The 56,122-nt window shown below is 44.8% G+C and carries 47 protein-coding genes and 1 riboswitch (1 of these 48 running past the window's edge); of the genes, 21 read left to right on the top strand and 26 right to left on the bottom strand.

Annotated elements, in window-relative coordinates:
• Positions 1 to 168: 168 nt before the first annotated feature.
• The 9 genes from GXP65_RS09835 to GXP65_RS09795 all read right to left on the bottom strand — a co-directional run bounded on the left by GXP65_RS09835 (position 169) and on the right by GXP65_RS09795 (position 13,142).
• A complete protein-coding gene (locus GXP65_RS09835; protein WP_162092683.1) occupies positions 169 to 1,728 on the bottom strand; it encodes a SpoVR family protein in 1,560 nt (519 codons plus the stop codon).
• Positions 1,729 to 1,739: 11 nt separating this feature from the next.
• Positions 1,740 to 3,011, bottom strand: a complete 1,272-nt coding sequence (locus GXP65_RS09830) for a YeaH/YhbH family protein (protein ID WP_038891573.1) — start codon at positions 3,009 to 3,011, stop codon at positions 1,740 to 1,742.
• 45 nt (positions 3,012 to 3,056) lie between these two features.
• Complete coding sequence (locus GXP65_RS09825; protein WP_005431706.1) at positions 3,057 to 4,991, bottom strand: PrkA family serine protein kinase; 1,935 nt, start codon at positions 4,989 to 4,991, stop codon at positions 3,057 to 3,059.
• A gap of 489 nt (positions 4,992 to 5,480) precedes the next feature.
• On the bottom strand, positions 5,481 to 5,981 hold the full coding sequence (locus GXP65_RS09820) for a YfbU family protein (protein WP_005534010.1): 501 nt from the start codon (positions 5,979 to 5,981) through the stop codon (positions 5,481 to 5,483).
• A gap of 158 nt (positions 5,982 to 6,139) precedes the next feature.
• Positions 6,140 to 6,805, bottom strand: a complete 666-nt coding sequence (locus tag GXP65_RS09815; protein WP_162092682.1) for an energy-coupling factor ABC transporter permease — start codon at positions 6,803 to 6,805, stop codon at positions 6,140 to 6,142.
• Positions 6,806 to 6,996: 191 nt separating this feature from the next.
• Entirely contained in the window at positions 6,997 to 7,737 is a 741-nt protein-coding gene (pflA, locus tag GXP65_RS09810) for a pyruvate formate lyase 1-activating protein (protein ID WP_005431703.1), read from the bottom strand.
• Positions 7,738 to 7,881: 144 nt separating this feature from the next.
• A complete protein-coding gene (locus GXP65_RS09805) occupies positions 7,882 to 8,859 on the bottom strand; it encodes a lipid A deacylase LpxR family protein (RefSeq protein WP_162092681.1) in 978 nt (325 codons plus the stop codon).
• A gap of 152 nt (positions 8,860 to 9,011) precedes the next feature.
• Complete coding sequence (gene pflB, locus GXP65_RS09800) at positions 9,012 to 11,288, bottom strand: formate C-acetyltransferase (RefSeq protein ID WP_162092680.1); 2,277 nt, start codon at positions 11,286 to 11,288, stop codon at positions 9,012 to 9,014.
• Between the two features lie 306 nt (positions 11,289 to 11,594).
• Positions 11,595 to 13,142 (bottom strand): DUF3360 family protein, encoded by a 1,548-nt coding sequence (locus GXP65_RS09795; protein ID WP_038892562.1) that lies wholly within the window; start codon positions 13,140 to 13,142, stop codon positions 11,595 to 11,597.
• A gap of 458 nt (positions 13,143 to 13,600) precedes the next feature.
• Here GXP65_RS09795 and GXP65_RS09790 point away from each other — a divergent pair, with 458 nt between their 5' ends.
• The 5 genes from GXP65_RS09790 to GXP65_RS09770 all read left to right on the top strand — a co-directional run bounded on the left by GXP65_RS09790 (position 13,601) and on the right by GXP65_RS09770 (position 18,412).
• Complete coding sequence (locus GXP65_RS09790) at positions 13,601 to 15,055, top strand: flagellar sheath protein A (protein ID WP_162092679.1); 1,455 nt, start codon at positions 13,601 to 13,603, stop codon at positions 15,053 to 15,055.
• A 232-nt stretch (positions 15,056 to 15,287) separates the two neighbouring features.
• Positions 15,288 to 16,058 (top strand): ABC transporter ATP-binding protein, encoded by a 771-nt coding sequence (locus GXP65_RS09785; RefSeq protein ID WP_005446708.1) that lies wholly within the window; start codon positions 15,288 to 15,290, stop codon positions 16,056 to 16,058.
• A gap of 80 nt (positions 16,059 to 16,138) precedes the next feature.
• The gene (locus GXP65_RS09780; RefSeq protein WP_162092678.1) at positions 16,139 to 16,909 is read left to right on the top strand and encodes an ABC transporter substrate-binding protein; all 771 of its coding nucleotides are present in this window, start codon (positions 16,139 to 16,141) and stop codon (positions 16,907 to 16,909) included.
• Between the two features lie 81 nt (positions 16,910 to 16,990).
• Positions 16,991 to 17,731, top strand: coding sequence for an ABC transporter permease (locus GXP65_RS09775; RefSeq protein WP_045377857.1), 741 nt, complete (start codon positions 16,991 to 16,993; stop codon positions 17,729 to 17,731).
• A 3-nt stretch (positions 17,732 to 17,734) separates the two neighbouring features.
• On the top strand, positions 17,735 to 18,412 hold the full coding sequence (locus GXP65_RS09770; protein WP_050913620.1) for an ABC transporter permease: 678 nt from the start codon (positions 17,735 to 17,737) through the stop codon (positions 18,410 to 18,412).
• 79 nt (positions 18,413 to 18,491) lie between these two features.
• On the opposite strand, the gene xthA is transcribed toward GXP65_RS09770, so the two are convergent.
• The 5 genes from xthA to dinG all read right to left on the bottom strand — a co-directional run bounded on the left by xthA (position 18,492) and on the right by dinG (position 22,999).
• Positions 18,492 to 19,298 carry an exodeoxyribonuclease III gene (gene xthA / locus GXP65_RS09765; protein ID WP_122019097.1) on the bottom strand — a complete coding sequence of 269 codons (807 nt, stop codon included), beginning with the start codon at positions 19,296 to 19,298 and terminating at the stop codon, positions 18,492 to 18,494.
• Between the two features lie 119 nt (positions 19,299 to 19,417).
• Positions 19,418 to 19,582 (bottom strand): pleiotropic regulatory protein RsmS, encoded by a 165-nt coding sequence (gene rsmS, locus GXP65_RS09760; RefSeq protein WP_005431885.1) that lies wholly within the window; start codon positions 19,580 to 19,582, stop codon positions 19,418 to 19,420.
• Positions 19,582 to 20,127, bottom strand: a complete 546-nt coding sequence (locus GXP65_RS09755) for a primosomal replication protein (protein ID WP_162092677.1) — start codon at positions 20,125 to 20,127, stop codon at positions 19,582 to 19,584. Before GXP65_RS09755 ends, rsmS begins: the two co-directional genes overlap by 1 nt.
• Positions 20,124 to 20,909 (bottom strand): TSUP family transporter, encoded by a 786-nt coding sequence (locus GXP65_RS09750; RefSeq protein WP_038889197.1) that lies wholly within the window; start codon positions 20,907 to 20,909, stop codon positions 20,124 to 20,126. Before GXP65_RS09750 ends, GXP65_RS09755 begins: the two co-directional genes overlap by 4 nt.
• A gap of 14 nt (positions 20,910 to 20,923) precedes the next feature.
• A complete protein-coding gene (gene dinG / locus GXP65_RS09745) occupies positions 20,924 to 22,999 on the bottom strand; it encodes an ATP-dependent DNA helicase DinG (protein WP_045397681.1) in 2,076 nt (691 codons plus the stop codon).
• A gap of 516 nt (positions 23,000 to 23,515) precedes the next feature.
• Between dinG and GXP65_RS09740 the strand changes: the two genes are divergently transcribed.
• Entirely contained in the window at positions 23,516 to 24,502 is a 987-nt protein-coding gene (locus tag GXP65_RS09740) for a porin (protein WP_038889193.1), read from the top strand.
• 264 nt (positions 24,503 to 24,766) lie between these two features.
• Positions 24,767 to 25,432 carry a DUF2057 domain-containing protein gene (locus GXP65_RS09735; protein WP_045397683.1) on the top strand — a complete coding sequence of 222 codons (666 nt, stop codon included), beginning with the start codon at positions 24,767 to 24,769 and terminating at the stop codon, positions 25,430 to 25,432.
• 65 nt (positions 25,433 to 25,497) lie between these two features.
• Here GXP65_RS09735 and GXP65_RS09730 read toward each other — a convergent pair whose 3' ends face one another.
• The gene (locus tag GXP65_RS09730) at positions 25,498 to 26,208 is read right to left on the bottom strand and encodes a pseudouridine synthase (protein WP_051118812.1); all 711 of its coding nucleotides are present in this window, start codon (positions 26,206 to 26,208) and stop codon (positions 25,498 to 25,500) included.
• A 371-nt stretch (positions 26,209 to 26,579) separates the two neighbouring features.
• Here GXP65_RS09730 and GXP65_RS09725 point away from each other — a divergent pair, with 371 nt between their 5' ends.
• A complete protein-coding gene (locus GXP65_RS09725) occupies positions 26,580 to 28,805 on the top strand; it encodes an NADP-dependent isocitrate dehydrogenase (protein ID WP_162092676.1) in 2,226 nt (741 codons plus the stop codon).
• A gap of 146 nt (positions 28,806 to 28,951) precedes the next feature.
• Here GXP65_RS09725 and cspD read toward each other — a convergent pair whose 3' ends face one another.
• Positions 28,952 to 29,170: a cold shock domain-containing protein CspD gene (gene cspD / locus GXP65_RS09720; protein ID WP_005427548.1), complete on the bottom strand. Its 219-nt coding sequence runs from the start codon at positions 29,168 to 29,170 to the stop codon at positions 28,952 to 28,954.
• Between the two features lie 710 nt (positions 29,171 to 29,880).
• Between cspD and clpS the strand changes: the two genes are divergently transcribed.
• Together clpS and clpA are read left to right on the top strand one after the other, a co-directional pair.
• On the top strand, positions 29,881 to 30,201 hold the full coding sequence (gene clpS / locus GXP65_RS09715; protein ID WP_005427554.1) for an ATP-dependent Clp protease adapter ClpS: 321 nt from the start codon (positions 29,881 to 29,883) through the stop codon (positions 30,199 to 30,201).
• A 48-nt stretch (positions 30,202 to 30,249) separates the two neighbouring features.
• On the top strand, positions 30,250 to 32,520 hold the full coding sequence (gene clpA / locus GXP65_RS09710) for an ATP-dependent Clp protease ATP-binding subunit ClpA (protein WP_012127424.1): 2,271 nt from the start codon (positions 30,250 to 30,252) through the stop codon (positions 32,518 to 32,520).
• Positions 32,521 to 32,704: 184 nt separating this feature from the next.
• Here the strand turns inward: clpA and infA are convergent, their stop codons facing one another.
• The 3 genes from infA to aat all read right to left on the bottom strand — a co-directional run bounded on the left by infA (position 32,705) and on the right by aat (position 34,412).
• Positions 32,705 to 32,923, bottom strand: coding sequence for a translation initiation factor IF-1 (gene infA / locus GXP65_RS09705; protein ID WP_001040192.1), 219 nt, complete (start codon positions 32,921 to 32,923; stop codon positions 32,705 to 32,707).
• An 80-nt stretch (positions 32,924 to 33,003) separates the two neighbouring features.
• Positions 33,004 to 33,705: an arginyltransferase gene (locus tag GXP65_RS09700; RefSeq protein ID WP_162092675.1), complete on the bottom strand. Its 702-nt coding sequence runs from the start codon at positions 33,703 to 33,705 to the stop codon at positions 33,004 to 33,006.
• Complete coding sequence (aat, locus tag GXP65_RS09695) at positions 33,702 to 34,412, bottom strand: leucyl/phenylalanyl-tRNA--protein transferase (RefSeq protein ID WP_162092674.1); 711 nt, start codon at positions 34,410 to 34,412, stop codon at positions 33,702 to 33,704. Before aat ends, GXP65_RS09700 begins: the two co-directional genes overlap by 4 nt.
• Positions 34,413 to 34,453: 41 nt before the next feature.
• On the opposite strand from aat, the gene GXP65_RS09690 reads away from it, so the two are divergent.
• Both GXP65_RS09690 and aroA read left to right on the top strand, forming a co-directional pair.
• Positions 34,454 to 34,930 carry a glycine zipper 2TM domain-containing protein gene (locus GXP65_RS09690; protein WP_038889187.1) on the top strand — a complete coding sequence of 159 codons (477 nt, stop codon included), beginning with the start codon at positions 34,454 to 34,456 and terminating at the stop codon, positions 34,928 to 34,930.
• Positions 34,931 to 35,090: 160 nt separating this feature from the next.
• Positions 35,091 to 36,371, top strand: a complete 1,281-nt coding sequence (gene aroA, locus GXP65_RS09685; protein WP_038889186.1) for a 3-phosphoshikimate 1-carboxyvinyltransferase — start codon at positions 35,091 to 35,093, stop codon at positions 36,369 to 36,371.
• A gap of 65 nt (positions 36,372 to 36,436) precedes the next feature.
• Here the strand turns inward: aroA and GXP65_RS09680 are convergent, their stop codons facing one another.
• Positions 36,437 to 36,685 (bottom strand): YciN family protein, encoded by a 249-nt coding sequence (locus GXP65_RS09680; protein WP_005426324.1) that lies wholly within the window; start codon positions 36,683 to 36,685, stop codon positions 36,437 to 36,439.
• Positions 36,686 to 37,160: 475 nt separating this feature from the next.
• On the opposite strand from GXP65_RS09680, the gene topA reads away from it, so the two are divergent.
• The 4 genes from topA (at position 37,161) to GXP65_RS09660 (ending at position 43,917) form a co-directional block, all read left to right on the top strand.
• Complete coding sequence (gene topA, locus GXP65_RS09675; RefSeq protein WP_162092673.1) at positions 37,161 to 39,791, top strand: type I DNA topoisomerase; 2,631 nt, start codon at positions 37,161 to 37,163, stop codon at positions 39,789 to 39,791.
• Between the two features lie 534 nt (positions 39,792 to 40,325).
• Positions 40,326 to 41,543 carry a glucose-1-phosphate adenylyltransferase gene (gene glgC / locus GXP65_RS09670; protein WP_005426320.1) on the top strand — a complete coding sequence of 406 codons (1,218 nt, stop codon included), beginning with the start codon at positions 40,326 to 40,328 and terminating at the stop codon, positions 41,541 to 41,543.
• Positions 41,533 to 42,990, top strand: a complete 1,458-nt coding sequence (gene glgA / locus GXP65_RS09665; RefSeq protein ID WP_162092672.1) for a glycogen synthase GlgA — start codon at positions 41,533 to 41,535, stop codon at positions 42,988 to 42,990. Before glgC ends, glgA begins: the two co-directional genes overlap by 11 nt.
• A 123-nt stretch (positions 42,991 to 43,113) precedes the next feature.
• Complete coding sequence (locus tag GXP65_RS09660; protein ID WP_038889183.1) at positions 43,114 to 43,917, top strand: alpha/beta hydrolase; 804 nt, start codon at positions 43,114 to 43,116, stop codon at positions 43,915 to 43,917.
• Between the two features lie 37 nt (positions 43,918 to 43,954).
• Here GXP65_RS09660 and GXP65_RS09655 read toward each other — a convergent pair whose 3' ends face one another.
• The 5 genes from GXP65_RS09655 to torD all read right to left on the bottom strand — a co-directional run bounded on the left by GXP65_RS09655 (position 43,955) and on the right by torD (position 48,253).
• Entirely contained in the window at positions 43,955 to 44,272 is a 318-nt protein-coding gene (locus GXP65_RS09655) for a DUF2007 domain-containing protein (RefSeq protein ID WP_010645812.1), read from the bottom strand.
• Positions 44,272 to 44,961, bottom strand: a complete 690-nt coding sequence (locus tag GXP65_RS09650; protein WP_005426239.1) for a TVP38/TMEM64 family protein — start codon at positions 44,959 to 44,961, stop codon at positions 44,272 to 44,274. The genes GXP65_RS09655 and GXP65_RS09650 overlap by 1 nt, the downstream gene beginning before the upstream one ends.
• A 120-nt stretch (positions 44,962 to 45,081) precedes the next feature.
• Positions 45,082 to 45,672, bottom strand: coding sequence for a TfoX/Sxy family DNA transformation protein (locus GXP65_RS09645; protein WP_005426274.1), 591 nt, complete (start codon positions 45,670 to 45,672; stop codon positions 45,082 to 45,084).
• A gap of 116 nt (positions 45,673 to 45,788) precedes the next feature.
• Positions 45,789 to 45,878, bottom strand: a riboswitch (cyclic di-GMP riboswitch).
• A gap of 279 nt (positions 45,879 to 46,157) precedes the next feature.
• Positions 46,158 to 47,162, bottom strand: a complete 1,005-nt coding sequence (purR, locus tag GXP65_RS09640; RefSeq protein ID WP_005426185.1) for an HTH-type transcriptional repressor PurR — start codon at positions 47,160 to 47,162, stop codon at positions 46,158 to 46,160.
• 443 nt (positions 47,163 to 47,605) lie between these two features.
• The gene (torD, locus tag GXP65_RS09635; protein WP_005426309.1) at positions 47,606 to 48,253 is read right to left on the bottom strand and encodes a molecular chaperone TorD; all 648 of its coding nucleotides are present in this window, start codon (positions 48,251 to 48,253) and stop codon (positions 47,606 to 47,608) included.
• Between the two features lie 233 nt (positions 48,254 to 48,486).
• On the opposite strand from torD, the gene torR reads away from it, so the two are divergent.
• On the top strand, positions 48,487 to 49,200 hold the full coding sequence (gene torR / locus GXP65_RS09630; RefSeq protein WP_005426192.1) for a two-component system response regulator TorR: 714 nt from the start codon (positions 48,487 to 48,489) through the stop codon (positions 49,198 to 49,200).
• Positions 49,201 to 49,307: 107 nt separating this feature from the next.
• Here the strand turns inward: torR and elyC are convergent, their stop codons facing one another.
• Positions 49,308 to 50,114: an envelope biogenesis factor ElyC gene (gene elyC / locus GXP65_RS09625; RefSeq protein WP_162092671.1), complete on the bottom strand. Its 807-nt coding sequence runs from the start codon at positions 50,112 to 50,114 to the stop codon at positions 49,308 to 49,310.
• Positions 50,115 to 50,228: 114 nt separating this feature from the next.
• Here elyC and cmoM point away from each other — a divergent pair, with 114 nt between their 5' ends.
• The 4 genes in view from cmoM to mukB are tightly spaced (at most 2 nt apart) and all read left to right on the top strand, a layout consistent with a single transcriptional unit that may run on beyond the window.
• On the top strand, positions 50,229 to 51,020 hold the full coding sequence (gene cmoM, locus GXP65_RS09620; RefSeq protein WP_005532800.1) for a tRNA uridine 5-oxyacetic acid(34) methyltransferase CmoM: 792 nt from the start codon (positions 50,229 to 50,231) through the stop codon (positions 51,018 to 51,020).
• A 2-nt stretch (positions 51,021 to 51,022) separates the two neighbouring features.
• Entirely contained in the window at positions 51,023 to 52,360 is a 1,338-nt protein-coding gene (gene mukF, locus GXP65_RS09615) for a chromosome partition protein MukF (protein WP_162092670.1), read from the top strand.
• Positions 52,341 to 53,066 carry a chromosome partition protein MukE gene (gene mukE, locus GXP65_RS09610; protein WP_162092669.1) on the top strand — a complete coding sequence of 242 codons (726 nt, stop codon included), beginning with the start codon at positions 52,341 to 52,343 and terminating at the stop codon, positions 53,064 to 53,066. Before mukF ends, mukE begins: the two co-directional genes overlap by 20 nt.
• 2 nt (positions 53,067 to 53,068) lie before the next feature.
• Positions 53,069 to 56,122 carry the 5' portion of a chromosome partition protein MukB gene (gene mukB / locus GXP65_RS09605; protein WP_162092688.1) on the top strand. 1,410 nt of this gene lie beyond the right edge of the window, so only the first 3,054 of its 4,464 coding nucleotides appear in the window; it begins with the start codon at positions 53,069 to 53,071; its stop codon lies off the right edge, out of view.

Genomic DNA, 56,122 nt, shown 5'->3' with positions numbered 1-56,122 from the left:
AGGACGGGTAGAGCTTCAATAAAGGTGCTTTGGGAAGGATGGTTTAAACTACAAACCATCCTTGAGGGCTACGAACTCGCAATGTCTCTTGATCACTAGACTTGTGATCAAGAGACAGCCTCATTGAGGAGCCTTTTTGTATCTACAATAGACTAGAAGCTGTATCGGTTAGATATTGGTGTCGTACTGGTTGCGTTTCGGACAGGTTGAGAGAATTTCTCTGTGTCCGGTGTCTTTCACTTCTTCTAAAATCACATCGAAGCCCCACAAGCGATACACATGCTTAAGTACCTCTTCATAACTGTTATCCAGAGGAATACGATTGTGAGGAACATACTGAAGCGTTAGAGAGCGGTCACCGCGGACATCCACGTTAAACACCTGAATATTTGGCTCTAAGTTCGCCAAATTATATTGCGCAGCCAGCGTCTCACGAATGCGTCGGTACCCCATCTCATCATGAATAGCGGCAACTTCGATGAAGTTTTTACGATCATCGTCATTGATGGCAAACAACTTGAAATCACGCATGAGCTTCGGTGACAAGTATTGGCTAATAAAGCTCTCGTCTTTGAAGTTATGCATGGCAAAGTGAACCGCTTCCAGCCAGTCGGTACCTGCAAGCTCAGGAAACCACTCTTTGTCCTCGTCTGTTGGTTCTTCACAGATACGTTTGATATCACGGAACATCGCGAATCCAAGCGCATACGGGTTAATGCCGCTAAAGTAAGGGCTGTTGTAAGGTGGTTGTGCAACCACGCTTGTGTGACTGTGCAGAAACTCGAGAATGAATTTCTCAGACACTAAACCTTCATCGTAAAGGTGATTAAGGATTGTGTAGTGCCAGAAGGTTGCCCAGCCTTCATTCATGACCTGAGTTTGTTTTTGAGGATAGAAGTATTGGCTTACCTTACGCACGATACGCACAATCTCGCGCTGCCAAGGTTCAAGCAGTGGCGCGTGTTTTTCAAAGAAGTAGAGCAGGTTCTCTTGTGGTTCGCTCGGGAAGCGAACTTTGATGTCTTCTTCTTTGGTTTTCGATTGTGGAACGGTTCGCCATAGTTCGTTCACTTGCGATTGCAGATAAGCTTCACGCTCTTCCTGACGAGCTTTCTCTTCATTGATGGAAATCTTCTCAGGTCGCTTGTAACGGTCTACACCGAAGTTCATTAGGGCATGGCAAGAGTCGAGTAGTTGTTCGACTTCGTGCACGCCGTAGCGCTCCTCACATTCTGCAATGTAGTTCTTCGCGAACAGGAGATAATCAATGATAGAGCTGGCATCAGTCCACGTTTGGAACAGATAGTTCCCTTTGAAGAACGAATTGTGCCCATAGCACGCGTGAGCAATAACTAGTGCTTGCATGGTGATGGTGTTCTCTTCCATCAGGTAAGCGATACATGGGTTAGAGTTGATCACGATTTCGTAAGCCAACCCCATTTGGCCGTGCTTATAGTTCTGCTCCGTTTGGATGAATTTTTTACCAAACGACCAGTGGTTGTAGTTGATGGGCATACCGATGCTTGAGTAAGCATCCATCATTTGCTCTGAGGTAATGACCTCAATTTGGTTAGGGTAGGTGTCGAGACGATAATGCTCCGCCACACGCTTGATTTCTTTGTGGTAACGCTCCAGCAATTCAAACGTCCAATCTGGACCATCTGGCAGCATATTTTCTCTGCGTTTCTTCGAGGTTTCCCCCGAAAGGTTTGTCGTTGCGGTATTCATCGCTAGCCTCCTTACGCATTTTCTTTTTGGAATAGTTCACGGAAGACTGGGAAGATATCCTCCACAGAGCGGATGTTTTTCATGGCGAAGTTTGGAAAGGCTTCGGAAAGCTTCTCATACTCATGCCACAGCGTTTGATGGGAACGTCTAGTGATCTCGATGTATGAATAGTACTGACAATTTGGCAGTAACTTATTGACGAGTAGGTCACGACAGCGAGGTGAATCGTCTGCCCAGTTATCGCCATCGGATGCTTGAGCCGCGTAGATGTTCCACTGGCCAACAGGGTAGCGGTCTTGAACGATCTCATTCATCAGTTTGAGTGCGCTCGAAACAATCGTGCCACCCGTTTCTTGCGAATAGAAGAACTCATGTTCATCCACTTCTTTCGCTTGGGTATGGTGACGAATGAAGACCACTTCCACATTCTCGTAGGTGCGCGTTAAGAACAGATAAAGCAGTACATAGAAGCGTTTTGCAATGTCTTTGGTGGCTTGGTCCATAGAACCAGATACGTCCATCAGACAAAACATGACCGCTTGGCTTGAAGGCACTGGGCGCTTCTCGTAGTTCTTGAAACGTAAGTCGAAGGTATCAATAAAGGGTACGCTTTCGATTTTCTTGCGCAGATCCTCAATTTCCTTCTTCAGACGATTTTCTTCAAGCTGTTGAGCGGGCTCGATGTTTTTGATGCGAGTAAGCTCATCTTCTAGTTCATTAAGAAGGCGCTTCTTACCTGCCGTCATTGCCGTGCGTCGCGCTAGAGATTGTTGTAGCGAGCGAACAACGGCAATATTGGATGGAATACCCGCGGTTTGGTAACCCGCACGGTGGGTTTTCCATTCTGTGATTTTGGCAATTTGGTTCTTCTCAAGATTTGGTAACTCTAAATCTTCAAATAAGATGTCGAGGTATTCGTCTTTTGAAATTTGGAAAACGAACTCGTCTTGGCCTTCACCGTCAGGGCTGGCATTGCCTTCACCAGCACCGCCGCCTTGGCCACCGCCTTTCGGGCGTTCGATTTTGTCACCAGTGATAAATTGGTCGTTACCAGGATGCACGCGGTCGCGCACGCCCCCTTTACCCTGATGAAACATAGGTTCGTTAATATCTTTGTGCGGTATTGCGACGTCTTCGCCCGTTTCCGTGTTCGTGATCGAGCGTCGATTCACTGCGTCAGCTACCGACTCTTTAATCTGCTCTTTATGGCGCTTCAAGAAGCGCTGTCGATTAACAGCGCTCTTGTTCTTGCCATTGAGCCTTCGGTCTATAAATTGCGCCATGAAATAGCCCTCTTCATGTTTCACAAGCGACCTAACTCAAACTGGTTAGGATGACTTACGTACTCGTAGGTACCACTCAGAAAGTAGGCGAACCTGTTTCTCGGTATAGCCTTTTTCCATCATGCGAGCGACAAAGTCGTCGTGTTTCTTCTGATCTTCAGAAGAGGTTTTCGCATTGAAAGAGATAACCGGAAGCAGTTCTTCGGTATTGGAGAACATTTTCTTCTCGATTACCGTGCGCAGTTTTTCGTAGCTGGTCCAAACTGGGTTTTGACCATTGTTATTGGCTTTCGCACGAAGCACAAAGTTGACGATTTCGTTTCGGAAATCTTTCGGGTTAGAGATGCCCGCTGTTTTCTCGATCTTCTCTAGTTCAGCATTTAGAGAAGCGCGGTCGAACAGTTGGCCTGTTTCTGGGTCGCGATATTCTTGGTCTTGGATCCAGAAGTCTGCATAGGTGACGTAACGGTCGAAGATATTCTGGCCGTACTCAGAGTAAGACTCTAGGTATGCAGTTTGAACTTCTTTACCAATGAACTCGACATAACGAGGCACTAGATAGCCTTTCAAGAATTCAAGATACTTCTCTGCCATCTCGGAAGGAAACTGTTCGCGTTCTACTTGCTGTTCAATCACGTAGAACAAGTGCACTGGGTTTGCAGCCACTTCTGTTTGGTCGAAGTTGAATACGCGAGACAAGATCTTGAATGCGAAACGGGTTGATAGGCCATTCATGCCTTCATCAACGCCAGCGTAATCTCGGTACTCTTGGTAGCTCTTCGCTTTAGGATCGGTGTCTTTCAGTGTTTCACCGTCATACACGCGCATCTTCGAGAAAATGGACGAGTTTTCAGGCTCTTTAAGTCGCGAAAGAATACTGAATTGAGCCAGAGTTTCGAGTGTGCTTGGTGAGCAAGGTGCTTTAGATAGCTCACTGTTTTCAAGCAGTTTCTGGTAGATCTTCACTTCTTCCGACACTCGTAGACAGTAAGGTACTTTCACGATGTATACACGGTCCAAGAACGCTTCGTTGTTCTTGTTATTACGGAAGGTTTGCCACTCAGATTCATTTGAGTGCGCTAAAATCATACCGTCGAATGGAATCGCTGATAGACCCTCTGTCCCGTTGAAGTTGCCTTCCTGAGTTGCAGTCAAGAGTGGGTGTAGCACCTTGATTGGCGCTTTGAACATCTCAACGAATTCCATTAAGCCTTGGTTCGCTTTACATAGCGCGCCAGAGTAGCTGTAGGCATCTGGGTCATCTTGTGAGTAATGCTCTAACTGACGAATATCGACCTTACCAACTAGGGACGAAATGTCTTGGTTGTTTTCATCACCTGGTTCGGTTTTCGCAATAGCCACTTGGTCGAGGATAGAAGGGCGAACTTTCAGTACTTTAAATTTGGTGATATCACCGCCAAATTCATGAAGACGTTTTGCCGCCCATGGTGACATGATAGAACGTAGGTAACGATGCTCGATGCCATACTCTTTCTTGAGAATCTCACCATCTTCTGTTGGATTGAACAAACAGAATGGGTGATCGTTAACTGGGCTTCGTTCGCCGTTTGCGCTAAGCACATAAACGGGCATTTTTTCCATTAGGGCTTTTAGCTTTTCGGCAAGTGATGACTTACCACCACCAACAGGGCCGAGTAGGTATAGGATTTGTTTGCGTTCTTCCAAACCTTGTGCGGCATGCTTGAGGTAAGAAACAATCTGCTCGATTGCGTCTTCCATGCCATAGAAATCTTTGAAGGTTTCATAACGCGAAATGACACGGTTTGAGAATATACGGCTCAGTCTTGGATCTTGAGCAGTATCAATGACTTCTGGCTCTCCGATAGCCATAAGTAGGCGTTCTGCAGCGTTAGCGTAGGCGCTTTTGTCGTCTTTACACAGGGCTAAGAAATCCTGTAACGACATCTCTTCATCTTTTGCAGCTTCATATCTTGATTGATAGTGGTCGAAAATACTCATGTCGCTTTCCCCTTTAACTAGTCAGTCTACCGACGAACGTTGACGCAGGCTTACCCAACCTTGATATGCCCTTCGTTGTATGAAGTTATACGTCCTGTTATCACGTTTGGTTTGTACTGAAGGCAAGCTAGACAAGACCAAAGACTTTGCTTTATGGACACTTTTTCACTGCAACGAAGAACGATGGATAAGTTCCTTTCAATCACTCCCTTTCTCAATTTAAGCCTAGTCGGGGATTTCCAATTTTGCTTAACAATTATGAATTTATTGCAAAAGTGACATTTGAATCACTGTTTAGAGAATTAACAATTTGAGCTGTGAATAGGAGCGATTGAAATCAGATATGTGGCTTTGAATCACTGAGATTAGTGATTTGTGTGCAAGTTACAGAGAATGAAAGACTTAAGCGTGCTTAACGAATGAGGCTGAATTGTGACAGGGGAAAAGAAAAAGGAGAGCCTTTGCTCTCCTTTTCAGATACTTGCTGGATTATGCACTAAAGATTTGCGCCAGTTCGTTTGCACACAAGTGGTATTGACGAGGGCAGTTGCGCCAAGTTTTTAACATGCGACGGTATTTGTCTAGCATTGGCATTTGGCTATTGAAGTGATGGTCCGCTTTGTCAAATTGAGGGTAAAGACCTTCTGAATCCACTAGGAAGCGTACGTAATGCACTTGCTGCGCTTCCGTTGCGATATCAAAGCCAAGGAACTGAAGACGACGTTGGTCCACTTTGCCGCGCTCTTCATCATCCAGCATTTTGTTTGATTCTTGCATCGCATGGTACATCTCCATAATGTCGATGATTTCACGACATTCCGTTTCAGTGATGCAGCCAAAATCTTTGTTCAACTCGCGCATTTGCAGCTCGTAACCACGTTCTACAATGGTTTGTAGACGCTTGTATTTTGCCGCATTGCTAGGGTCAAGTTGAGACATTAGGTTGTACTGGTTTGATAGGATCAAACGTTGAGCGTTTGACATTTCCATGATGACCTCACTAAATAATCTAATACATTTTTAATGTGCTTAGGTTAACGTTTCGGACGAAGGTGAAACATGATCTCAACACATATTTAATATGAAAAATGGCAAGAATTATTGAATTTAGCCAGTTTAAAAACGCTGTGTTAACGGGCGATGACAGCTTATTTATGGTAATGGTTGTATATATAATCTCGGTCTGAGAAGACTCGTAGCCATTCTGGTTTGAAAACCGTCAACACAGCCAGTGACATTCCGTTTAGGAGCCCTTCAGGGAAGGCAAGCAATGGAACAAAAACAAAGTAGTTGTGTTGGATGGTTTGCCAGTCGTAATGACCGATAGAGAGGTGGTAAAAAGAGTTAACGAGTAAATGGAGGCTACCAGTGAGCGCACCATTGAAGAATCCCGCTACAAAAATGAAAACGAAGATATTGCGCGGCAGATACTGATAACTTAGCAAAAAAATCAGATAGCTGATAAGAATTGGAAACAGAGCAGAAAGCACCAATGCGCTTGGTAACATTAACAGCGGTACGCCGTGGATCAAGTGATTGACGATCATGGCAGGGATACAGAGAAGAAACGCCATTCGCCAACCGTACATCATGGTTAGTGTAGTCAACGCAAGAAAGTGAATTTGTAACCCTTCTTTCACACCGGCCTGGGCAGACCACAGAATGCTTAGTAAGAAGAGTGTTGCGAAGACCAAATGTTGGAATGGCTTTTCTTGCTCCATTTTAGGCCAAACCACTTTTCTCCAATCGGGAAGGCAATAAACGACCGCGACCCAGCAAACAATGATGACCGAAACGAAATTAAACCAATCCATGTGTTATTCCAACGCTATTCCTGTGAGCTTTACTTACTACTTAGTATTCCTAATACGTCTAGTATGAGTTGGATAGGGCACAAGGCCGATCAGTTTGTTCGACTAGTTTGTACAACACATACACCAACGTATAGGTAAAAAAATACCAGCAAGCTGCTGGTATTTTTAATCTATTCAATAACCTAATGCGCTTAGTATTTCACATTTGAGTGGTATTGGGAAAGAATTGACTGGATTTCATCCATTGTTTCTTTTGATGGTGGGTTGACGCCATCAAGCGGATATTCAACACCAAGTGCTTCCCATTTGTGTGCACCAAGTTTGTGGTATGGCAGAAGCTCTACCTTTTCGATGTTGTCCATATCTTTGATGAACTCACCCAGCATGTGCGCTGCTTCTGGCTCGTCAGTGTAGCCAGGGACTACAACATAACGAATCCAAGTCTTTTGACCAATCTTATGTAGGTAACGAGCAAAGTCTAAAACACGACGGTTAGACACACCGATGAACTCTTGGTGGATCTCGTCTTTCATGTGTTTAAGGTCAAGCATGACAAGGTCTGTCGCATCCAATACTTCGTCGATAACATCAGTGTGTTTACGGATGTAACCGTTAGTATCTAGGCAGGTATGAATGCCTTCAGCTTGAGCAGCGCGGAAGAAGTCACGTACAAATTCCGGCTGAAGCATTGCTTCGCCACCAGAACACGTAATGCCACCACCTGATGCATTCATGAAGTGACGGTAGGTTTTTGCTTCTGCAATAATCTCTTCAACCGTCACTTCTTTGCCATCATGCGTGTCCCATGTATCGCGGTTATGGCAATACTTACAGCGCATTAAGCAACCTTGCAAGAAGACGATAAAACGAATACCAGGTCCGTCTACGGTACCACATGACTCAAACGAGTGAATACGACCAGTTGTTGACATCTTTTGCTCTCATTTTTAATAAATTCTGCCCGTTATTTTATTACAAATTGAAGGGTTAAAACAGTCTAACAGGACTTTCGTTGGCGAGATAATGAGCAAAGAAAACGGCGAATGAAAACTCACACGCCGTATAAGGGCTTTTCTTTAGAAGAAGGCGAATAAAGAGAAGGAACCAGTACCGTAAACGTCGGTTTGAGCTTCTTTATAGTCTGGTGTTTTGACGGTAAAGGTTAAACTCGCGCCGTAGTTTTGGTTGTACCAAGTGGCACCTGCGACGGCACTCGCTTGCCAGTTTTGTAGCGTAACATCGTATTGATCCGATGGCTCAGGAAGACCAGAGCGATCGCCTTCGATGGTGATGTCATTAAAGCGGTAACGACCTTCGAATCCGGTAAACAAGAACCAGCTAGAGGTACTTTTAGCCAGCATACTTGCGTGGAATGGGCTTTCAACACTGATGTTTGCCGCACCGATGCTGTTTGCTAGGTTTGTACCCCAACGGAACATTACACCTTGTGAAACATCACTACGGAAGTTACCCGCATTAATGTCGTTTACATTGGTGATTTCCCACTGTGTGCTTTCACCTTCGCTGCGCATCAACTTATTGAATGCGCGGTAACCTACGCTGAATGCGATTTCATCATCAATCTGGTATTCCCAACCTTGCGGGTCGGTTGAGCCAGTAATGCCGTGTACGATTTCCTGTGCTTTCTCTGACAACGAGCTTTCACCTGTTGCACCGATAGTGAAGTTATAGCGAACGGCTTTATCTGCAGTCAGTGAGATATAGTTGATTTCGGTATGAAGATAGCCTGCGTAAGGACGATCGTTAACAAGAGGGTAGTCGGCTTCAATGTCACTTGGTGTGTACATCTTGTGACCAAGTACGATTTCAATCTTGTCTACGTTACTTTGGCTGTTGTCATTAAGTGTGAACCAATTCCACTCTGCGTCTTCACGCAGTTTTTCTGTCGCGTAAGAAAGGAAAATACCGTTGGTGTAATCTTGGTCGACGCCGAAGATACCATCGTTATCTAAAGTGAAAGAGACTGTGGACTTGGTGGATGCAATAGCTGCTGGAGACAGCAGAGCAAGGACGATTAATTTACTAAGTTTCATATATTATGTTTGCAAGCTTTTTGCGCATCATACGGAAGATCACAGACAAAATCTTTCGCAATGTCACAACTTTAGTTCAAGAAACAAAAAAAGGCCGATGCTTTACAGCATCGGCCTTTGTTCTATCACTCAGAGTGCTAATTCAGCTGATCTTATAGAGACTCAGTGAATGTACGTGCGATTACGTCAGCTTGTTGCTCTGCAGTTAGAGAGTTGAAGCGTACAGCGTAACCAGATACACGGATTGTTAGCTGAGGGTATTTCTCTGGGTGCTTAACAGCGTCTTCTAGAGTTTCGCGGTTAAGTACGTTCACGTTAAGGTGTTGACCGCCTTCAATGCCAGACTCGTGGTGGAAGTAACCATCCATTAGACCAGCTAGGTTAGCGCGTTGTGAACCTTCATCTTTACCTAGAGCGTTAGGTACGATAGAGAACGTGTAAGAGATACCATCTTTAGCGTGAGCAAACGGTAGTTTACCTACAGACGTTAGAGACGCTACAGCACCTTTTTCGTCACGGCCGTGCATTGGGTTAGCACCTGGTGCGAAAGGAGCACCTGCGCGACGACCGTCAGGCGTGTTACCAGTCTTCTTACCGTATACCACGTTTGAAGTGATAGTTAGGATAGACTGAGTAGGGATTGCGTCACGGTAAGTCTTAAGCTGACGAATCTTGTTCATGAATACTTCAACAAGTTCACAAGCGATGTCATCTACGCGAGCATCGTTGTTACCGAATTTAGGGTAGTCGCCTTCGATTTCGAAGTCGATTGCTACGCCATCTTCGTCACGAACTGGTTTAACTTGCGCGTATTTGATTGCAGATAGTGAGTCAGCTGCAACAGATAGACCAGCGATACCACAAGCCATAGTACGACGAACGTCACGGTCATGTAGAGCCATTAGTGCAGCTTCGTAGCTGTACTTGTCGTGCATGAAGTGGATGCTGTTTAGTGCAGTCACGTATTGCTTAGCTAGCCAATCCATGAAGTGGTCTAGTTTGCCCCATACATCGTCGAAGTCTAGAACTTCGTCAGCGATCTTAGGCATTTGAGGACCAACTTGGATCTTCAGTTTCTCATCCACACCGCCGTTGATAACGTATAGAAGAGTCTTAGCTAGGTTAGCGCGAGCGCCGAAGAACTGCATGTGTTTACCAATGATCATTGGAGATACACAACATGCGATTGCGTAGTCATCAGACTCGAAGTCTGGACGCATTAGGTCATCGTTCTCGTACTGGATTGATGAAGTATCGATAGATACTTTCGCACAGAACTTCTTGAAGCCTTCAGGTAGTTGCTCAGACCAAAGAACAGTGATGTTTGGCTCTGGAGAAGGACCCATTGTGTATAGAGAGTTTAGGAAACGGAAGTTTGAACGCGTAACTAGCGTACGACCGTCAAGACCCATACCACCCATAGACTCTGTTGCCCAGATTGGGTCGCCAGAGAATAGGTCATCGTACTCAGGAGTACGTAGGAAACGAACCATACGTAGTTTCATTACGAAGTGGTCGATCATTTCCTGTGCGTCAACTTCAGTGATCTTACCTTCAGCGATATCACGCTCGATGTAGATATCTAGGAAAGTAGAAGTACGACCTAGAGACATAGCTGCGCCGTTTTGAGATTTAACAGCTGCTAGGTAACCGAAGTAAGTCCATTGGATTGCTTCTTGTGCAGTTTCAGCTGGACGAGAGATGTCACAGCCGTATTTCTCAGCCATAACTTTCATTTGGCCAAGTGCACGGTGCTGCTCAGCGATCTCTTCGCGAAGCTGCATAGTCATTTGTAGATCTTCACCGTTCTCAAAACGCTCTTGTAGAGACTTGAATTGAGCTAGCTTGTCTTTCATTAGACGGTCGATACCGTATAGAGCAACACGACGGTAGTCACCGATGATACGACCACGGCCGTAAGCATCTGGAAGACCAGTTAGAACGCCTGATTTACGACATGCTAGGATATCTGGAGTGTAGATATCGAATACGCCAGCGTTGTGCGTTTTACGGTATTCTGTGAAGATTTTCTTAACTTGTGGATCAAGCTCGCGATCGTAAGCTTTGCAAGAACCTTCAACCATACGGATACCACCGTTAGGGATGATTGCACGCTTAAGCGGAGCTTCAGTTTGTAGACCTACGATAGTTTCTAGGTCTTTTTCGATGTAGCCTGCATCGTGAGCAGTGATGGTAGAGATAACTGAAGTATCGAAATCAACAGGAGCGTGAGTCGCGTTCTCTTGTTTGATACCTTCCATTACCTTAGCCCAAAGCTTGTTAGTCGCTTCAGTACCTTCAGAAACTAGGAAAGATTCGTCGCCTTCGTACGGAGTGTAGTTCTTCTGAATGAAATCACGAACGTTTACTTCGTTTTGCCAGTCGCCTGCAGCAAAACCTTCCCAAGCTTTAGCAAATTGCTCTGCCATGACATACCTACCTTTGTAGTAGAAAAAAATACGTACTGGTTCGCCGTTGAGCCAGCTATCTCCACTGTTAGATGGAGAACAGTACACTCTTAATGAATAACAATATGTATAGTCTTAAATAAGAAAATGTGGGTCATAAAACTATAAATATTGTCACTGCTAACAATGTGGGTTCTTCCCAACCACAATTCAAGGCTACACTAAAAAAATTCTGCAAACCTTAAACTAAATCAATAAATACTAAAAAATCTCGATAAAAATTGGGTAGCGACAAGCGCTACCCACACAATTTTTGAACGAATGTCATTATAGCCAAGCTTTAATGCCATATTGTCCTTCTAGCATACCTACTGCAAGCATAGCGACCAAACAGATAACAAGTACACCTACAGGGATCACAATCTTGTCTACAAATGACAGGCGAGCTGCGCGCTCTTTATCACCAATTAGACCGTTGTTGTCTAGAAGCATAGTCAGTGCCCAAGCAAGAACTGGGTTAACAACTGCTGAACCAAAGATACAGATACCTGCTGCTTGAGAATCTTTTGAGTCTTTCACCATTTGCATACCTGCTTCAAGTAGAGGTAGAGATACACCTACAAGAAGAGCAACACGCATTACTGGTGGCCATACCGCGATATCCATTGGGAAACCAAGGATTGCGATGATCATTACTAGAAGACCAAGAAGGATAGCACCGCCAGGGATAGGGCGTTTCGCGATCGCTGCTGGGATCATGTAAGTACCCCAAGATGAAGTGATGTTACCACCACCTACTGCTGTACCTACCATTTGGCGGATAGAACACATTGTCATTGTGTCATCAACGTCCATCAGTACTTTTTCAGTCTTTTTAGGGTAGTTCAGTTCTTGGAAGATACGGTGACCTAGGAAGTCAGGAGACCACATCGCTACAGCAAGGATTGCAAACGGTAGTGATGCGATGAAGTGTTCCATATTAGGAAGACCTAGCATCCAACCTTCTTCAGTGCTGCCCCACCAGTAAACTGGGTTTAGGTTAGGAAGACCTGTTTCAGTAACGAATTTAATGTCGAAACCTGCGCCTAGTACTAAAGCGATTGCAAGGCCAGTGAAAGCACACACTGGGATTGCTAGCCAACGCTTGTTCACTTTTGCAAGGAATGCGTACAGCGCGATAGTCACTGCTAGTACGATCAGACCAACATAACCCATGCTGCCCGCTTCAACAGTAGAAGATTGTAGACCAACCGCCCATTCTTGAATCGAAGTGATTTGGCTCATAGTACCCGTTAAGCCCAAGAAAATAAGCAAGCCGCCGGCTGTACCTTCTGAGGTGAGGTTTACTAGCTTGGAGCCACCTTTCAAGGCACTAAGTAGAAGACCAAATACACCGATTAGAATTGCCAATGCAAGAGGGTGAGCACCAGCAAGAGCGATGGTACCAATAAGAGGGATCATTGGACCGTGGTTACCTGCAAGGTTGGCTTTAGGGTTAATAAAACCAGAAGCAAGTACACAGAAAAGGAGTGCAGGGATAAGCATTTCTACACGTGCAACTTCGATTGCAAAATCTTTGCCTAAGTTTACGTGGTCCCATGCTGCAGTAAGACCTTCAGCCCAAGACATCATTACCGCAGAGTACATCGCGATAATACCGATAGTACCAGCAAGTGCTGGAACAAGGTCTTCAAGCTCAAAGCGGAAGTCACGGCCTGGCAAGTTCAAGCCAAAGCGACGTGGCTTCATGATTTGTAGTTCGTGGTCTAGGTAGTCTGAACGGCTTGCGAACTCAGATGATGGACGGTGAAGCTCGCGGTAGCTTTTTGTCTCAATATCCGAATCAGAGTGCGCTTTATTCACTGCGTCTGACATAGATTCCTCATATATTTAAAAGTTATGAATTCTAAATTAAATTGTGTGTTTTCCGCTTCCTGCGGCACTTCCTATGCTAGCTATTATTAGATTTTGTCACACGAATACTACGTGCCTAAGCATAGCTAATAACTCGTTGTGTTGAGGCACAAAAAATTCCTCATCATTGACGCGGAGTCTAACAAGATAGCCCTTTGGGGTGATTGATTTAGATCACTTTAAGAATAGATGTGAAAGAAAACTACAGAAAGTGTCTGGCATGCGAACAAGCTGGTGATTTAGTGTGTAATTCGATTACACAAGTTGCATAAAATTAGACTTTGTTTTGCAGAAATAATGCTCAATTGAACTTATTGATGCCATTCATAGATGGAACAAAAAGCTGGCTTCATTCTTGCTTAATACCGAGCAGAGACGATTTTTTGGCTAATCATTGCCGCTCAGTTTAGGAAGAAGACATGAAACAGCTTAAAGTACTGCCGCTAGTGGCAATTATTTCGGGATTAATGGTCGGTTGCGGTGGCGGCGGCGGTGGCGGTGGTGGTGCACCTCAAACTCCTTTTAACTTCACCTTCGTTGCAGCAAAAACTCAAGCGTTGGCAAGTAATGGCTCATGTACGATCTATGACCGCTTTGACTCGAACAATGAAGAGCAAGTATTGAACTACCACCGTTTGGGTGGAGTGCTTGATTCACAGTTAACCGCATATTACTCAGATGCTGCAGGTAACCGTGAAGGTGACTTAGTCACTGCAAGCAACGACAAATTGACGATCATTCTTCAGTCGATTCCTGATGGTGGCAGCGTAACGGTGCAAGAAGTGAATGGCACTATTATTAACGCAATTACATTCTCTAAAGACTTGTTAGAGGCAGATTCTTCACTGAGAAATGTTTATTTATCAGTTGATGCGAATGTAAGTAACACGACTTGTTTAACGGGCAACAACGACTCAATTGTTAACAAGACAGCCCTTGATTATAAAGTTGCTGAAGATGCAGAAGGCCAACCTTATTCCACTTTCTACTTTGATTCTCAGCTAGAAACTGTTACGGCAAATGAGTCTCGCTTTACTAAGGGTGAAGTATTGCCAGCAGTAAGCACAGAAAGAACGATGATTGCTCAGTATCGAACCGATTCTCGTGCATCACTGTACCAATATGGCTTTGAAGATTGGACGGATGGTCGTATGGTATTTGCCAATACACCTTCTACTCCGATGGTGAGTGCATCGGGAATTAAATTCTCAACGATTGATATTGATGCTATTTACAAGGGCTTCGCATATCGTTTGGCAGAAGTCCCTAAAGCAAATGCTTTTTATCACCCTGATGCTTTAAAAGGTGATGTGTGGACATTCAGCGTTGACGGTACAATTTCGACTCTGGGATGGGAAGCCGCGTATACAGACAAAGTTTCTGACAACTTTAGTGTTGTAGTCGACGATGCTTCACTGTTTGCAGTAAACAACACTCAGAACGTAAAACCAGGAGTATCGAATAGTGTTGTTGATCTATCTGACAGTATCGGCTTAGGTAACGAAAATGGTTTACAACGTGTTAGTTACCAACAAGGCACAACGGTAGGCTCTACACCTTATGTGGTAAGACATTCTGTTTACTCTCTAATCGAACGCAGTATTGTTGTACCAGACTTAGACTACTCAAGTGTACCAGCAGGTGCTGAAGATGATCTTGTGATCTCTAATAGTTCCCAGATAACACAAAGCTATGTTTTCACTGAAGATGAAGGTGACGTACAAGCTGCAGACTTCCTGACTGCTTTCGCTAATGGTAATGGTACAGACACTAAAGAAGATGTGCTTGGTATTGTTATGAATGAAAAGCAAGTTCGCGATATGGCGAATCGAGTCGCTCAAACTAAGACTTTGCTTTTAGAGAGAACTAATTAACAGTTTTGTATCTTATTTAGCCCCTCCCTTGAGGGGCTTTTTTATGTCAATTATTCAACATTTAAAGAATATTTAGCTAAATATTGCATATTCATTTGATTGTTGTATCTATCTATTCGAATTATTTAGGTTAATAATTTGTTGCAACTTGCAGTTGGTGGTGATAGTTTGTTCCAATTCAAAGAGGGCGGAGTCCCTTATTGCAGTGACTAAACACAGGGAGTAAGGCGCAATGAATGATGTACCAGCGCTAGATATAAAAGACCTGCACAAAACATTTGGACAGAATGAAGTCCTTAAAGGCATTTCACTTGCCGCTCATAAAGGCGATGTTATCTCCATCATTGGCTCTTCCGGTTCCGGTAAGAGTACCTTCCTAAGATGTATTAACCTTCTTGAAACGCCTACTGCTGGTGAGATTTGGGTAAACGGCGAGCTTATCCAGATGAAAAATAACCGAGCAGGAGAGTCCGTTCCAGCCAATGAGAAACAAGTTCAACGTATTCGTTCACGCTTAGCCATGGTGTTTCAGGGCTTTAACCTTTGGTCACACTTAACGGTTCTAGAAAATGTGATTGAAGCGCCGGTGCATGTACTTGGCGTACCTAAAGCACAAGCGATTGAAAATGCAGAGCTGCTTCTGAAAAAAGTAGGGCTGTACGAGCGAAAAGACTACTACCCAGGACACCTTTCAGGTGGTCAGCAGCAACGGGCGGCTATTGCTCGCGCTCTTGCTGTCGATCCAGAAGTGATGCTGTTCGATGAGCCAACCTCTGCACTCGACCCTGAGTTGGTTGGTGAGGTGTTAGGAGTAATGCGAGATTTGGCAGATGAAGGGCGAACGATGTTGGTTGTTACCCATGAAATGGCATTTGCACGTGACGTATCTAACCATGTGATGTTTTTACATCAAGGCTTAGTGGAAGAACAGGGAGATCCAGCTAAGCTATTTACAAACCCAGATTCGGAACGATTACAGCAATTTATCTCATCTATCTACTAATATTTCTTGGGTGGCAGTCTTTTGCCACCTATTAAGCACAACAATCAAAACCAAATAAAAGCAATCACAGGAGTATGGAAATGAAAAAGTGGTTATTAGCAGCAACGCTTGCTGCAACAGCAGTGTCTGGTGTCGCCCAAGCGAAAGAATGGAAAACCGTTCGCTTTGGTATTGAAGGCGCTTACCCTCCGTTTAGCTGGACAGAAACGGATGGCTCTTTAAAAGGCTTCGACGTGGATATGGCGAACGCACTTTGTGAAGAGATGAAAGTGAAGTGTAAGATTGTTGCTCAAGACTGGGATGGCATCATTCCTTCTCTACTCGCTCGCAAATATGATGCGATCATCGCTGCAATGTCGATCACTGAAGAGCGCAAGAAGAAAGTGGACTTCACAGGTAAATATGCTCTGATTCCAAACAAATTTATTGCGAAGAAGGGTGCAAATCTAGATTTTGACAACCTCGATGGTCAAAAGATTGCCGTTCAACGTGCAACCACTCACGATAAATACCTGACAGATAACTATGGCGATAAAGTAGATATCGTTCGTTACGGATCGTTCGACGAAGCCTACCTAGACCTTGCAAACGGTCGTGTTGCAGCAGTACTTGGTGATGCTTCGGCACTAGAAGAAGGTGTACTAAACAAAGCTGGCGGTGAAGCGTACGAATTTGTTGGTCCTTCTCTAACGGATCCTAAATGGTTCGGTGATGGCTTTGGTATTGCCGTTCGTAAGCAAGACAAAGACCTAACTAAGAAGCTAGATGCGGCTATCTTGTCACTACGTGAAAAAGGTGTTTACCAAGAAATCGCAGGTAAATACTTCAACTACGATGTTTACGGCGAGTAAGCTGTAACTAAGCGACCGTTGGCTTGTTCCTAGAAGTAGCTAACGGTCGATCTTTTGAGTTTAGGGATTAGGAACTCACCTATGCTGGATCTACAAGGATATGAAGCCTCGATCTTAAAAGGGGCTCTAGTAACCATAGAAGTCGCTGTACTTTCACTTCTTTTAGCCATGATTCTCGGTATGCTTGGTGCGTTAGCAAAACTGGCGCCTTACAAGTGGGCGAGAGCCATAGCGACACTTTACACCACCATTATTCGTGGCATTCCAGACCTTGTTTTGATGATGCTGATCTTCTTCGGTGGTCAAATTCTATTAAACAACAGTCTTTATTCGATCAATGAGACACTCAACGAGTGGTTTACTGCAAGTGACCCTAACCATGAGTGGACTTCTTACTTGCCTGATTATATTGACGTCAGCCCTTTTATTGCAGGCGTGCTGACCATTGGATTTATCTTTGGTGCTTACATGGCTGAGACGTTCCGTGGTGCGATCATGGCCGTAGACAAAGGCGAATTAGAGGCGGCAAAAGCTTATGGCATGAGTCCGGTAATGTCGTTTCGCAGAATCTTATTACCTCAAATGATTCGACATGCCTTACCTGGCTTTGGTAACAACTGGTTGGTTCTACTGAAAACGACGGCATTGGTTTCCATCATCGGTTTGGAAGACATGGTTCGCATGAGCTCATTGGCAGCAGGTACAACCAAGATGCCGTTCACCTTCTATATGGCTGTCGCGATCATCTTTTTGTTCTTTACCAGCGTTTCGACCGGTTTGCTTAAGCTGGTGGAACGTAAATTCAGTATTCACGCGAGGTAAGCCATGGATTTTTCATTGATAATTGAAAGCTTCCCGGTCTATCTTGATGGATTGTGGACGACAGTATGGCTTGTTGCGTTAGCGCTGGTGATTGGTCTATGTGTATCAATTCCCTTAGCTATCGCGCGTAACAGCACGAATTACGCATTAAGTTTGCCGTCATGGGCATTTATTTACTTTTTCCGTGGGACTCCATTGCTTGTGCAGCTTTACCTTATCTATTACGGTATGGACCAATTCTTCCCAGTGAAAGACACACTTTGGGAGCACGCTTGGTTCTGTGCCTTGGTGGCTTTCGTTCTTAATACTTCGGCTTACACGGCGGAAATCATTCGCGGCGCGATCAATGGTTTGCCAAAGGGCGAAGTTGAAGCCGCAAAAGCATACGGCATGAGCAAGTTTATGACATATCGCCGCATTATTTTGCCAAGTGCTTTGCGTCGTGCATTGCCAGCTTACTCCAATGAAGTCATCTTCATGCTTCATGGCAGTGCGGTCGCGGGTATTATTACCATTATGGATCTGACAGGGGCTGCTCGTTTGGTGAACTCTCGATACTACGCACCATTTGAGTCATTCCTAACAGCGGGGCTGTTCTATATGGCATTGACCTTCATTATCTTGTGGTGTTTTAAAATGGCAGAGAAACGCTTCTTGGCATACCTAAGGCCGTTAAGCTAAATCGTCACCAGCAAAATAGTGAATGAAAAGAAAAAGAGCGCCGATTGGCGCTCTTTTGGTTTTTTGGAAAGTGATTTCGCTATTGGAAAGTAGACCAGATCGGGGCGTGGTCAGAAGGCTTTTCAATACCACGTAGTTCATAATCGATATCTGATTCAACACACTTTTTCGCCAGCGATGGTGTCGCCAGAATAACGTCGATACGCAGGCCTCTATTATCATCGAAACCGCGAGAGCGATAATCAAACCATGAGAAACGGTCATTGACTTCTGGGTGCAGGTTACGGAAAGTATCTTCGAAGCCCCAGTCTAACAAGGTTTTCAACCATTCACGCTCTTCCGGTTGGAATGAGCATTTCCCTGTCTTCAACCAACGCTTACGGTTTGGTTCGCCAATGCCGATATCTGAATCAATTGGGCTGATGTTAATGTCTCCCATGACGATCAGTTGTTCATCGTTAGTGTGGTGATCGTTCAGGTAAGTCATCAAGTCCTTGTAAAACTGACGCTTATATGGGTATTTGATTTCGTGAGCGATATTGTCACCTTGAGGGAAGTAACCATTTAGAACTGTTACCTTCTCACCATTCTCATCTTCAAACGTCGCCATGATCATGCGCTTTTGATGTTCTTCATTATCGGTTGGGAAACCTTTTTGAACGCTGATCGGTTCTTGTTTGCATAGCATTGCCACACCGTAGTGGGCTTTTTGACCGTGAAAGTAAACTTTGTAGCCCATCGCCTCGACATCTTCGATAGGGAATGCTTCATCGTGTACCTTGATTTCTTGAAGACCAATCACGTCTGGTTGGTGTTTGTCGATAAGCGCTTGGAGTTGATGCAGACGCGCACGAAGTCCATTGATGTTAAAGCTAATTACTTTCATTTTTTATCCTTCTCAAGGGGCGTGTTTGCGTATGATGTTACCATTGCAACGGGAAGGTGCAAATGGTTCTCATGCAAGGGGGGGGGGAGACTAGTGAGACAAGGCCAAATAGCAAGTTGCTACTGTGCTTTAAGTTTGTTTTCCAGATCATTTTGCACGATCTTTAGCGCTTTGAGTGCAGTCTCAGGATCTATCTCGTTGGTTTCGAGCAGGTAAATTAAATCAACCGCGAGTTTGATCTCTGCTGGCGCGTCGTCGAGAGGAGATTTTGGCTGTTCTGACATTACTGGTTCTTTTCCCTATGAGTAATTTGGTTCTCTAATTTAAGCAGGGCTGCTTCGCAACGTTCTAGTCGTTGTTCGGTGGCGAGCAAGACTTTCTGAGCCTCTGCTCTAGCAAAGCTTGGTGCCATTTCGACCGCTCTTTGCTTCTCTAATACCATTTCGCGTAAACGGCGAGCCCACTCTTGATGCTGTGCCAATTCCTGGTACATCACATTGATGGGTTTTCGGAAGTGGCTGCTGTGCTTGATTTCACCTTTACGAATCTTAGTCGTGGAAATTTCACGTTGAATCGCGGTGATTTGTGCCACCAGACGCTCTGTTAAGTACTCAGCTCGAAGGGCTGTGAGCTTTCCTTCATTTTGCTCGCGGATGATAGCATCCAGTGTTGCATTTGCCTCTTTAACACATGGCGTAAGCAAACGAGAACGGCAATGAAACAAGCGCTCATCAAAGAGTGGAACATGATGCTCGCCGCGTTGGCGATCAAGCGCCGCTGCTTGGTTAGACATCTGTTCTAAGTTTTCAGAAAGCTGTTTAATGTTCATGTTAATCCCACAAACCACGCGTCATAGGCAAGTTTTATCGCCAACACACTGACCACAGTGACAAACACTGGGCGAATGAATTTGGAGCCAAACCGAATAGCGGAATGTGCGCCAACAAAAGCGCCAGCCATTAAACAGACTCCCATGGTTAAGCCTAGCACCCAGTTGATATGACCTAAAACAGCAAAAGTGATGAGAGAAGTAAAGTTGCTGGTGAAGTTCATTGCTTTTGCTAGGCCTGACGCAAGCAAGATGTTCAATCGATAAAGTGCCATCGAGCTTACTGTCCAAAAAGCACCGGTACCAGGGCCTGCTAGACCATCATAAAAGCCAATCGTAAACCCCTGTGCATACTGTTTTTTATTTAACATAGGGCACGGCTCTGGTGTTGGGCTCTGATGTGTTGATTGCGGTGTTTTGTGGAATACGGTGTACATGGCGGCCGCAAGAATAATAAGAGGTAAAACCTTCTCTAACCATTCTGTACTAATAGCATCAACAAACAGCGTTCCTAATGTCGCGCCAATGAGGGTTGCTACAAACGCTCTTCCCCAGCACTGTGGTTTGAACAAGCGCTTTCTATAATAAGTAAAGGCGGCAGTGGAAGAAGCAAAAGATGCAGCTAGTTTGTTGGTTCCTAATGCAATATGTGGCGGAAGTCCTAACGATAGCAAAGCGGGGACAGTAAGCATGCCTCCGCCACCGGCTACAGCATCAATAAATCCAGCAACAAAAGCGACTAGCGCCAAGACCAACAGCATGGTTGGCTCAATCATTTCCATAAATAGTTATTCTTCTAATATTCGATCTTGCGTTTAAACGGCGGAAGCGAGTCAATTAAAGCTTGCCCGTAGCGTTTTGTTACTAAACGTCTATCAAGGATGGTCACTCTACCAGAATCGCGTTCTTTGCGCAGTAAACGACCGACACTTTGAATCAGCTTTTTGCTCGCATCGGGAACGGTGATCTGCATAAATGGGTTTCCTCCTTTCTTCTCTATGTATTCCGAGTGAGCCTGTTCTACCGGCGAAGTAGGGACTCCAAATGGAATCTTAGTGATGATGAGGTTTTCTAGTAGTTCACCCGGTAAATCAAGGCCTTCTGAGAAGCTTCCTGTACCGAAAAGAATGCTAGTTTTCTGCTGATCTACGAGTTTTTTATGTTTTTTTAGAATTTCTGCACGTGAACTTTCGCCTTGAACTTGTAGTGCCCAGCCTCGTTTTATGAAGTCTGAACTTAACGCATCCGCCACTTGGTTCATTTGCCAATAAGAGGAGAATAATACTAAGTTTGCTTTGTTGTCTTCTAAATACTTAGGCAAAATCTCAATAAGATATTCGGTAAATTGCGGCGCTTGAGGCTCGTACCTCATTGCTGGAATCAAAAGCTCGGCTTGGTTTTGATAGTCGAACGGAGAAGCCAATGCTAAAAACTGAGTGCCAGACTCAGGTTTTGCATCGACACCAACTTGATGACAGAAATAGTTGAACGAGTTCAGAGCTCGCATTGTCGCAGATACGAGGACTGCACCAATACAGCGGCTCCAGATTTGTTGATCGAGTTGCCAGCCAATCTCTAGTGGAGAAACACTAACAATGTAATCACCTTCTCGGTCTGGGTGTTTTTCCAGCCATCGGGCCAAAGGGGCACCTTTGTCACGGGTAGGCTCTGCCATCAGATTCCACACCTGTGCAAGGTTTTCCAGGCGCTGAATGTAAAAACCCAATTCAGCGAGTGCTGGTTCTGCCAACCTTGATGAAAGTTCGCCATCTTTAACTCTTTCAGCAATAAGATCGGCGATCTTCGCAACACTTTGGTTTGCTTTTTTACTCAGTTGTTTGAGGTCTTTAGATTGGTTTTCTAACCACTCTGGCAGCTCACCATGTTCAAAGCGATAAATGTTTTCTTCAAACTGTGCAGGATCGAACTGTTTGGTTAGTTGGCTCAGTGCCGGGATGAGCTCTTGCACCGATTCCTGCAAATCATTGCGAAAACGCGCAACACGTTTCTCGTCTGCTAGAGATGAAAACTTACTGGTCGATTGATTAAGCTTTTCCAACCAAGCCGCTGCACCTTTCAAACTCGCAGAGGCGGATGCATGGTCGCGAGCGACATGGGGTAGGTGGTGGGCCTCGTCAAACACATAAATCGTGTTTTCAGGTTCAGGGAGAATCACGCCACCGCCTAAATCAGCATCAGCCATCACTAAAGAATGGTTCGCAATGATGACATCATTCTTGTCTAACTCTGAGCGAGCTTTCTGAAAAGGGCAGTTGCGATGGGCTGGTAAGCTGTTATTGCAGCTGTGCTTATCACTCACAATAAGCTGCCATAGACGGTCATCTATTGGTTTTGGCCAAGAGTCACGGTCGCCATCCCACTTACCTTGAGCAAGAGAACGATACATGGTCTCTAGGAGTTCGATGTCTTTTTTCTTAGGCTTGGTCTCAAACATCGCTAGCTGGCCACCATCTACACCACTGGCTGTAGCAAGCTTTTCTGCGCAGCAATAGCGTTGACGCCCTTTAGCAAGAATAAAAGAAAACTCTCGATCCGTAATTCGGCGGAAAAGAGGGAGGTCTTTATTCACCAATTGCTCTTGCAAGGCCACTGTCGCAGTTGAAATCACTACTTTGCGGTTGTTGTAAACCGCGACAGGAATCGCCGCCATTAAATAGGAGAGTGACTTACCGATGCCAGTCCCTGCCTCGGCTACCAGCATTCGATTTGATTTGTGGTATTGCCCGCATAGCGTTTTTGCGATCTCAGCGACGAGGTAGTTTTGTGCTCGTCTCGGAACAAAGTTATCCAGTTGAGCTTGCAAGTTCTGATAACTGGTTCGAATCGATTTTTGGATGTTACTGGTTAGCATACGGGCCTCAAGTACGTTGGAGGCGCATAGTAGCACACATCACTGGTTCGACAGTAGTTCACAAAATGGAATGCTTTTGTGCGGAATGTAGATCTTGTTCACAAAAAAATATTGAACTCCAACTAAATGAAAATAATTTCATTAGGCGAAAAATATAAAGCTTCAAAAATGCCATTCTTATAGTCATATGTTCTGTTTTTGTCTTTGTTTTTGTAATTTGCAGGTGTTTTGTATTTGTTATTTACGAATCACTAAATTACGAAAAATCAAGTTTGTAGTTTAGAACTTCATCGAATAATTTAAATGTAAATTTTTAAATTATTGTTTTTAAAGTATATTTTTGTTCTTTGATATTTCTATTTAGAAAATTTGACAGGCAGAATAATCTTTTGCACTCTAGTGCCCAGATTTTGCAGACCAATCATTGTTACGTTTCGATAACAAGCGGTTTCAAAAATATAAAAAAAGGGAATCGGACAAGGATATCCCGAACTAAGAAAAGGCAGTGGATTAATTATGAAAAAGACTCTAGTAGCTCTAGCAGTAGCAGGCATCTCTACGTCTGCACTAGCAGCAGGCAACATCTACGACAACGGTACGACTTCTTTCAACCTTAAAGGTGAGATCGATACTTACGTAAGTACTGTAGAAGGCAAGGAAAACGGCGCAACTACAACTAAACGTGATGTAGACGTTGATCTTTGGGCTAAGATTCAAATCGATTCTGAGCACAAACTAAACGAAGACGTAACTCTATTCGGCTCATTTGAGCTAGAAAACGGTGAGTTCTTCGATAAAGACAGCAGCTCTGACCACGCTCGCGTACGTACAGATGACCTATACTTCGGTGCTTACTTCGGTGACAACTGGGGTGTGGCTCTAGGTGAAGTTGGTGACTTCGGTGACTCTCTAGACGCAATCACTATCGACAACACCAACGAAGGTCTTGGTTACGTTGATGATTTCGTAAAATCAAAAGAAAGTGCTGGTCACGCTGTTTCAGTTAAAGGTAGCTTCGACAAGCTAACTGTTATCGCTGATGCATACCTAGATCAAAACGAGAAAATCGACACTGCATTCGGTCTATCTGCACAATACGCAATCAACGAAATGTTCACTGTTGGTGCTTCTTACCAAGATCAAGAGAACCGTGACGTTGCTGGTACTGATTACCAAGTAATGGGTGCAGCTGTTCGTTTCAACATGGACAACTTCTCTGCTGCAGTTAACTACGTTGCTGAAGAACTAAACAAAGCTGACCAAGATACATGGTCTGCAGTAGCTGCTTACCAAATGAACGAAGCACGCGTTTACACTTCATTTGGTTTCACTGAGTACGAAGGTGACCACGACCAGTCTTACTACACGTTTGGTGCTGACTACGCTGTAACTGGTAACGTTCTAACGTTCATCGAATACACTGCAAGCGAAAACGACAATAAAGATGCTTCTACGAAACTTGAAGCTGACCTAGTTGTTGCTGGTGTTTACTACACGTTCTAATCTCAGAACTTAAGTAGATATAGTAAAGGTCGCATTTATTGCGGCCTTTTTTATATTAAAAGCTTGTATCTCCTTAGGCCCCTGAAAGCATGGACTAAGTGAGTACATGAAGATTTATGAGACTTGAATGCGCTTACCAATTATCTACAGTCAATGATGTAGAAATGGTTGGCTTTTCTGCAATGATTTCCTCAAACTGTGATGAATGGTAAGCGATATTTAACTTTTTTGATGTGATTAATTGAATTTTAAGGTTATTAGGATATGAGACTGAAAGCTTGGACTGTAGCATTTGTACTTGGGTTGTTTGGTACAACAGCGAACGCAGACACAACAAATAGAGCTGATACTTCAGCAACCCTAACTACCGCTCAAGGCGTTCAAGTACTGTTTGTAAATGGCGTTAGCGCGGATGATTTGAGTGAACCGTTTGGTCTTGTTGATGGCTCTAACCAAGTAGTTGTAAAAGTAAATAAAGCGATTGGGCGTGGCGATAAACGTACTCAAGTTTACTCTGCACCATACATTCTTGGTTTTAGTTCTGGCGCGGGTGAGCTTTATATTGATGCGCCATCTTTTAGAGAAAAACGTCAGGCAGACAAGCTGTTTGAGCAAGATAAAATGGACTGGAAAGTAAGTTTCAACGATAAGTCTATTGATTACTCGCAATATAAAATGCCAGGTGAGAAAGGCGCGTTCCCTTATTCAAACCTTGATGAGCAACTAGCGGTGTACAATGAAGCTAATGGCGTTTTCTTTGCAAACGGTAAGAGAGTCGAATTGTCTGAGCTACAAGCAGCGACGGCTGTAACAGCAACCAGCAAAAGCGCGCAAAGAGTAAAATCACCCGTAACAAAAGCGAAGATTGCCTACCTAGAAATGACAGACGAAGAGCGTCAAGCATTCATGAAGTGGGTTGCTCAACAATAATCGTTATTGGTAACGAAAAAAACTAAAAAAAGCAGGTGATTGCCTGCTTTTATGTTTTTTGAGGTTTAAGCCTGGAGCTTTATTTCTCGCCACTCCCCTGGCTTTAAATCGTCAAGAGCAATACCGCCCATCGAGTAACGAACTAAACGCAGCGTTGGGAAGCCAATGTGCGCGGTCATACGTCTTACCTGACGGTTTCTCCCTTCTATAATAGTGATAGCTAACCAAGTTGTTGGAATGTTTGCTCGAAAGCGGACAGGCGGAGTTCTTTCCCAGATCTCTGGCTCAGGCATCACTTCTACTTTTGCTGGCAATGTCATGCCATCTTTCAATTCAACGCCTTTACGTAGTTTTTCCAAGTCCTCTTCAGTCGGAGCACCGTCTACTTGCACCCAATACGTCTTTGGTGACTTTGATTGAGGTTGGGTCAACTTAGCCTGCAGAATGCCGTCGTTAGTGAGCACCATCAAACCTTCGCTGTCTCTGTCTAATCGGCCTGCCGCATAAACATCTTTTACAGGAATATAATCAGCTAGCGTTTTACGGCCATCGCCATCAGTAAATTGGCTTAACGTGTCATAGGGCTTATTGAAAATGACCACCTTACGATCTTCGGGTGCAATACGCGGTTTAGCGGATTTTGAAGAACGGGTAGGGCGACTAGGTCGATTTTTAGCCTGTCCATTTGAATGATTTGGCTTACCAGAGCGTTTAAAATGGCTCGGTTTAGAATGGTTACTACGGCGACCTTTTTCATGACCCGTGCGAGATGACATGTTAACTACCTTGCAAAAATGTAAATGAACTGTGTTTGAAAGTTTTATGTTTTCTTCTTATCGGCTATCATTTGCGCGCCTAAAACTAACAAAAGTGCACAGAATAATAGACTATTTCGTGTTATTTGTTTAATGATATAGCCAAGTTGCTTTTAGTGAGGTGTTTTTGCAAAAGAACTTCATGAAAGCAAACTTGGCACAAAGTGCACTCATGGATAGAGAGCCATAGAGCTTCAAACTATAAGAAAGAGTGCAAACCGCATGTCGCGTTGGTGAGGAGGAATGCACTACTAACGTTAAGCACTGCGTAAATTCAACGAACTCAGTTGCTGAGTTGTTCAGCTTAGTTGAGTAAAAAATAGGGAAATTTCATGCCTACAGAAAAACCTACAATTATCTACACAATCACTGATGAAGCCCCGGCGTTAGCAACCTATTCATTACTACCAATCATTCAATCGTTTACTGCATCGTCTGGCATTAATGTAGATACTCGTGATATTTCGTTAGCAGGTCGTATCATCGCTAACTTCCCAGAGCATTTAAAAGAAGAGCAGCGCATCGGTGACGCGCTAGCAGAACTTGGCGAGTTGGCGAAAACGCCTGAAGCGAACATCATCAAACTTCCAAACATTTCTGCATCTATCCCGCAGTTAAAAGCTGCTATTAAAGAGTTGCAAGCGAAAGGCTACGAGCTACCAAACTACCCTGAAGAGCCAAGCACTTACGAAGAAGAAGCGATCAAAGCGACTTACGACAAAATCAAAGGTAGTGCGGTTAACCCAGTTTTGCGTGAAGGTAACTCAGACCGTCGTGCACCACTTTCAGTGAAGAACTACGCAAAGAAAAACCCGCATTCAATGGGCGCGTGGTCAGCAGACTCTCAATCTCACGTTTCAAGCATGGCTGACAACGATTTCTTCGGTAGTGAAAAATCGACGACTATCTCAGGTGCTACCGACGTTAAAATCGAATTTGTTGCTGCTGATGGTTCGGTAAAAGAACTTAAATCAGCATTCCCTCTGCAAGATAAAGAAGTGATCGATTGTTCAGTAATGAACAAGAAAGCGCTTGTTGAGTTCTTCGAGAAAGAAATTGCAGAAGCAAAACAGCAAGATGTACTGCTCTCTCTACATATGAAAGCAACCATGATGAAGGTATCGGACCCAGTTATCTTCGGTCACGCAGTTAAGGTTTACTACAAAGACGTATTTGCGAAATACGGTAAGCTGTTTGAAGAGCTAGGCGTTGATGTAAACAACGGTATCGGTGACGTATATGCGAAGATTGAAGCGCTACCTGCAGAACAAAAAGCAGAAATCGAAGCAGCTATTCTTGCGGTATACGAAACGCAACCAGCACTAGCTATGGTGGATTCAGATCGCGGTATTACTAACCTACACGTACCAAGCGATATCATTGTTGATGCTTCTATGCCTGCAATGCTGCGTGCTTCTGGCCAAATGTGGGGACCAGACGGCAAGCAGAAAGATACGAAAGCAATGATTCCAGATCGTAGCTACGCGGGTATTTACCAAGCGGTGATCGACTTCTGTAAAGAGCACGGTGCGTTTGACCCAACAACAATGGGTAGCGTTCCAAACGTCGGTCTAATGGCCCAAAAAGCTGAAGAGTACGGTTCTCACGACAAGACCTTCATCTTAGATGCAGCAGGCAGTGTGCGTGTTGTAGATGCTTCTGGTGCGGTTCTTCTTGAACAAGCGGTAGAAGAAGGTGACATCTTCCGTATGTGTCAGGTGAAAGACGCGCCAATTCAAGACTGGGTGAAACTTGCTGTTACTCGTGCTCGTGCTTCAGGTGCTCCAGCGGTATTCTGGCTAGACGAAGCGCGTGCTCACGATGCAGAGCTTATCAAGAAAGTAAATGCATACCTTCCTGCACACGACACTTCAGGTCTAGAAATTAAGATCCTTGCACCAATCGATGCATGTAAATTCTCTCTAGAGCGTATCAAAGAAGGTCTAGATACAATCTCGGTAACAGGTAACGTACTTCGTGACTACCTAACTGATTTGTTCCCAATTCTGGAGCTTGGTACTTCTGCGAAGATGCTATCTATTGTGCCACTAATGAACGGTGGTGGTTTATTTGAAACGGGTGCAGGTGGTTCAGCACCTAAACACGTTCAACAGGTAGAAAAAGAAAACCACCTACGTTGGGATTCTTTGGGTGAGTTCCTTGCACTTGCGGCGTCGCTTGAGCATCTAAGCACGGTTGCTGGCAATGCAAAAGCACAGGTACTTGCCGATGCACTTGATAAAGCAACGGGTGAGTTCCTAGACAACAACAAGTCACCATCACGTAAAGTTGGTGAGTTGGATAACCGTGGTAGCCACTACTACCTTGCGTCTTACTGGGCGAAAGCACTCGCTGAGCAAACGGCAGATGCTGATCTAGCGGCTGAGTTTGTGCCAGTAGCAGCCGCGCTTGCGCAGCAAGAAGAAGCGATTGTTTCCGAGCTAAACAATGCACAGGGTGTGAAAGGTGAGCTAGGCGGTTACTATTCACTGGATGATGCGCTAGCTTCTACATTGATGCGCCCGAGCGCAACGCTGAACGCAATCATCAATAAATAACCTTGTACGCGCTATTTCGGTAGCGCGTAGTTAAGACTTATAAAAACAATAAACCCGCTTTACGCGGGTTTATTTTTCTCTTCATGAAAACAGACAATTTGTGCTTTCACGAGAGCAAATGGTTTGTCTTTCCGACAGCGCTCGATTTATTTGGCTTGGCCTTCTATTGGCACTACGCTACTTGCGTGTGAACCTTTTGGACCTTTTTCAATCTCGTATGAGACTTGTTGGCCTGCTTTCAGTGTACGATAACCGTCCATTTGGATAGTTGAGTAGTGGGCGAAAATGTCTCCTTCCTCTTCGTCTGAACAAATAAACCCAAATCCCTTGGCATTGTTAAACCACTTTACTGTACCTGTAGCCATGCTTTTACATCCCTCATGCATTTTTTACTGATGTTGTTACTTCTCCAAGCTATCCCTTTAGCTTGACCTCATTGTTAGCCGTTGCTTTGTTCGTAATTGCTAACACACGTCGAGTGAGCATATCCATATTCATCAGGGTGTTAGAAAACCAACAAACCCAGAATGAGGATTTATGCATCAACACATTCCACTGTAGTCAATGAATCTCGACAGTCAATAGTGAAAGACAACAAACAGAAACATATTTGAAAACAAATCACTTTTGAGATTAACAACTTTGCAAAGTTATTTATGGGCGTTTGCCGAAGTTTAGTGAAAATCTCTGTAAGGTTCTGATATAAGGAAGATGAATACTAGATGTGAAGATTACATTAGAAGATTCTACTGAATGAATAAAAAGTACGGTTTTCGTGATATTTAGTGTTTTTTCCCTGTAACTGTGATCTTGGCAGAATAAGAGAGGGTAATTACAGAGGATGAAGTGTGTCGAATATTTGTGAATCTAACGGCAAAAATATCGCGCCTCAGTGATAAAAATCTTTTATTTGCGCGCCTGCCGGAGGTGCATTAGTCTCTATATGAGGACGCAAATTTTATCTATCAAATTCGAATTAGGTGCCATATCTCACTACACCGCATGGTATGCTTATGGTAGATTGTTTTTATAGGTCGAAAACATCAACCCTTTGATACGATATCTTTGAATTGCCATGAGTAAAAATTTTGAATGGGTGACTCCAGACTCTGATCTTCTGGAGAGAGAAAGTACAAAAGTTCAGCCACCAAAGCTATATAACGTTGTACTCAACAATGATGACTACACACCTATGGATTTCGTCATAGAGGTACTTGAGCGATTCTTCTCACACGATATTGATAAAGCAACGCAAATCATGCTCAAGATTCACTATGAAGGAAAGGCAATTTGTGGCACATACAGTGCAGAAATTGCTGAAACAAAAGTAGCGCAAGTGACGATGTACTCAAGGGAAAATGAGCATCCGCTACTATGTACTATGGAGCAAGCGTAATAAGAAGACTTGCTCGAGCAACCCAAGTTGTTCTTTCGGGAGGTACTTATGCTAAATAAAGAACTAGAGTCAAGCCTTAACGGTGCATTCGCTCGTGCACGTGATAAACGCCACGAGTTCATGACTGTCGAACACCTCCTACTTGCATTATTAGAAAATGATGCAGCTAAGGAAGCCCTTCTAGCCTGCAAAGCGGACCTTGATGCTTTGCGAAATGAACTCGATATTTTTATCGACCAAACAACGCCGCTCATCCCAGAAAGTGATGAGACGCGCGAAACCCAGCCGACATTGAGTTTCCAGCGTGTACTTCAACGCGCCGTCTTCCATGTTCAGTCGTCTGGCCGCAGTGAAGTGACTGGGGCAAATGTCCTCGTTGCCATTTTCAGTGAGCAAGAGTCTCACGCTGCTTACCTACTTAAAAAGAACGATATCTCTCGTTTGGACATTGTTAACTTTATTTCTCACGGCATCACTAAAGCATCGGGTTCAAGTGAAGATTCTTCTTCATCTGATTCGTTTGGCTCAGAAGCACCTGAAGAAACCAACCCAGAAGAGCGTCTGGAAAGCTTTGCAACGAACCTAAACCAAGTTGCGAAAGCGGGTAATATCGACCCATTGATTGGCCGTGACAAAGAGCTTGAGCGCACGATTCAAGTGCTGTGCCGTCGTCGTAAGAACAACCCATTACTTGTGGGTGAAGCTGGCGTAGGTAAAACGGCCATCGCGGAAGGTCTTGCGTGGAGAATTGTAGAAGGCCAAGTGCCTGAAGTGATTCAAAATAGTGTGATTTATTCCTTAGATATCGGTTCTCTACTGGCTGGCACTAAATACCGTGGTGATTTTGAGAAACGCTTTAAGTCAGTTTTGAAGCAGCTTGAGAAAGAAGAAGATGCGATTCTGTTCATTGATGAAATCCATACCATCATCGGTGCGGGTGCAGCTTCTGGCGGTCAAGTTGACGCTGCTAACCTGATCAAACCTCTACTGAGTAGCGGTAAGTTGCGTTGTATCGGTTCAACGACGTACCAAGAGTACAGCAACATCTTTGAGAAAGAACGCGCGCTATCTCGTCGCTTCCAAAAGATCGATGTAGTAGAGCCTTCTTTGGATGATACGACGAAGATTTTGATTGGCCTTAAGCCTAAGTACGAAGCTCACCACGAAGTGCGTTACACCAACAAAGCATTGCGTGCTGCTGTAGAGCTATCGGCGAAGTACATTAACGAACGTCATCTACCAGATAAAGCCATTGATGTGATTGATGAGGCGGGTGCACGTAGCCGTCTAGCACCAGCAAGTCGTCGTAAGAAAACGGTCGGCGTAGCAGACATCGAAGCGATGGTTGCGAAAATGGCTCGTATTCCAGAGAAATCAGTGTCGTCTTCAGACAAAGACATTCTGAAGAATCTGGATGATAAGATGAAGATGCTTGTATTCGGTCAAGACACGGCGATTGATGCGCTGTCTGAAGCCATCAAGTTATCTCGTGCAGGTCTTGGCGTGGATAACAAACCAGTTGGTTCATTCTTGTTTGCGGGCCCTACAGGGGTTGGTAAAACCGAAGTTACTGTTCAGCTTTCTAAGTTGCTTGGTATCGAACTTCTGCGCTTCGATATGTCTGAGTACGGCGAACGTCATTCAGTCAGCCGCCTAATCGGTGCGCCTCCAGGCTACGTGGGCTATGACCAAGGCGGTCTGTTGACTGACGCTGTGCTTAAGCATCCACACTCAGTGGTTCTGCTTGATGAAATCGAGAAAGCACACCCAGATATCTTTAACTTGCTACTGCAAGTGATGGATAACGGTACGCTAACAGATAACAATGGTCGTAAAGCTGACTTCCGTAATGTCATTCTTGTTATGACAACCAACGCTGGTGTGGCCGAGACTGAGAAGAAATCTATCGGTCTTATCCAACAAGATAATAGTCATGATGCGATGGCGGAAATCAAGAAGGTGTTCACACCAGAATTCCGTAACCGTCTAGATAATATCATTTGGTTCAATAGCCTAGATGAAGCGGTGATCCACCAAGTGGTTGACAAGTTCATCGTGGAGCTTCAAGTTCAATTGGATGCTCGTGGCGTATCAATGGAAGTGTCGCAGGATGCTCGTCATTGGTTGGCACACAAAGGTTATGACAAAGCGATGGGCGCGCGTCCAATGGGACGTGTTATCCAAGAGCAGCTTAAGAAACCTTTGGCGAATGAACTTCTGTTCGGCTCATTGGTTGACGGTGGTACAGTGAAGGTAACGCTAGTGAAAGACGAGCTTAAGTTTGAATACCTAAGCGAGAAAGAAGCAGCACTTCACTAATTCTTTGTTGAAATCTATGTTAAAAGCGTGCGTCTAGGCGTGCGCTTTTTTGTGTCTACAAGGATGGAGCAGCCTGTGGAGTGTATTAAAACTCCCAAAAGTCAGCTTGGTATTGAGAGCAAAAAACAGACAATAAAAAACGGAGCCTTGAGCTCCGTTTTTTATTGTATTCGAAAATCAGAGATTAACGAGCACGGAAGACGATGCGGCCTTTAGAAAGGTCGTATGGAGTCATCTCTACAGTTACTTTATCACCAGTAAGGATACGGATGTAGTTCTTACGCATCTTGCCAGAGATGTGTGCAGTCACAACGTGACCGTTTTCAAGTTCAACGCGGAACATAGTGTTTGGTAGAGTGTCAAGCACAGTGCCTTGCATCTCAATTACGTCTTCTTTAGCCATTTAATCCTCTTTAGAAATTAGGCGGTATTAGCGCGCTTATTTTGCCGCTAAACAGTAATTATGTAAAGTTGGGGCGTATTCTACCCTTGCCAACGCTGATTTACTAGCCTTTGGTGTCGTTGAAAGCGAGTTTTGTAGTTCATCGCTGGACATTCATCGATCTGATAACCCAAATATAGCCAATGTTTATTCTCTAGTTGGCAATATTCGAGCTGGAAAAGTACCCCTAACGTCCCGAGAGATAAAGGATAGTCCGGATCGAAGAAGGTATAAAACGCACTTGCACATTTATCCATTATATCGGTAACGGCGACCGCGAGAAGTCGATCACTCTCGTCATAAATATGAAGAAACCCAGTGGTCAACCAAGTTGTTTGCGCGAACCGAGCAAACTCATCCTCTCTTGGTGGGAACATAGTGCCGTCTTTGTGTCGCTCACAGATATAGCGACTGTAAAGGTCAAACCAATTTGGATCGAGCTCAGGTTTCATCTCCCAATGTAACGCCTTTCCTTTGCTCTGCAAACGCTTTTGGCTTTTTGAAGGGATGAAGTCAGGTACCGCAATTCGTATAGGTTGACATGCGTTGCAGTGCTGACAGTGAGGCTTATAAATAGTATCGCCGCTGCGTCGAAAACCGTTGGCCATCAAAACTTGATAGTTGTCTTCTGTATGTAAGTTTTCGTCTAGCGCGACAGCCACTCGCTCTTCACGTTCAGGTAGGTAACTGCATGGATGGTTATTAGTTAATCCGATACGAATGTGCTGGAGATCTGTGCTCATGATACTGCGCCTTGCAAAACCTGTGGTTCAAACGTACCCAAATCAATGTTCCTGTCTCTTAAAGATAGTAGTTTTTGTACAAAGTCGTCACGCTCCAGCTCAAACGCGCCAAGTGAGGCCAGATGCGGATTCATTACTTGGCAATCAATTAATTGACCTTGGTTTGACGCCAAGTGCTCGCATAGATACCACAATGCGATTTTCGACGCGTTGTCTTTAAGGCTAAACATCGACTCACCACAAAAAAGTTGGCCGACGCTAATGCCGTACAAGCCGCCAATTAACTTCTCATCGTGCCATACTTCTACTGAGTGGCAGTGTCCGCGTCTTGCAAGCTCAATGTATGATGTCTGCATCTCTTCATTGAGCCAAGTTTCTTCTGCTGAGCGAGTTGAAGAGCATAATTGAATTACGCGTTCGGTTGCATTGTTTAGCGTTACTTTATACTGTTGTTTACGTTGAAACTTTTTCAAGCTTTTGGAAGGCTTAAATGCCAAAGGGTCAAAAACGGCTCGTGGAGATGGGCTCCACCATAGAATCGGCTCTCCCGGCCCATACCAAGGGAAAATGCCCTGATGATAGCCGTTTAGAATGCGATCAGGGTTAAGATCGCCGCCAAAAGCCAGCAAGCCATTTGGGTCATTCAATGCGTCGTATGGCGACGGAAAAGAATGTGAATCACCAAGTTCAGTTAAATAGATAGCCATAAAGAAAACTTTACCAACATCAGAGCCTATAGGAGCTTATTATGAGCGGAGTAACACTTAATATAAAACGATGGGCATGGATCATACTGTTTTTGCCATTTTTCGCCAATGCAGCCTATGAAAGAAATGTAGCGAAGCCAGTTAACCAAGTGGTGTATGGCAAAGTCGATTCGGTGCGATACATTACACAGCAAGAGGTGAAGCAATCTCAAAGCAACGGGTGGGAAACCTTACTAGGGGCAACGATCGGTGGTTTAGTCGGCAATCAATTTGGTGGTGGCACGGGTAAAGAAGTGGCGACGGCTGTTGGTGCATTAGCTGGTGCGGCGGTGGTGAGAAATCGCAGCAATTATGAATACACGGTTGAATACAAACTCGTTGAACTATTGATCAAGGTTGATGGCAACAAACTGATCAACGTCATTCAAGATGTTGATAACAGCATGTTGTTTAATCGAGGTGATGAGGTGCGCATCCTGTATTTTGATGATGGTGTAAGGGTTGATATCGCTTATTAAGCCAACGTTTGCACTGCAAAACCTAAGCTGACTAATTATTCAAAAATTAGCATGGATTTACTCTGGTTTTGTGGTGGTTTTTTCGTTAGTCTGAATTCACGAAGAATTGTTTAGCTCTCAAAAACCTTGAAGTGAGGGCACAAAGGATTATCAACTTTTAATGGAAAGCCTAACGTTACAACCTATCAATAAAATTCAAGGGGAAGTGAACCTTCCTGGATCAAAAAGCGTTTCCAATCGAGCGTTACTGCTTGCTGCACTAGCAAAAGGTACGACTCGTTTGACCAACCTTCTCGACAGTGATGATATTCGCCACATGTTGAACGCTCTGACTAAACTCGGTGTTCAGTACCAATTGTCTGAGGACAAAACGGAGTGTGTCGTAGAAGGTCTTGGTCGCCCATTTTCTGTCTCTGAACCTGTAGAGCTCTTTTTAGGCAATGCAGGTACAGCAATGCGTCCACTTGCTGCAGCCCTATGCTTAGGCGAAGGTGAATACGTTCTGACTGGCGAACCTAGAATGAAGGAACGCCCAATTGGTCACTTAGTCACTGCCCTAAAAGCGGCTGGCGCGGACGTAACGTATCTGGAAAATGAAAACTACCCACCACTAAAAATCGTAGGTACTGGACTTAAGTCGGGCTCTGTATCGATTGATGGTTCGATTTCTAGCCAATTCCTGACGGCATTTTTGATGTCAGCGCCGTTGGCAGAAGGTGACATTCGCATCAACATCGAAGGTGAACTGGTTTCAAAACCATACATTGATATCACGCTGCACATCATGAAACAGTTTGGTGTGGATGTGATCAACAACGATTACCAAGAATTTGTGATTCCTGCGGGTCAACAGTATGTCGCTCCGGGTGACTTCTTGGTTGAAGGTGATGCATCATCTGCTTCTTACTTCTTGGCGGCAGCAGCCATCAAAGGTGGTGAAGTGAAAGTCACTGGTATTGGTAAAAACAGTATCCAAGGCGATATCCAATTCGCTGATGCGCTTGAAAAAATGGGTGCAGAGATCGAATGGGGTGATGATTACGTTATCTCTCGTGTCGGCCAACTGAAAGGCATCGATATGGACTACAACCATATTCCAGATGCGGCAATGACCATTGCGACAACAGCATTGTTTGCCGAAGGCACAACGGCGATTCGCAACGTGTACAACTGGCGTGTAAAAGAGACTGACCGTCTATCCGCTATGGCGACTGAGCTACGCAAAGTTGGCGCAGAGGTGGAAGAGGGCGAAGATTACATCATTGTGAAGCCTGTACCACAGCTTACGCACGCTGCGATTGATACCTACGACGATCACCGCATGGCGATGTGTTTCTCGCTGGTGGCGCTAAGCGACACGCCTGTGACGATTAACGATCCTAAGTGTACGTCAAAGACGTTCCCGGATTACTTCGATAAATTGAAAGCGTTGAGCTGTTAATTCGTCTTATATGAAAGAGAAAAGCCAGAGTGAGAACTCTGGCTTTTTTATTGAATTTGAAGCGCTTACTTGTTCAATGTGAACTCTTTTGAAAGGTGGTGCGCTAGGTACTTAAACATATTGAATACTGCTGTTGTATTAGTGGTCGGTAGACCTTTCTCATCGAGGAAGTACTCACCTTTAAATACCAATACATCGTCTTTTTCTTCTACGCTCGTCGCACGCATACCATCGATGTAGTCATCGTGCTCTTGGATGATTTGGTTTGCGATTAAAAGAAGGTCGAATTCTTCAATGTATTTTCTATCAGACATAACGCTCTCGTCATTCAATGAAACTTAAGTGAGCGCAGTATACCCACAATTGTCATGGGTTTGCATGCCTAAATCTCTGATTGCGTGTTTACGCTTTTATACCGATATACATTTATATAGAGGCGTTATTGGTATATACGTGCAGTGGCTATTTTACGGTCTAATCTAAGGTTACGTTCTGATCGCGAAAGAAAAAATATTTTGTGATGTGAGACAAAATTTATTGAATTCGACTAGCGAGAGGAATCTTTGCCTGCTTAGTATATGCCGCTCAAGACCTTTTTCAGAACCCTGCCTCGTCAAAGTGCAAAGGCGATGAATTGTCAACCAATCGGATCTGAATTTCAAAAAAGCAGTTGATCTTCTTTTCATCTCGCACAATAGTAAAAAAAGAAGCAATGAAATAGAACATTATGCGGGTAGCTTCCTTAGGGGGCAGTTACCCGCATTATTATGAAGGACGTTAGAGTCAGTTATGGGTAAATCGCTCGTTATAGTGGAGTCACCAGCCAAGGCTAAGACGATAAATAAATATCTTGGTAAAGACTTTATTGTTAAGTCTAGTGTTGGTCACGTGCGTGATCTGCCTACGGCCGGTCAAAGCACTGGTGAGAAAAAAGCCGCTGCCATTTCTACAAAAGGAATGAGCCCGGAAGAGAAAGCGCGTGTCAAAAAAGAAAAAGACCGCAAAGCGCTAATCAAAAAAATGGGGATTAACCCATATCATGACTGGGATGCGAATTACCAAATCCTTCCAGGCAAAGAAAAAGTCGTAAGCGAACTGCAAAAATTAGCCAAAGACGCTGATTACGTTTACCTCGCAACCGATTTGGACCGCGAGGGGGAAGCAATCGCATGGCACCTTCGTGAGATCATCGGTGGCGATGAAGAGCGATACAAGCGCGTAGTGTTTAACGAGATCACTAAGAATGCTATCCAACAAGCTTTCCAGACACCTGGCGAGCTAAACATGGACGGTGTTAACGCACAGCAAGCACGTCGATTCATGGACCGAGTAGTAGGTTTCATGGTTTCTCCATTGCTATGGAAGAAAGTTGCGCGTGGTCTTTCAGCAGGTCGCGTACAATCAGTAGCGGTGAAGCTATTGGTTGAGCGTGAGCGTGAAATCAACGCTTTCATTCCAGAAGAGTTCTGGGATATCAACGCGAATACGCACACCAAAGACAAGACCGCATTCAAATTGCTTGTTGCACAAAAAGATGGCGTTGCGTTTAAGCCAGTCAACGAGGCAGAGACCAAAGCAGCGCTTTCGGTACTGGAAAAAGCGAGCTACGAAGTTTGTAAGCGTGAAGACCGCCCAACAAAGAGTAAGCCATCTGCACCGTACATCACTTCAACACTGCAACAAGCGGCAAGTACTCGTCTTGGCTACGGCGTTAAGAAGACAATGATGCTCGCGCAGCGTTTGTATGAAGCGGGTTACATCACCTATATGCGTACCGACTCAACCAACTTGAGTGCGGAAGCTGTAGATGCGGTTCGTGGATTCATCGGCTCTGAGTATGGTGACAAGTACCTTCCTGCTAACCCGTTAAGATACGGTAGCAAAGAGGGCGCACAAGAAGCGCACGAAGCGATTCGTCCTTCCGATGTTTCTGTGAAATCAGAAGATCTACAAGGTGTTGATGCGGACGCACACAAACTTTACTCATTGATCTGGAATCAGTTCGTTGCTTGTCAAATGACGCCAGCAGAATACGATTCAACGACAATCAGTGTGAAAGCGGCAGAATACACGCTAAAAGCGAAAGGCCGTATCCTTAAGTTTGACGGTTGGACTCGCGTACAACGCCCAATGGGTAAAAACGAAGATACGATTCTTCCAGCTGTTCAACTAGGCGAAAAGCTAGACTTAGAGTCATTAGAGCCTAAACAGCACTTTACTAAGCCACCTGCACGTTTTACCGAAGCGGCATTGGTTAAAGAGCTTGAGAAGCGTGGCATTGGCCGTCCTTCTACATATGCATCGATCATCTCTACGATCCAAGATCGCGGCTACGTGAAAGTTGAACAGCGTCGTTTCTATGCAGAGAAGATGGGCGAGATCGTTACTGACCGCCTAGATGACAGCTTTAACGATCTAATGAACTACGACTTCACGGCTCGTATGGAACAGAAGCTTGACCAAATCGCAGAAGGCGATGTGATGTGGAAAGATGTCCTAGACAACTTCTTCACAGACTTCACTGGAGATCTTGAGAAAGCGGAACAGGACGAAAACGAAGGCGGCATGAAGCTGAATCACATCGTGATGACAGACATCGAATGTCCGACTTGTAGCCGTCCAATGGGTATTCGTACTGCATCTACCGGTGTATTCCTTGGCTGTTCTGGTTACGCATTACCACCTAAAGAGCGTTGTAAGACAACGATTAACTTGGGTGACGAAGATGGCATTATCAATGTTCTAGAAGAAGATGTGGAAACTGCAGCACTGCGTGCGAAGAAGCGTTGTCCTATCTGTGAAACGGCGATGGATGCGTACTTGATCGACGATAAGCGTAAGATGCACGTTTGTGGTAACAACCCGAACTGTGAAGGCTACATCGTTGAACACGGCGAGTTCAAAGTGAAAGGCTACGATGGCCCAGTTGTTGAGTGTGACAAGTGTGGTTCTGACATGGTGCTTAAAAACGGTCGCTTCGGTAAATACATGGACTGTACGAGTGAGACGTGTAAGAACACTCGTAAGATTCTGAAGAATGGCGAAGTTGCGCCTCCGAAAGAAGATCCAGTTCATTTCCCTGAACTGCCATGTGAAAACTCGGACGCTTACTTTGTTCTGCGTGATGGTGCTTCTGGCCTATTTATGGCGGCAAGCAACTTCCCTAAATCACGTGAAACTCGTGCCCCGTTGGTATCTGAACTTGCTCGCTTCGAAGAGCGTCTTCCAGAGAAGTTTAAGTACCTAACGACAGCGCCAGCAGCGGATCCAGATGGTCGCCCTGCAGTCGTTCGCTTTAGCCGTAAGAGCAAAGAAAACTACGTGCGTACTGAAGACAATGGCAAACCAAGTGGTTGGACTGCGTTGTTTGTTGACGGTAAGTGGGAAATCACAGATAAGCGCAAAAAAGCAAAAGCTTAAACATCAAGTTTAAATGGATAAGGCAGCGATTTCGCTGCCTTATTTTTTATCTGCTACTTTATAAATTATTGATTTCATCAATGCTTTTCCCTTCAAGTTTTCTCCATTTTGTTTTCATCGAACGGTCATAGTTTCATCGTATCCTGTCGCAAAACTGCACTTGTGTAGTTAATCGGTTTGTAAATTGTTTTCACAATGTAATCGTTTGCGCCCTGATGTGTGATCAAGATACCGTATTGAGTAAGCAACATCTGTATATGACACGGAATGGCATATTTTAAATTGTAATTTAGTTCCAGTCCGATAACTTATTACACAAATAATGCAACTGTATGCTGTTATTTAGCGCCAAAAATAAAGAATAACTAAGGTGCTGGCGTACGAGGATGTGCAATAGCTTTTTTAGTTCGTGCTGTGAGGGTTCAAAGAAACTTGTCAGTGCGAATGTATTAACGTATTCGCTTGACTCCCCGAGTTCTGCTCATATCAAGCGAGTACCAGTTCCAAGCTATAACTATATATGGAGAACAACGAATGGCTGGTGTTTTGGGAATGATTCTTGCTGGCGGTGAAGGCTCTCGCTTGAGACCTTTAACGGAATCCCGCAGTAAACCTTCGGTCCCTTTTGGCGGGAGCTACCGACTTATTGATTTCGCTCTGAATAACTTTGTGAATGCGGATCTCATGCGCATTTACGTTCTTACTCAATTCAAATCTCAATCTCTCTTCCACCACTTGAAAAAGGGTTGGAACATCAACGGCATTACCGACCGTTTTATCGACCCAATTCCTGCGCAAATGCGTACGGGTAAGCGTTGGTATGAAGGTACAGCGGACGCTATTTACCAAAACCTACGTTTTATGGAATTGGCGGAACCGGATCAAGTTTGTATCTTTGGCTCAGACCATATTTATAAAATGGACATCAAACAGATGTTGGCTTTCCACCAAGAGAAAGAAGCGTCACTAACGGTTTCAGCGCTTAGAATGCCGTTATCTGAAGCTTCTCAATTTGGTGTTATTGAAGTCGATAACGAAGGTCGTATGATCGGTTTTGAAGAGAAACCTGCAAACCCGAAATCTATTCCTGGCGACCCAGAACATGCGCTGGTTTCGATGGGGAACTACGTATTTGAAGCTCAGACGCTGTTTGCTGAGCTGATTGAAGATGCCGACAATGAAGCTTCTTCTCACGACTTTGGTAAAGACATCATTCCAAAGATGTTCCCACGTGGTGATGTGTTTGTTTACGACTTCAGTACTAACCGCATTACTGGCGAGAAAGAAGAAGTTTACTGGCGCGATGTAGGTACGATTGACGCGTACTGGCAAGCTCACATGGACCTGCTTGAGAAAGACGCAGCGTTCTCGCTATACAACCGCAAATGGCCACTGCACACTTACTACCCACCATTGCCACCTGCGACATTTACGGACTCTGACAATGGTCGAGTTCAGATCATCGACAGCTTAGTATGTAACGGCAGCTACGTGCGTGGCTCTCGTATCGAAAAATCGGTACTTGGCTTCCGCAGCAACATCGCTTCTGCGTGTGACATTAGCCAATGTATTTTGCTTGGTGACGTGAAAGTTGGAGAAGGTTGTGTACTTCGCCGCGTGATTGTAGATAAAGATGCGGATATTGCACCGGGTACGCAAATTGGTGTAAATCTACAAGAAGATAAGAAACACTACCATGTGTCAGATGATGGCATTGTTGTAATTCCAAAAGGAGCACGTGTTGGCTACTAACAATTTGTCTGTTCTGTTTGTAGCGTCTGAAGTCGAAGGACTGATCAAGAGTGGTGGCTTGGCTGATGTAGCCAAGGCACTGCCGGAAGCCCTTCAAAATCTTCAGCAAGATGTACGAATTTCTATACCAGCCTATACCGGCATTGAGCAGTTATCAGAGGCGGAAACCGTTCTTGAGACAGAGCTAACGAGTTGGCCTCATACCGTTTACCGTGTCCTAAAGCTAACGCTCGGCGACAATCCAGTTTACTTGATTGATTGCCCTCCGTATTTCAATCGTCCTTCCATGTATGCGGAAAATAACCAGGCTTATACCGACAACGGCGAGCGTTTCGCGTTTTTCAGTGCGGCTTGCTTAGACATGCTGCCAAAGCTTGGCTTCCAGCCCGATATTGTTCATGCCAATGACTGGCACACAGGCTTAGTTCCCTTCCTGCTAAAACATCGTTACGGCCACGACGCTTTCTTTGCTAATACTCGCAGTGTTATTTCAATTCATAATGCGGTGTTCAAAGGGGTATTTAGCTATGACGATGTTCAGTGTCTTCCTGAGTTTCATAGCCGAAATGTACCAGGCGCAGCGGTAAGCGCTACGCACATCACCATGCTTAAAGCGGGGGTGATGAACGCAGATAAAATCAATGCGGTCAGTCCAACTTATGCAGAAGAGCTTAAAACTGAGCTGGGAAGCCATGGTATGGCGTGGGAATTTCAGCAACGTGCTGGAGATTTGGTTGGTATTCTTAATGGCTGCGATTACGGCACTTGGAACCCAGAAACCGATTCGAGTTTACCGCTAAACTACAAAGCGAATCGACAAAGTATGGTTCGTGGTAAAAACGCATGTAAGAAGGCGCTGCAAGAACAGCTGGGTCTTGAAGCGTCCGATTGTGCCATGTTTGGTATGGTGTGCCGCCTGACACAGCAAAAAGGGGTTCATTATCTGTTGCCAGCATTGGCTGATTTTCTAAAACACGATGTTCAGCTTGTTGTGGTTGGTACTGGCGATCCTATTCTGGCTGCGCAGTTACGAGATGTTGCCGCACAGTTTTCGGATAAGTTTGTTTTTGTTGAAGCTTATGACAACGAGCTCGCACACTTGGTTGAGGCCGGTTCAGATTTCTTCTTAATGCCTTCTGAGTTTGAACCTTGTGGTTTGAACCAAATCTACAGCATGGCTTATGGCACTTTGCCTATCGTTCGTGGGGTAGGGGGCTTAAAAGATAGCGTGAATGACTACGACGTTGATCCAACAGACGCAACGGGTTTCGTTTTTTATGAGCCGACGCCACAAGGATTATTGCTTACCATGCTACGAGCATTATTGCTGTATGCACAAAATGTGAACGAAGTAAGGCGAGTACAACTGCATGCTATGCAAAAAGACTTTTGTTGGCGCAAAGCGGCTGAAGAGTATTTGCAATTGTATAGAGCTGCGTTAAATTGACGCAAAATTTTTAGAAAGTGTAACGAAAGGCACCGAATTAGGTGCCTTTATTACTCTTGTCCTAATAGAGTGTGTTAGGATTTATTTATTCCTGTTCACAAAGAATGTTTTTCATACTGATACATGACTCAGCCACTTTTATTCCACAAAACCTATTTACACCCTACTAGTAAAGAGTGGGTCGTTTTCGTTCATGGTGCTGGTGGCAGTTCTTCGATATGGTTTAAACAGATCAAGGCTTATAAGCAGCACTTCAACTTATTGCTGATTGATCTTCGAGGGCACGGAAAATCCAATCAACTGCTTAAAGAGTTGATGACAAGCCGTTATACCTTTACGGCAGTCACCCAAGATATTTTAAAAGTCCTAGATCACCTTAAGATTCAGTCCGCGCACTTTGTCGGTATGTCTCTGGGGACTATCATTGTTCGTAACCTTGCCGAGCTGGCTTCAGAACGCGTACGCTCTATGGTTCTTGGCGGGGCGGTGACGCGTTTGAATACACGCTCTCAAATCCTAGTGAGACTTGGCAACCTCGGTAAGCACATCCTGCCATACATGTGGCTGTATAAGTTATTTGCTTACATTGTGATGCCACAGAAGAACCAACGTGAATCGCGACATTTATTTATTCGCGAAGCAAAGAAGCTGTGCCAGAAAGAATTCAAACGTTGGTTTATTTTGGCTGCGGATGTGAACCCGTTGATGCGATATTTTAAAGATCGTGAGCTTCCAATCCCAACCCTATACTTGATGGGGGATAGAGATTATATGTTCATTAAACCTGTCAAAGAGATGGTTGCGGTACACAAGCTCAGCGTCTTGCGCGAAATTCCTGATTGTGGACACGTGTGCAATGTGGAAAGACCAGACGACTTTAACCAGCATTCTATCGAGTTCATTAAGCAGCAAAGTCTAGCGGCTTAATAGAGCTCTCAGTCAGACCCAAAGAGTAGGGGAGCCATTATGGCTCCCCTATTTGATATCCACATTGCCAACATGCCCCAAACTGACCTTCATTTTGTTCTGAACATTGTGGGCATTGCCAATCTTGATAAGTTCGGTCCGCTTGTTGTCGATAATCTTCAACAATGGCTGACGCTTTCAACTCTTGCTCTGGATGTAAAAGCCAAACATACGGGTCTGTATCATCACCAAATGGCAGTTCGCCTTTCAAGCCAAACATTCCCTCGCCTCTTACTTCACAAGCTATCTGTTCGGTTTTTAGAAGCTCGCAAACGATATGAGCTTCAGCAGGATTCTTGGCGACGTATATTTTCATTAAGCGTTTCCGTTTTGTACTTGAGCAGGGCGAACTTTATTCATAACCCATTTTGCGATGATTGGGAACAAACCAAGTAACGCAAATGACGCTAATACGGTCGGCGACACAATACCTGATAGGCTATCAATGGTGGCGAGCTGAGTACCAGCGTTTAAGTACACGGCAGTGCCTGGTAGCATACCGATTTGGCTGGTTAAGTAAAAACGCGCAATGGTCATCGGCGTTAACCCCATCAATAAGTTGATAAGGAAAAACGGAAAAACAGGAATCAAGCGCAGAGAAAACAGGTAAAAGGCACCGTCTTTTTCAACGCCTTGGTTAATCGCACTCAGTTTACTCCCAAACTTGCTTTGTACCCATTCTCTCAATAGGTAACGGCTACTCAAGAAAGCAATCGTAGCGCCGATGGTGCTGGCAAAAGAAACCAACAATAAGCTAGTCCAAAAACCAAACAAGGCAGCACCGAGCAGGGTAACGACAGCTGCGCCTGGAATCGAAAACGCAGTAATGGCGATATAAGCAAAGAAATAGGTCGCGGCGGCGTATATGAAGTTTTGGTCAATAAAGCTATTTAACGCCTCTTGTTGTGCTTTTGCATTTTCTAGGGTTAGGTATTGGCCAAAATTTACACCTAAAAAGAGGATGGTCGCGACTAGGATCAGTCCTAAAATCAGTTTCTTATTCATATCAATTGCTCCGTTTGGCTTCTTAAATAATAAGACAGAATGGAATAAGAAAAAATTTCAAAAAAAAACCGCAGCGTGAAAACTGCGGCTTTTACTCAATGTCATACTGATATGAACGCGCTACGGGAGAGCACTCATCAATTCTTCTCGGCGAGACTGAGGTACGACGCTCCAATGTGTACCGTTGATTGCGCCTTCTAGTGCCCACAACAACTCAAGGCTTACCGTTGAGGCATGCGTATCTTGGATTGCTTTGTAAGCGTTTAAGGCACCTTCTTCTTCTAGCTGCTCGACAGAGTCAATGCCTGCTTTCTTCAACATACGTTCAGTTGCTAGGCGAAGATTCGGAAGGTCTTTCAATCGGTTAGGTTTGGTGCTCGCTTGTTGCTTTTTCTCTTGCTTAGCGGTCTCTAGAGATTGCTTTGCAACTTCAATCAAGCGATCGGTTGAATCCCATAGATCATCAGAAATCGCATAGTATTTCGTAACAACTGGGAAACCACGTTTCTTGTAGACGTACGGTTTTAGTCCTTGAGTCTCGAAGTCAGAAGATGTTTGTCGGTCAGCTCGAATGTGAAGTTGGTTGTTTACGACTAGCGCAAACATCGTTTCATCAGCGAAGAGCCCGAAGCCGCCAAACATTGAGCGCGACTTGATATTACCAAGTGCCTCAAACAGCTTCATTGAGTCTTTGAGTATCGGTTTATCCATGGTGTGTTATCTCGGTGTAATTAATATTACGCCACCAAAAATCAGGTCCGAGAGATTAGCAAATGCATGCAGACACAATGTCATTAAAGGGTAAACTCACTTAATGCATATTTGCCATCGGTAACCCCGCTACCTTCCATCTAATTCGATGGTTCAGGCCGGAGGCTTTGCGTCCCACCCTTTCGAATGGTTTGCCCTGTGCGTGACCATTTGAGAATACTTCGTATATTGAATTAACATCACGTTTCAAACATCAAAGTGTGATCTTGGTTCAGTTAATAGTGCTATTTTGATGTGTTTAGTTTCATATTTTGGGCTGTCTACTTGTCATACTAAAGCTTGATGTAGGAAATGGGCTACAAGTGAGTTAAAACAGCAACTTATCTTAGCTTTTGATTGTATAAGCGATGTCGAATGTTTCAAAAAAGTTATTTTACGCAATAAAAAAGCGCCCCGAAGAGCGCTTTATAAAAAATGAGGTGAAATTAGTTCAATTTCTTAACTGTATTGCGAACTACGATCTCTGGCTGCATCTCAAACACACGCTTTTCGTGCTCTTTATCTTTGATGCGCTCTAGTAGAATTTCAAACGCGTTTTTACCCACACGACGTTTCGGTTGGTGGATCGTCGTTAGTGGCGGTGAGAAGTACTCAGCAAGCTCAATGTTGTCGTAGCCGATAACGGAGATGTCATCTGGTACTTTGATGCCGTTTTGTTGTAGACGGCTCATCAAACCTAACGCCATTGTGTCGTTAAAGCAGAATACAGCAGTTGGGCGTTTCTCCATTGCAGTGATGTTGTCTGCAGCAAGTACTGCTGTATCACACTCGAAGTTACCTTCAAGAACCCAATCTTCGTTTACTGCAAGATTTGCTTCAGCCATTGCACGACGGTAGCCTGCGATACGCTCTTGGCACGCCGCCTTTTCAAAGTGGCCGCTCAAACATGCGATGTCAGTATGACCGTTGTCGATCAGGTATTTCGTCGCGATGTAACCGCCTTCTTCTGAGTTATCAATGATCTTATCTGCTTGTGAGCTTTCTGGGCCCCAGTCCATTACCACTTTAGGAATGTCTGAATGGCGATCAAGCATCTCTTTTAGCTCTTCCGTAAGGTCAGAACACATTACTAGGATGCCGTCTACGCGTTTCTCAGCAAGCATGCGGATGTAGTCACGTTGTTTCTCGTAGATACCACCAGTGTTACATAAGATCAGTGTGTAACCTTGACGGTAACAGTAGCTTTCAACACCATCAATCACTTCAGAGAAGAATAGGTTAGTTGATTGAGTAACTAACATACCGATAGTGCGAGTGGAGTTGCATTTCAAACTACGAGCAACAGCACTTGGCGCGTAATTGAGCTCATCCACTGCTTTCATTACTTTTTCTTGAGTGGTCTCTGCAACAAAGCGAGTTTTGTTAATTACGTGCGAAACTGTTGTGGTAGAAACGCCGGCTAAGCGAGCAACGTCTTTAATAGTGGCCATAAATGATGTCCTGTATCGAGCTACTGAATACCGTAGTGAAGACAACCATACGCTTAGGGTCTTGCGCAAACCGAGCAACTGCAGAAAGGGCATTGCTGAGATATTTGGCAGCGGTTGTTCCGAAATCGGTATAAAAAGGTTTGTAGCAACATTTGTTGCTGAAACGCCTATTCCTGTCTTACATAAATGAGAAATAGGTCAGCAATCATGTTAAGAAAACACAAAAACCGCTATATTTCAGCGGTTTACATATAAATCATATTTAATCGTTTGCGCTCACATTTTAGACTGATGTGGGCAGGCTGGCAATATTTTCAGCGGTTGTTTTGTGCCTTTGAGGTCACATTTTAACGGCTAAATTTGTTGGGTTTCTATGAGCCAGATTAAAAATAAACGAATAAAATAGGGAGCCTAAATAGCAGGCTCCCTAAAATAGGCGGCAATTATTCACCAAGAAGGTAGGTGCTGTCCAGTTTACAGAATGCAATTAATAGTTGCGCAACGCTAACATAGAAGCCAAATTCATCGAATTGCTTACATTTAGCAGCAAACTGAGGCAACCAAGTCATAAGGTGCTGCTGGATGAATTCGTTCTGTTTCTCGAACGCTTCTTCCATATGCTTTTCTTGCTCTAGTTCGTTTGAGCGAATGATCATGTTGCCTAAGAAATCCAGCTCTACCGCTAAGTGGTCTGCTGGTTCTTTAAGGTTTTCGTCTACCTGCACGCCAAAATCAGCCATCAGCTTTTCCATCTCTTCTGCTGGTTTATCATTTAGCAGTCCAGATTTACCGATGTACATAGAGGCGTAAGGCAGTGCGCCGTGTTTTTCTGTTTTAAGGAAAAGTTCGCAGAAGTCTGCAGCTAATTCTAGCTGAGCGTCTTCACGATCTTGTAGGCGGTTGAGTGCATCAACAAGGGTATCAACGGCTGGTTTCAGTGATTCATTTTCACCAAGGCCGGCTAAAAAGCTTCGAATTTCAACACTGTGGTAGGTTTCCAATTCGTTTTCTGTCAGCTCTTTTGCGAACAGGCTAGAAAACCACCAATAGATCTCGGCGCGTTTTTCGTTAAAAGCTTTCACTTCTTGCATTTTTTTGCTCCTGAATGATTCTCCCTTAAGTGTAAACAATTAAGATGAATAGCAGTAACTATAATTGTTATGCTTTGTGGGAAAATATTCGTAGTTATGTATGGCCGTAAATAAGCTTGCTTTGAATCAATAAAATCGCAAAATCTTGCATTTTAATGGTTCTACGACTAGAAATGTTACTAGTTATGAATAGAATACGTCTTGGATAATAAAAAAGACAGAAAGTGGTGTAAATGAGCTATCACGTATTAGTCGTAGAAGATGATGTTGTAACTCGTAGTAAGCTTGCGGGCTATTTCCAAAACGAAGGCTACAAAGTCAGTGAAGCAGAAAGTGGCGCAGAGATGCGTGAAGTGCTGCAAGGTGGCGATGTAGATTTAATTATGCTGGATATTAACTTGCCCGGCGAAGACGGCCTGATGCTTACGCGTGAATTACGCAGCCAATCAGATATCGGCATCATATTAGTGACAGGACGCACGGATAGCATTGACAAAATCGTTGGCCTAGAAATGGGCGCAGACGATTATGTGACAAAGCCTTTTGAACTAAGGGAATTACTGGTTCGCGTTAAGAACTTGCTGTGGCGCATCTCTGCGGCTCGCAACGGTTCTCAAAAAGCAGCCAGCGACACTAATGAAGAACACATTGTGCGCTTCGGTGAGTGGACGTTTGATATTCAACGTCGTGCTCTAAGCCGTAATGGTGAGCCAGTGAAACTAACGAAAGCAGAATATGAGCTGTTAGTTGCACTGTCTTCGTACCCAAATCAGGTACTTAGCCGTGAGCGTATTTTGAATATGATTAGCCACCGAGTGGATGCGCCAAACGATCGTACTATCGACGTTTTGATTCGCCGCATGCGAGCTAAGATGGAGTTTGATCCTAAGAACCCACAAATCTTTGTGACGGTTCACGGTGAAGGCTACATGTTCGCTGGTGACTAAAATCATTGCAGTAAAGAAAAAGGAGAGCATTGGCTCTCCTTTTTTGTGTCTGTCATTTTTGTAGCGCAATCTAGCGTAAGATGCTTGCTAGCGATTAAACGCTGTTTCTATGGCTGCAATATTTCAGGGTCTTCCATTTCAACCATTGGTGTTTGACCGACGTTGTCGCGCAGCTTTTGCCACAACCCACCAAGGTATTCATGCCAGTAGAGTTCGGTATGCTCTAGGTAGCGTGCTTTTGGTGCGTATTTCTGCCATGGCTGCTCGATGCCATCAATCGCCATAAAGTTCGTTGGTGCTGGGATTGGTTTAATACCCGCAGCGTTGAACTCATACAAAGCACGTTTCATGTGGCTAGCAGAAGTCACTAACACAATATCTTTTTGTTTTACGAAGGCTGCCGCTTGGCGTGCTTCTTCCCAGGTGTCTTTGGCGTCTTCCAACAAAATGATATCGGATTTGGCCACACCAAGAGAAAGCGCAACGTTCGCCATCATACGAGCATGGCTTATTTCAGAGCCGCCTGCGTAGCCAGACAGAATGAGTTTTGCACCTGGGTACATACGCAAAATACGAATGCCTTCGGTGAGTCGCATTAGTGCTGTGCGACTTAATTGAGAAGTGGGTGGGATCTCATTGTCCACCACATGTCCGTTACCAAGCACCATGACATAGTCAACGGTACCAGAAACAGGTAAAAACGCTTTGTACTCGCGCTCAAGAGGCATTAACAGCTTGGTTGAAACAGGTTGGAAGGCAACAAGAAAAATGCCGACGAAAGAGAATAGAACAACAAAGCAGCCAGTTTTACGTTTTGTGGTAAAACTAATGAGAGCAAGACCTAACAAGCCTATTATTAACAATGCCGGAAGTGGCATAAGCAAGGCAGACATTACTTTTTTCAGCTCAAACATACGAAAATAGTCCGAAAAAACATCAATTGATTATAAAAATGAGGTTGACCCTCTTTATTCCTGCTTTCCTTGTGACAGAATAGCGGCACAATCCGATATGATAACCCAGCAGAAGTGACAGAAGACCGCAATTTCGACGATATCGCCCACAAATTTGCAAAAAATATTTACGGCTCCGATAAAGGGGAGATCCGTCAAATCATTGTGTGGGAAGATTTTCTACAGATTCTAAGTGAATTAGGCGCCGACCATCAAGCTCTACAAGTCCTTGATGCTGGTGGTGGTTTAGCACAAATGTCGCAAAAGCTTGCTAAGCTCGGACATCATGTTGCTTTATGTGATCTATCTTCGGAAATGCTGCAACTAGCGAAACAGGATATTGAAAAAAACGGTTTGCTTGAGCAGTATCGCCTGATTCATTCGCCTGTCCAATCCATTGGTGATCACATGGAAGCGCAGGTGGACCTTGTCATGTTCCATGCTGTCATGGAGTGGTTGGTAGACCCGAAAACCGCACTCGAAACCGTTTTGGAACAGGTCAAGCCGGGGGGCATCGCTTCGGTTATGTTCTATAACCACCACGGCTTAGTCTATAAAAATGTGGTTTGTGGCAACATTCCTCATGTTTTAGACGGCATGCCTCACCGAAAAAGATTTAAACTACAGCCACAAAAAGGCCTAAAACCCGAAGAGGTCTATCAATGGATAGAAGATTCTGGTTTTAGTATTTGTGGAAAATCTGGTATTCGTTCATTCAGTGATTACATAGGCAATATGGAATACATGGGCGATTACGAGTTTGAAGATGTGTTGGCGCTAGAAAAACAACTTTGTCGACAAGAGCCATACCTCTCATTAGGCCGCTATATTCATGTGTGGGCTAAGAAGAACGATAAACAGGAATAACGATGAGTGAGATGACTCTCAATGCTGCAGAGCAACCAATCGATGAGTTGGTTGGCTGGGTAAAGCAGCACGATTTCTCGTTGAACCTGACCACTGAGCGACTGGCATTTTTGATTGCTATCGCAGTACTAAGTAATGAAAGGTTCGATGAAGAATTGGGTGAAGGTGAATTGCACGACGCATTTGCCATCGTCACTCGACTTTTTGATGAGACGGGTGAAGCTTCGGCTTTCCGTGCGAATAATGCCATCAACGAGATGGTAAAGCAGCGCCTCATTAGCCGTTTTGTCAGTGAAATTACTGACGGAGCGAGCATTTACCGCTTGTCGCCATTAGCGATAGGGATAACCGACTACTACGTGCGCCATCGTGAGTTCTCGAAACTGCGTCTTTCTATCCAGCTATCCATGGTAGCGGATGAAATGGCGAAAGCGATTGAAGCGGCACAAAAGGGTGGCACTCCGGGCCACTGGAAGAAAAACGTTTACGGGATTTTGAAATATTCTGTAGGCGAAATCTTCGATCAAATTGATCTCAACCAACGTGTGATGGATGAGCAACAACAATCTGTGAAACAACAGATTGCTGACCTGCTTAACAAAGACTGGCGTGAAGCGATCAACAACTGTGAAGCGCTTCTGTCAGAAACATCCAGCACATTGCGTGAACTTCAAGATACGCTGCAAGCTGCCAGTGATGAACTGCAAACTCAGATCCTAGATATTCAAGAAATTGTTTACGGCGATCCTGAGCTTGAGTTTATCGAAGAAGCCTTGTTTGGTCTGCAGATGAAACTGGACCGAATCACAAGCTGGGGCCAGCAAGCGATCGACCTTTGGATTGGTTACGACCGACACGTGCACAAGTTTATCCGTACCGCGATCGATATGGATAAGAACCGTGCGTTTAGCTCGCGTCTGCGCCAGTCCGTGAAAGACTACTTTGATTCGCCTTGGTATCTGACTTATGCAGATGCGGAAAGGCTTTCTGACCTTCGTGATGAAGCCCTAGTACTGCGTGATGATGAGGTAACAGGTCAAGTTCCGATGGAAGTGGAATACGAAGAGTTTCAACAAGTCAATGATGAGTTGGCGGAGCGAATTGGTGACATGCTGAAAGCGCATAAAGATCAAGGCACACCAATCGACTTGAGCGTGGTACTGCGAGATTACCTTGCACAACACCCATACACTCATCACTTTGATTTAGCTCGCATTGTCGTTGATCAGGCGGTACGTCTGGGTTATTCAGAATCCGACTACCAAGCTGTTCAGCCAGACTGGAAAGCAATCAACGAATTTGGGGCAAAGGTACAAGCGAATGTCATCGACCGATACTAATGAATACATGTCAGAGAATCTGGCAAAAGCAATTTCTAACCCTCTGTTCCCAGCGCTAGACAGCATGCTTCGAGCAGGGCGTCATATCTCAAGTGGAGATCTAGACAACCACGCGTTGTTGTCGGATTTCGAACTTGAGCTTTCTTCTTTCTACCAACGCTACAACACCGAATTGGTGAAAGCGCCAGAAGGTTTCTTCTACCTTCGTCCACGTTCAACGTCTCTGATTGGCCGTAGTGTGCTTTCTGAACTGGACATGCTGGTGGGTAAGGTATTGTGTTTCCTTTACCTAAGCCCAGAGCGTCTTGCGCACGAGGGTATCTTCACTAACCAAGAGCTGTACGACGAACTGCTTGCACTAGCAGATGAAAACAAGCTGATGAAGCTAGTGACGAACCGTGCGACTGGTTCTGACCTTGATAAAGAAAAGCTGTTTGAAAAAGTACGTACGTCACTTCGTCGTCTGCGCCGCCTAGGCATGATCATCAACATCGGTGAAACCGGTAAATTCAGCATCAGTGAAGCGGTATTCCGTTTTGGTGCCGATGTACGTGTTGGCGATGATATGCGTGAAGCGCAGCTACGCCTGATCCGTGATGGTGAAGCGGTAGTGCACACCAAAGAACCAAGCCAAGGCAGCCTATTGTCTGAAGAAGATCAAGACGACCAAGCCCAAGAAGAAACAACAGAAGAGGGTGAAGCATGAGCATGATTGAACGCGGTAAATACCAATCGCTGACCATGGTCAACTGGAACGGCTTCTTTGCCCGCACGTTTGACATCGATGGTCTGGTCACCACGCTATCAGGTGGTAACGGTGCAGGTAAATCAACCACAATGGCGGCGTTCATCACCGCATTGATTCCTGACCAAACGCTACTGCACTTCCGTAACACCACAGAAGCAGGCAGCAGCCAATCGTCTCGCGATAAAGGTCTGTACGGTAAGCTACAGCCGGGCGCATGTTATGCGGCGCTAGACGTGGTGAACTCACGTAACCAACGCCTATTGTTCGCAGTAAAACTGCAGCAAGTTGCGGGTCGTGATAAGAAAGTAGACATCAAACCGTTTGTTATCCAAGGTCTTCCAAGCCATGTGAAACCAACGGATATCTTGATTGAAAGCGTATCAGCGACTCAAGCTCGTGTACGTCAAATCAACGAAGTAAAAGAATCGATCGCAGAATTTGAAGGTGTTCAATTCAAAGCCTTCTCTTCTATCGTGGATTACCACTCACAGATGTTCGAATTCGGTGTGATTCCAAAGAAACTGCGTAACTCTGGTGATCGCTCTAAATTCTACCGTCTGATCGAAGCATCGCTTTACGGTGGTATCTCAAGCGCAATCACGCGCTCGCTACGTGACTACCTTCTGCCACAAAACGGCGGCGTGAAGAAAGCGTTCCAAGATATGGAATCGGCACTGCGCGAAAACCGCATGACGCTAGAAGCGATCAAAACTACGCAAGCAGACCGTGACTTGTTCAAACACTTGATCACAGAGTCGACTAACTACGTGGCGGCGGACTACATGCGTCACGCGAACGATCGTCGTAACAAGTTGGATAAAACGCTGTCATTACGTTCAGAGCTGTTCGGTTCTCGTGAAACTCTCGTTGCGCAAAACAACCTGCTTAACCGTGTTCAAGAAGAGCTAGAACTGCTGATCGAGTCGGAATCTGCGCTAGAGCAAGATTACCAAGCTGCTTCGGATCACTTGCAATTGGTGCAAAACGCACTGCGTCAGCAAGAGAAGATCGAACGCTACGAAGAAGATCTTGAAGAGCTGAGTGAGCGTCTTGAAGAACAGATGATGGTCGTGGAAGAAGCGCAAGAACGCGTGATGATGGTAGAAGAGCAAGCGACTGTTGCGGAAGAAGAGGTGGATAGCCTTAAGACGCAATTGGCGGACTACCAACAAGCGCTCGACGTTCAGCAAACTCGTGCCCTTCAATACCAACAAGCGGTTCAAGCGCTGGAAAAAGCGAAGCAACTACTTGGCGATGACAGCCTAACGGCAGAATCGGCACAAGCGCTTGTCTCTGAGCTTAAGAGCAAAGAATCAGAAAGCACCAATGCGTTACTATCAGTTAAGCACAAACTGGACATGTCTTCTGCAGCAGCAGAGCAGTTCGAAACCGCGCTTAAACTGGTACAAAGCATCGTTGGTCAAGTTGAGCGTAAAGACGCGTCTGAACATGCGAAAACCGCAATTGCGAAAGCGCGTGAATCTCAGCAAGTCGCGCAAAACGAACAACAATGGCGTGCACAGCACCGTGACCTTGAGCGTAGCCTTAACCAGCAACGTCAAGCACGCGAGCTAGTCAACGAATACCAAAAACAGTTCCATGTTGAACTGACTGACGAAATCACGTTTGAACAAGAACGTGAGCGTCACGCGATGCAAATCGACTCGCTAGAAATGACTCAGGAAGACGTGCGTGAGCAACGCAGCGAACAGCGTCGTCTAGAGCAAGATGCAGCAGCGGAAATCAACAAGCTAGAAGCCATTGCGCCAACGTGGATTGCGGCGAACGATGCGCTAGAAAAACTGCGTGAACAAAGTGGCGCTGAGCTAGAAGATAGCCAGTCAGTCATGAGCCAAATGCAAGTGGTGCTTGAGCAAGAGAAGACCCTTTCTCTGGCGAAAGACAAACTGGCAGAGCGTCGCAGCCAACTTGACTCTGAGATTGAGCGTCTTGCTTCTCCTGGTGGTTCAAACGACCCTCGTCTGAAAGGTTTGGCAGATACTCTAGGCGGCGTATTGCTGTCTGAGATCTACGACGACATCACAATTGATGACGCGCCTTACTTCAGCGCGATGTACGGTCCGGCTCGTCACGCTATCGTTGTTTCTGACCTATCTGGTATCGAAGAGAAACTGGTAGAGCTAGACGACTGTCCAGAAGACTTGTACATCATTGAAGGTGACATCGATGCCTTTGATGACAGCTCATTTGATGCAGAAGAGCTAGAAGGCGCGGTTTGCGTTCGTATGAACGATCGCCAAATGCGTTACTCTCGCTTGCCTGAAATCCCACTGTTTGGCCGTGCAGCACGTGAGCAACGTTTAGAGTTACTGCGTAACGAACGTGAAGAAGTGGTTGAGAAGCACGCGAAAGCAGCATTCGATTCGCAAAAAATGCAGCGTCTGTATCAAGCGTTTAATCAGTTTGTGGCAAGCCACATTCAAGTCGCATTCGAAGCTGACCCAGAGCAAGCACTGGCAACCATTCGTGACAAGCGTAACCAAATTGCTCGCGTACTGGCTGACCTGGATGCGAAAGAGCAACAACAACGTTCTCAGCTTCAAACCAGCAAGCAAGCGTTGTCTTCTCTAGACAAGCTAGCACCAAACATGGCGCTGATTGAAGATGAGTCGCTGCAAGCGCGCTTTGATGAGTTGGAAGAGAAAATCGCCCAGCTTTCAGAAGCAAAAGCTTTCCTAAATAACCACGCGAAAGCGGTTGCGGAACTGGAAAAAGTCGCAGTTGCTCTAGATGCTGACCCAGAGCAATTCGATGCGCTAGAAGCAGAATACAAAGCGGCAGACGAACAGCTACAAGATCTTAAGAAACAAATCTTTGCACTTTCAGATCTTGTTGAACGTCGTCACTACTTCGCTTACTCAGATTCAGTAGATCTACTGAACAAGAGCAGCGAACTGAGCGAGCAGCTAAAAGCGAAACTGGTTCAAGCTGAACAAATGCGTACCCGTTCTCGTGAAGAGCTAAAACAGTCGCAAGGTCAAATGAACCAATAC

This window comes from Vibrio sp. LB10LO1 (genome assembly GCF_010092875.1).
GTDB classification, from domain to species: Bacteria; Pseudomonadota; Gammaproteobacteria; order Enterobacterales; family Vibrionaceae; genus Vibrio; species Vibrio campbellii.
The sequence above is the reverse complement of the archived record's forward strand: the minus strand, read 5'-3'. Positions and strand labels throughout refer to the sequence as shown.

Bases quoted from the DNA above. Each gene is read 5' to 3' on its own strand.
- GXP65_RS09835 (WP_162092683.1), bottom strand. From the start codon at position 1,728: ATGAATACCGCAACGACAAACCTTTCGGGGGAAACCTCGAAGAAACGC.
- GXP65_RS09830 (WP_038891573.1), bottom strand. From the start codon at position 3,011: ATGGCGCAATTTATAGACCGAAGGCTCAATGGCAAGAACAAGAGCGCT.
- GXP65_RS09825 (WP_005431706.1), bottom strand. From the start codon at position 4,991: ATGAGTATTTTCGACCACTATCAATCAAGATATGAAGCTGCAAAAGAT.
- GXP65_RS09820 (WP_005534010.1), bottom strand. From the start codon at position 5,981: ATGGAAATGTCAAACGCTCAACGTTTGATCCTATCAAACCAGTACAAC.
- GXP65_RS09815 (WP_162092682.1), bottom strand. From the start codon at position 6,805: ATGGATTGGTTTAATTTCGTTTCGGTCATCATTGTTTGCTGGGTCGCG.
- pflA (WP_005431703.1), bottom strand. From the start codon at position 7,737: ATGTCAACAACTGGTCGTATTCACTCGTTTGAGTCATGTGGTACCGTA.
- GXP65_RS09805 (WP_162092681.1), bottom strand. From the start codon at position 8,859: ATGAAACTTAGTAAATTAATCGTCCTTGCTCTGCTGTCTCCAGCAGCT.
- pflB (WP_162092680.1), bottom strand. From the start codon at position 11,288: ATGGCAGAGCAATTTGCTAAAGCTTGGGAAGGTTTTGCTGCAGGCGAC.
- GXP65_RS09795 (WP_038892562.1), bottom strand. From the start codon at position 13,142: ATGTCAGACGCAGTGAATAAAGCGCACTCTGATTCGGATATTGAGACA.
- GXP65_RS09790 (WP_162092679.1), top strand. From the start codon at position 13,601: ATGAAACAGCTTAAAGTACTGCCGCTAGTGGCAATTATTTCGGGATTA.
- GXP65_RS09785 (WP_005446708.1), top strand. From the start codon at position 15,288: ATGAATGATGTACCAGCGCTAGATATAAAAGACCTGCACAAAACATTT.
- GXP65_RS09780 (WP_162092678.1), top strand. From the start codon at position 16,139: ATGAAAAAGTGGTTATTAGCAGCAACGCTTGCTGCAACAGCAGTGTCT.
- GXP65_RS09775 (WP_045377857.1), top strand. From the start codon at position 16,991: ATGCTGGATCTACAAGGATATGAAGCCTCGATCTTAAAAGGGGCTCTA.
- GXP65_RS09770 (WP_050913620.1), top strand. From the start codon at position 17,735: ATGGATTTTTCATTGATAATTGAAAGCTTCCCGGTCTATCTTGATGGA.
- xthA (WP_122019097.1), bottom strand. From the start codon at position 19,298: ATGAAAGTAATTAGCTTTAACATCAATGGACTTCGTGCGCGTCTGCAT.
- rsmS (WP_005431885.1), bottom strand. From the start codon at position 19,582: ATGTCAGAACAGCCAAAATCTCCTCTCGACGACGCGCCAGCAGAGATC.
- GXP65_RS09755 (WP_162092677.1), bottom strand. From the start codon at position 20,127: ATGAACATTAAACAGCTTTCTGAAAACTTAGAACAGATGTCTAACCAA.
- GXP65_RS09750 (WP_038889197.1), bottom strand. From the start codon at position 20,909: ATGGAAATGATTGAGCCAACCATGCTGTTGGTCTTGGCGCTAGTCGCT.
- dinG (WP_045397681.1), bottom strand. From the start codon at position 22,999: ATGCTAACCAGTAACATCCAAAAATCGATTCGAACCAGTTATCAGAAC.
- GXP65_RS09740 (WP_038889193.1), top strand. From the start codon at position 23,516: ATGAAAAAGACTCTAGTAGCTCTAGCAGTAGCAGGCATCTCTACGTCT.
- GXP65_RS09735 (WP_045397683.1), top strand. From the start codon at position 24,767: ATGAGACTGAAAGCTTGGACTGTAGCATTTGTACTTGGGTTGTTTGGT.
- GXP65_RS09730 (WP_051118812.1), bottom strand. From the start codon at position 26,208: ATGTCATCTCGCACGGGTCATGAAAAAGGTCGCCGTAGTAACCATTCT.
- GXP65_RS09725 (WP_162092676.1), top strand. From the start codon at position 26,580: ATGCCTACAGAAAAACCTACAATTATCTACACAATCACTGATGAAGCC.
- cspD (WP_005427548.1), bottom strand. From the start codon at position 29,170: ATGGCTACAGGTACAGTAAAGTGGTTTAACAATGCCAAGGGATTTGGG.
- clpS (WP_005427554.1), top strand. From the start codon at position 29,881: ATGAGTAAAAATTTTGAATGGGTGACTCCAGACTCTGATCTTCTGGAG.
- clpA (WP_012127424.1), top strand. From the start codon at position 30,250: ATGCTAAATAAAGAACTAGAGTCAAGCCTTAACGGTGCATTCGCTCGT.
- infA (WP_001040192.1), bottom strand. From the start codon at position 32,923: ATGGCTAAAGAAGACGTAATTGAGATGCAAGGCACTGTGCTTGACACT.
- GXP65_RS09700 (WP_162092675.1), bottom strand. From the start codon at position 33,705: ATGAGCACAGATCTCCAGCACATTCGTATCGGATTAACTAATAACCAT.
- aat (WP_162092674.1), bottom strand. From the start codon at position 34,412: ATGGCTATCTATTTAACTGAACTTGGTGATTCACATTCTTTTCCGTCG.
- GXP65_RS09690 (WP_038889187.1), top strand. From the start codon at position 34,454: ATGAGCGGAGTAACACTTAATATAAAACGATGGGCATGGATCATACTG.
- aroA (WP_038889186.1), top strand. From the start codon at position 35,091: ATGGAAAGCCTAACGTTACAACCTATCAATAAAATTCAAGGGGAAGTG.
- GXP65_RS09680 (WP_005426324.1), bottom strand. From the start codon at position 36,685: ATGTCTGATAGAAAATACATTGAAGAATTCGACCTTCTTTTAATCGCA.
- topA (WP_162092673.1), top strand. From the start codon at position 37,161: ATGGGTAAATCGCTCGTTATAGTGGAGTCACCAGCCAAGGCTAAGACG.
- glgC (WP_005426320.1), top strand. From the start codon at position 40,326: ATGGCTGGTGTTTTGGGAATGATTCTTGCTGGCGGTGAAGGCTCTCGC.
- GXP65_RS09660 (WP_038889183.1), top strand. From the start codon at position 43,114: ATGACTCAGCCACTTTTATTCCACAAAACCTATTTACACCCTACTAGT.
- GXP65_RS09655 (WP_010645812.1), bottom strand. From the start codon at position 44,272: ATGAAAATATACGTCGCCAAGAATCCTGCTGAAGCTCATATCGTTTGC.
- GXP65_RS09650 (WP_005426239.1), bottom strand. From the start codon at position 44,961: ATGAATAAGAAACTGATTTTAGGACTGATCCTAGTCGCGACCATCCTC.
- GXP65_RS09645 (WP_005426274.1), bottom strand. From the start codon at position 45,672: ATGGATAAACCGATACTCAAAGACTCAATGAAGCTGTTTGAGGCACTT.
- purR (WP_005426185.1), bottom strand. From the start codon at position 47,162: ATGGCCACTATTAAAGACGTTGCTCGCTTAGCCGGCGTTTCTACCACA.
- torD (WP_005426309.1), bottom strand. From the start codon at position 48,253: ATGCAAGAAGTGAAAGCTTTTAACGAAAAACGCGCCGAGATCTATTGG.
- torR (WP_005426192.1), top strand. From the start codon at position 48,487: ATGAGCTATCACGTATTAGTCGTAGAAGATGATGTTGTAACTCGTAGT.
- elyC (WP_162092671.1), bottom strand. From the start codon at position 50,114: ATGTTTGAGCTGAAAAAAGTAATGTCTGCCTTGCTTATGCCACTTCCG.
- mukF (WP_162092670.1), top strand. From the start codon at position 51,023: ATGAGTGAGATGACTCTCAATGCTGCAGAGCAACCAATCGATGAGTTG.
- mukE (WP_162092669.1), top strand. From the start codon at position 52,341: ATGTCATCGACCGATACTAATGAATACATGTCAGAGAATCTGGCAAAA.